This is a genomic window from Faecalibacillus sp. TM498, from assembly GCF_020589955.1.
Lineage (GTDB): Bacteria > Bacillota_I > Bacilli_A > Erysipelotrichales > Coprobacillaceae > Faecalibacillus > Faecalibacillus intestinalis.
In genome coordinates this window covers 1-57,671 of record NZ_JAJDKB010000012.1, presented here as the reverse complement: position 1 = coordinate 57,671, position 57,671 = coordinate 1, and the positions used below count along the sequence as shown (strand labels likewise).

Sequence of the window (57,671 nt, the reverse complement as noted above, 5' to 3'; positions counted from 1 at the left end):
CATCTCCTAATAAGTAAACATTATCACCTTTTATTGAATCATATAATGTTTGATTTGATTTATATCCAACAGAAACAACAACTGTATCTGCATCAATTGTTTTTGGAATATGATGTACTCCAAACAATGACATCATACGTGCTCTATTGTTGATATTTGGTTGATTGGTTGTCATTACATTAATTAATAATTTTCCATCTTTATATTCTTTAACTGTTGCATTTTTATAAATATCCACATGATAATGTTCCATTAATTCAACAAGCATATTATAGTTTGGTGCAGCAAGACCTTCAACGTTCATAATTGTTGGAAGTGCTTCTACTACAGATACTTTCTTATTCTTTCTTGCTAAATCATAAGCCAATTCACAACCTGTAAGGCCTCCACCAATAATGACAACATTTTGGTCCTTAATATCTTGTTTATCTAAAACATCTACAGCGTATCTTACATTTGGTTGATCAAATCCAGGAATCATGTCTAAATGTTTTTCACTTGCTCCCGTAGCTACAAAAACAACATCATATTTTTCTTTATCTTCTACCTTAAATTCTGTATTGAATTTAACATTCACACCTGTATCTTTAATTTGTTTTTTATACCAAGCAAGTAAACGACGATCATCATCTTTAAAATCAAAAGCACTTGCTTCATTAAAGACACCACCTAGACGATTTGTTTTTTCATAAAGGTCAACCTCATGACCACGAAGAGCAGCAACACGTGCAGCTTCCATACCAGCAATACCGCCACCAACAACTGCAACCTTCTTTAAAACATCTGCTTTCGTAATATTATAATGATTTTCCATACCACATCGTGGATTTAAAGCACATGAAATATCTTTAGAACTCATTGTTTTCATATCAACTTGGAAAATACGTGCTAAGCATCCAAAATGACAAGAAATACATGGTCGAATATCATCTTCTTTTCCTTCTTTGAATTTATTTGCAAGATCTGGATCAGCTAATAATGGACGCCCCATACCCATCATATCAATCTTTCCTGCCGCAATTTCTTTTTCAGCAAGTTCAGGATCATCAAAACGTCCACCACAAATAACTGGAATGTTGACCCATTGTTTTACCTTTTCAACATCTTCCAAGTTACATGCTTTTGGCATATATACTGGTGGATGTGGCCAATACCACGCATCATATGATCCATTATCACAATCAAGCATGTCATATCCTGCTTCTTCTAACATTTTAGCAACTTTTTCACTTTCTTGATAATCTCTACCAAATTCTTGATATTCTTCTCCAGGTAAAGCACCTCTATTAAAATCTTTTGTTTTACTTACAACTGAATATCGAACGGAAACTGGGAAATCTTGTCCACAAGCTTTTTTAATTGCTTTAACAATTTCACATGGGAATCTTAAACGATTTTCTAAACTTCCACCATATTCATCATTACGTTTATTCCATGCAGCAATCGTAAATTGATCCAACAAGTAACCTTCATGAACCGCATGAATTTCTACCCCGTCAATACCGGCATCTTTAGCGGCTTTAGCCCCCATGGCAAACCATTCAATATATTGATGAATGTCTTCAATACTCATTTCAGGATTATTTTTAGATGGATCCCATACATTAGGCATTGAACTAGGTGCTGGATCTGTAGCATGAATAGATGCTCTACCAGACATTGCTGTTAACATAACAAATACTTTTGATCCATATTTATGAACACCATCTGCTAAGTATTTCATGTTTTCAGTATAGCTTTTTACATCATTGACAATACTTGGAAGCCCTGCTCCTTTAGGTACTGGAACTAAACCAGTAATAATTAACCCTGTTCCTCCTTTAGCTCTTTCAATATAATAATCTGCTCCATCTTTTGTATAACTTCCGTCATTATTCATCATACGTGGTGAAAAGACCCCCATTGGAAGTAATGCAATACGATTTGGAACTTCTACTGTACCGATTTTAATCGGTGAAAATAAATGTTGATATTTATTCATACCAAATTCCTCCTTGAATTAGTTCACTGAACTTATTCAGTTTACTTATATATACATCGTAAGCCTTTACAATTCAATTGTCAATAACTTAATAATTTTTTCACATAGAAACAAAAAAAAATAGAAAGACTTTCGTCTTTCTACAAACCAATATAATCTAATACAATAGAAATTTCTTCATGCACTGCTTCTATTAAATCATAACTTCCATTATGACAACACCAATCATAAATACTTCCTCGACTAATTCTTAACATCATTTTAGCAGCATGTTCTTTATTCATATGTTGTATATTATTTAAGTTTTCTAAAAGTTTTTGATAAAGATATCTTTCATCACTATGAAGATATGTATTTTCAGCATTTATTTGATTTTTAAAACAAATAGTTGTCATCTTTAAACCAATATCTAAAAAAACATCTTTTATTTGAAAATCAATTAGAAAGAGAATAGCCTCTCTTTCACTATCAAAAGTTTGCTTTTCATAAGCTTCTTTTAACATCTGATCAAATTCGTAATATCCATAATCAATGATGGCTTCTTTATTTTTATAATGATAATAGACAGATCCTACAGAAACATTTGCTGCCTTAGCAATATCACTTACTTTTACCTTATCATATCCAAATTCATCAAATAACTTAAAAGCAACATCATATATTCTCTTTTTCGTTTCTTCTCTTTGTATATCTCTAGTAGTCATCCTATTCCTCATTTCTAAACAGAATAGATTTTATCAAAACTTATTAAAAAATACAAATAAGTTACATATTTCCAGATTCTAATGCTTTAAAAAAATCATGTGCTTCATCATGGATATTTACTTTCTTTGTTGCCTCAAGAACATACCACGTAAATTCTAAATCTTGAATAATAATAGGAATTCTCTTACCACATCTTTGTAGAAAATAATCTTCTTCAATTAATCTTCTAGCAACATCACTAATCACTTCTAATAATTCATAATACCCTACTGGACCTTTTCCTATATATCTACAATTTTCATCATAACAATCAGGATCTTCATAACCAATATTCTCTATACCTTCTTGTTTATACCACGCAAATAAAGTTTCCATTCCTTTTTCATCAAGCATATCTTTATCATCTTGCTCTAAATATGCATAATTCCATCTTTCTTCACTATAAAGACCTTCATCATCTCCAGAATATTCACTTTTAAAGAAAGTTTCATTATTTAAAGAAATACTAAATTCACAAACATTAGAATATTCTTTATATGTATATGCTTCATTACTATATAGAAAAAAGGTAATAGAATAAGCATCTGACATATCCCAATGATCCATTTCATTTTTTATCTTATTATAAAAATATTCTCTTAAATCAATCATCACTCTAATCCTTTCTTTGTTTATTTATTTAATTATACTTGATAATCAAAGTGATTAAAATAAAAAAATCCTCCTCGTTGATTTCAACGAAGAGGACATGTTAATTAATCATTTCTTTTTCTTCTTGCTAATACAAATACACATCCTGAAATAAACATCATTACTGCAAATGCTGTAATTGCTGTATTATCTCCTGTTTTTACTTTTGATTTTTGTGTATTTTTCTTTGTTTCTGTTTTAACTGTTTCGTCTTTTTTATTTGTTGATTCATCTTTTTTATCAGATGGATTTGTTGGTTCTTCTTTTTTGTTTTCTGTTAATGCTTCATATGCTTTATTTAATGTTGCTAATGCTTCATCAAGGTCTTCTTGTGAACTTACTTTGCTTAATACTTCTTGTGCATTTTTCAATGCAATTTCAAATACTGACCATGATGCATCAGTATAGTTTCCTTTTTCAAGTTTTTCTAATTCTGCTACTTTATTTGCTAATGTATCTCTATCGATTACTTTTGCATCATATGTTATTCCATAACCATTATCATATAAGATTTCATCAGAGAATGACCCTACTTCTCCTGCAGCAGTTGTTGTAAGAACGTATTTAGGAATACTAACTGGTAATTTTCCAGATGCTCCAAAGACACCGAATGCAACTTCAACACCAGCAGTAATATTTGGTCCAGATGCAGAAGTAGAACCTGTTGCTCCACCAATTAATTGTTCTGTTGGATCTCCTTTTGAACCATATACTGCCATAATAGCATCAGCATTGGGATACATTTGTACGTCATAAGGTTTGTTTGCAGAGATAACAACTGTTGTTTTACTAGCATCTGCTTTTTCAACATAATCAACTAAATTATATGGTGTACCAGTGTAGTTATTGTTGTAATGTGCTTTAGCTACATTTAATCCACTATTGTCTGAAACAACTACAAGAGTATCACACCAATCTAGTAAATCTGTCATAGATGAAGTATATGTTGAACCATCAGCATTAATAACTGTTGCATCAGAAGCAAGTGTACGATCCATATATCTTGTTACTTTTACTTCTGCACCATCTGGAATTAATCCAGCATTTTTAGCACGTTCAGCACCATATTTCATTAATGATCTTTGGTTATTTTCAGCTGCTACTAATAATACTTTACTTTTTTTAGTAACATTTAATGGTAATGTGTTGTTTTCATTTTTAACAACTGTTACAGCTTTAGCAGCGATTTCTCTTTCTTTAGCTTTGTTTTCATCACTACCTACTGTTGCTAATGCTTTTTCTAATGAATAGTTAGATTCTTTCCAATCTAAAATTCCTTTATTTTCTTTTAATGTTAAGATTCTTGTTACAGCATCGTCTAATCTAGATTCTTGAATTTCACCATCATTTACTGCTTTTTCTACACCATCAATAATGGCATCTAATTTAGACATATCTTCTAAACAAGTAATATTTGTTGGCATACAAATTAAGTCTACTCCTGCATTAATAGCAAGTTTGACTGCTTGTACTTCATCATAAGTTGCTGCGATACCTGCCATATTCATTGCATCAGTAACAACAACACCTTTAAATCCCATTTCTTCTTTTAATAAGTTTGTTAGAATTTTATGAGATAGTGTTGAAGGTAATTTTTCTTGTTTTTTTGTTTGTTCTGAATAAACAGTTGTATCATCTAATTGAGGGTAAAGAATATGAGCTGACATGATCATTTCAATACCTTGATTAATTGCAACTTGATATGGTTTTAATTCATTATTTAACAATTCTTCTTTTGATTTATCAACCATTGGTAATCCATAATGTGAATCAGTGGCTGTATCTCCATGACCAGGGAAATGTTTTGCGCACCCAATAACATTATATTCAGCTAATCCTTCAATTTCAGCTGAGGCCATTTTTCCAACCATTTCAGCATCTTCACCATATGAACGTAATCCAATAACTGGATTATTAGCATTATTATTAACATCTACAACTGGTGCTAATGTTGTATTAATTCCTAAAGAACTTAATTCACTACCAATAATTTCTCCAGCAATTTTAGCATTATTCACATCACCTGTTGCTCCTAATGCCATATTTCCTGGTAAAGCAGTTCCTGATCCTAAACGGTAAACAATTCCACCTTCTTGATCAGTTGTAATCAATAATGGGATACCATTATCTTTTGTCGCTGCTTTTTGTAGATCCATTGTTAAATCAAAGCTTTGTTCAGTTTCTTTAATATTATTTGCAAAGAAAATAACAGATCCAAAATCATAATCTTCTACTATTTTTTGTACTTCTGAATTCATTTTAGTAAAATCAGATTTTGCTTCATCATCTGCTGTTTTCCATTGTCTAAAATCAACCATCATCATTTGTGTTATCTTTTGTCTTAATGACATATTTGATAACAAACTATCAACTCTTGAAGTTGTAGCACCAACCCCTGACATAGCCATTGAAGCGACCATTGATAGGGACATTGCTGATGCAAGAACTTTCTTCATTCTTTTTCCCATTTATTCATATTCCTCTCTATAATTTGCACTTAATATTGTCTAGACATGTTGTACAATATGTATTGTAACAAAAACAAAATCATTTTGAAAGCCTTTTCATACATAAAATTTCATTTTTTTATAAATATATTTAAAATATTATTTCGAAATAAAAAAAGAAATGAAATTAATCATTTCTTAAATTGTTGATGTTGAGCTTGAATATAATCATGATACCACTTAAAACTATCCTTCTTATAACGTTTATAAGTACCATTTCCTAAATTATCACCATCTACATAAATAACTCCATATCTTTTTGCCATTTCACAGCTTCCAGCTGAAACAATATCAATAACACCCCACATAATGTAACCAATAACATCAACACCATCATCAATGGCTTCTTCTATTTGTTTAAAATGTTGTTTTAAATAATCTATTCTATAAGGATCATGAATTGAAAAATCACTATTTAATTGATCTCTTGCTCCTAAGCCGTTTTCTGAAATAAAAATTGGTTTTTGAGTACGATCATACATTTTATTGAGCATAATTCTAAGACCGATTGGGTCAATTTGCCATCCCCATTCACTTGCTTTTAAATAAGGATTTTTAGTTGAAACTACTAAATTACCTGCTGTTTGTTGTCCATCTTCTTGAACAGTAGCAATTGAACTTGAATAGTAAGAAAAGCTAACAAAATCACAAGCATATTCTTTTAACAATGCTTCATCGCCCTCTTCCATTTTTAAATGAATATCATTTTCTCTAAAAAAGCGATCCATATAACTTGGATAATGACCATTAGCTAAAATATCAACTGCAAACCATTGATGTATTTCTTCATCTCTAACGGCTTTTAAATTATCTTCTGGTGAAGATGTTAAAGGATAATAACAAAAACATGCGACCATACATCCTGATTGACTTTTAGGAGATAATTCTCTTGCTATTTTAATTGTTTGTGCACTTGCAATAAATTGATGATGAAGTGATTGAAAAACAAGACTTTGATTATAGGATTTGTCTTTTTCTTTAACTAAACCTACGCCATTATAAGGACTAAAATAACCTGCATTTATTTCATTAAATGGTAAGAAATAATCAATATATTGTCCCCAATGCTCAAAAACAGTTCTCGCAAATCTTTCATAAAAAGTAACTAATTTTCTATTTGTCCAACCACCATAATTTTCTACTAAATATAGTGGTACAGCATAATGATTCATTGTTAAAAATATTTTCATACCCGCGTTATGAACTTCTTTAAAAATATGATCATAAAACGCGATTCCTTTTTTATTTGGTTCTAACTCATCACCTTGAGGATATAATCTTGCCCAACTTATTGAAAATCTATAAATATCAATCCCTAATTCCTTTAATAAAGCAATATCTTCATCTATATGATGATATCCATCACTGCCTTTTCTAAAAGGATAATTTCCAATACCCTGACATTTTTTTGCTTCATCTATAACATCTTGTGTGAGTAAGCGTGTTGCTGTTGTAGCATCAGAAGTTCTCTTTAAATAAGGTCTACAATCTTGTGTATCTAAACCTTTTCCATCTAAATCATAACCTCCTTCATATTGACTACTAGCAGTTGCTCCACCCCAAAGAATATCTTTTTTCTTTTGTATATATACCATTTTATGTCCTCCTTTTAAAAACTAAGGTGATTTCTCACCTTAGTTTCTTTGCAAGTATATAGGCACCATATTCTGGTGTATGAATAGGTGGAATAAGATTAAAACGATTTCCTAATTGATCTTGAAGATGAGGAATAATAAAGGAACCTGCATGTTGAAATACACCGCCTATATAAGAGACGTTAATGGGAGATTTAAAATTTTTAGATAACAAGTTAATAAGTTTATATATTTCTTCTGCAGCTTGTTTATATATTTTTAAAGCATTAGGATCTTTTTCTTTTGCTGCTAAGCCATTGATATAAGCTAAAGCAGCTATTTTTGTACGATCATGATTTAAATTATTCATAAAAGTAATAATGTCATAATCATTTACTAAATGACATTCTCTTTTAATTAAATCATATAAAATCGTCTTTTCTAAACGACCATCAACTTCTTGACAAAAAACATTCAACATCTTTTTAGCAATCCAATAAGCACTTCCTTCATCACCTAATTGATAGCCCCAACCACCACAACGTTGTAACATACCTTCCTTTAAAGAAAGCGCAATACTACCCGTTCCAGCAATCACAACAATACCATCTTGACCATCAAGAGCACCTTCTATTGCTATTTGTACATCACTTTTTAAAACAAATGGTCTATTTTTAAATGCTTTTAAACAAATATCCTCTATTTCTTTTCTTATTTTTTTATCTTGTCCATATCCTGCTAAACCAATACCAATTTTTGAAACACTTTGTGGATCTAATTGTTCAACTCCAGCTTTTAATATTTCAATACATTTTTTTGGCGTTTGACTTAGAATATGAACAGTTGGTAAAACTATTTCTTGACATATATTTCCATCATCATCATAAGAAACCATTTTTGTCTTTGTTCCACCACCATCAATACCTATATACATAAATTTCACCTTTTATCCTTCAATAGCTTCTTTAGCTTTTTCTTCTTCTAATAATTCCTTATCATACATTTTAAAGAATGGATAATATAATACAACAGAGATTACAATTAAAATAATATTCAAAACTGCTGCTCTCCAATCTCCTCCACATGCAAGATAAGCACCAATTGGTCCAGGTAATGTCCATGGAGCAATTGTAACAGCACAATTAACTAAATGCATTGCTGTAGCAACCCAAGCAATTGTTGCTAGAACTAAAGGAATAACAATAAAAGGAATTAATAACATCGGATTTAAAACAATTGGTGCCCCAAAAATCATTGGTTCATTAATGTTAAAAATAGATGGTAAGATTGTTGTTCTTCCTAAAGTTTTTCCATATTTAGATTTTGCTTTAAAACAGAATAAGATAGCTAATCCAAGTGTTGCTCCTGATCCACCAATATGTACAAACCATTGTAAAAATGGTTCAACACCAATATGTGTTGCTACTTTTCCAGCAGCTACCGCAGCTGTATTTTGGTCTAATAAAATTAACCAAATTGGTCTTGCAAGAGAACTAACAATAGAATCTCCATGAATACCGAATGACCAGAAAAACATAATTAAGAAAATAATAATTAATGTTGATGGTAAAGTATCTGTTGCATTTACTAATGGTTTAATAAGTGTTCCGACAATACTATGAACATCAATACCTAACCACATTGTAATGGCAGACATTCCTAAAATAATAATAATTGTTGGTGTTAAAGATTCAAAAGATCTTGCTACTGCTGGTGGAACAGCAGCAGGCATCGTAATTTTTATACCTTTTACTTGTGTAAATCTATAAATTTCAACTCCAATAAATGCAGATAAAATTCCAATAAACATACCTGCTGATCCTAAGTTTTCTGCAGGAATAACATATCCTGAAGGAAGTTGTTGTAAAAATGCATTTAATTCTGCATTTTTACCTGCTAATGCAGTAATTGAATCAGTCACATCTGGAATAGAGACAGGAACAATCGTTAATAAGAATGTTAACTCTGCCATAATTGCTCCACTTAATCCATCTAAATCATAAGATTTTGCAAGTGAATAGCCAATTCCAAAAACTGCATATAATGTCATAATATACATTGACATTCTATATGGTAATAAAATAGCTACTGCATTAGCTTTGATAAACTTCGCCAAAGCCCATGATTCAGGCATTTGATTATATGAAAATGCAACAACCATTAATAACGAACTTACAATAATAATTGGTAAAGTAGCAATGATCCCATCACGAATAGCACGTAAATGTCTTTGATTGGAAAGTTTTTCCAAAGGACCAGCAAATTTACCTTCAATAATGTTCGAGAACTTTTCAAACATATTTTTTCCTCCTATCTAATCATTAATATCATCACAAAAGCCATGATTGTAAATATACCTGCAACAATCCAAAAGCTTTTACACATTCCTTTTTTTCTTTCAATATAAAATTGTGAATAAGCAACAGATAAACCACATACAATTGAACTAATAATTGCATTAGGAAGGCGAAAATCAATATGTAAATAATGAAAACCATTTACACAAACAATTAAAGATAACATTGTAGCACCTAAAATCAACAATGAACTTTTAAATCCGAACATTGGAATATCATAGTCTGTTACCCCAAACATATTTTTATATGTTTTATTTTTTTCATTTTTTACAACATATCTTTTCATTGCTTATTCCTCCTATAAAAAACTTCTAACTGTTAGGCTAATATTACCTTTATTCTTTTCAAGAGCTTCTTGACATTCTATTTCATCTTTACCCGTAAGACCCATTAAAATAGCAATCTTAACATTAAACTTGCTTTTATTTAATAGTCTTGTTGCTTCTGCTTCATCACAATCAACAGATTGACAAACAATAGAAACAGCTCTCATTTTTAATTTTTCATTTGTTGGTTGAACATCAACCATTAAGTTTCCAAATACTTTTCCTCTTTTAATCATCACTGAAGTTGAAATCATATTTAAAACCATCTTTTGTGCTGTCCCAGCTTTCATTCTTGTTGAGCCAGTGACAACTTCTGGTCCTACAACAACTTCAATAGGATAATTAGCGTACTTTGAAATCTCTCCATTTTGAACACAACACAATGAAATTGTAGAACAGCCAATTTTGCGCGCATATTGCAATCCTGCAATTACATAAGGTGTTCTTCCTGAAGCAGCAATTCCACAAACAATATCTTTGTCATTTAAATCTATTTTTTCTAAATCTATTTGTGCTAATTGCTTCGAATCCTCTGCACCTTCAACTGCTTGAGTAACAGCTTTAATCCCTCCAGCAATAATTCCTTGGATAAGAGTAGGTTCAACTCCATAAGTTGGTGGACATTCAGAGGCATCTAGTATTCCTAGCCTTCCAGAAGTTCCAGCACCTACATAAATTAATCTTCCACCTAAACACATTTTTTCATAGATACAATCAACCGCTTGAGCGATTTGTAATATGACGTCTTGTACTACAAATGCTACTTTTTGATCTTCATTATTAATTGTTTTTAAAATATCAATAGTTGACATTTCATCAATATGTAATGAATTTTGGTTTACTTTTTCTGTATCTAACTGATTTAATTTCATTAATATGGTCCCTCCTTCCAATATCATTATATTATTATTGAAATATTATTTCAATAATAATTGATATATTTTAAAATATTATTTCTAAAATAAAAGATTCATTTTGAAATGAATCTACTTTTTAAGAATTGAAACATTATTTCTTGAATCAATCAAATTATCTTTATTTTTATCAAAGTTCTTTTTAAACACACCATAATACAATAAATCAGTAATTACAAAAGAAGAAATTCTTGATGAAACTGCTCCTATACGTAACTCCTTTTCCTCGCTTGGTACTCTAAGTGCAACCGTACTATTTTTTGATATAAGATTTTGATTAATTTGTGTAATTGAAATATACGGAATATTTTTTTCAACTAAGATTTTAGAAATATCTACCAATCCTGCCGTTGTTCCTGAATAACTGATGATCAATGCCGTATCATCCTTTGTCATACTTTGCGTAAATGTCATTTGAATATGTAAATCATTATTATAAATAACCTTTTTCCCAATTCTGATTAATTTTTGTTCAATATCATTAGCAATAACTGAAGAACCACCTACTCCAAACAGATAAATAGTTGATGCATTGCATAAAAGATTTATAGCATTTTCTAAATCACTAACATTAATCAATTGATATGTTTTCAATACCGTATTCATATTTAAACGACATCCTTTATCTACTAAAGATGTCATATCATCATTTTCATTAAAAATAATATCTACATCTAAATCATGTTGCTCATTTGAATGAGATTGTGCTAAATTCATTTTTAAATCACTAAAACCTTTAAAACCTATTTTTTTAGAAAACCTAATAATAGCTGCGGCAGAAGTATTTGTCTTCTCTCCCAATGTTTGTGCAGAATAATTTAAAATCTCATTACCATGTTCAAGAATATATTTCGCTATTAATTTTTCTGTCGATGTATAACTTTCTTCAAATTCTCTAATTCTTACAAAACCATTCACACTATCATCTCCTTATTTTCATTATATCAATCACCATCAATAAATTCTATCCTAAAAAGAAGCTAGTTTCCTAGCTTCACAAACTATCACGAAAGGTAAACATATGGACAATCATCACCAGTGATAGTACATATTTTATGTGCATTATTATTTTAACATTTCTATTTAAATATTTTTTATTTAAGAACATATTGGTCTTTATTACTTTTTAATAATACTCTCTCTTGGATTATCTAAATGATATTCTTTTGCCCATTTTCTAAAATGTCTATTAATATATGAATTAAGTTGCACCATATCTCGTTTATTAAGATAAATATCAACCAATCCAAGAGGATCTTCTATTGGATAATCTTTAATTCTTTCCATCATTTGATAAACAACTTCATTATTCATAATTTGAAAAGAATATGTATCATGTTGTGTGACAACATCTAAATCTACATAATAATTCATATGAACAACTAATACTCTCATTAGACCTATTGAACTTGACATAGATAATTTAAAACATTTTACATCACTATAGTTTATTTTTGTTTGTCCATATTGAAGATAATCTTTATAAAAATATAAGCGATCATAAATCGTTCCATAATCTAAAACGTGATCAACTGCTATTTTAACTTTTCTTCTTTTAATATAATTATTAATTCTTTCATCTATATTTTCTAAATCAAGATGTTGTTTTTTAATCATATCTTTTTTATTTTCTAAAACATCTCTAATCGACTTCTTATCATTTATAATTTGTTTGATTTCTTCAATCGTGACATCCATTTCTCTTAATAATAAAATAAATTTAATTCTTGAAACATCCTCTTGATTATAATTTCGATAATTATTGCTATCTCTTGCTGGTTTTACCAAACCTTCATTTTCATAATAAATCAATGTTTTCTTTGTTATTGATAACATTTCTTCTACTTCATGTGTTGTCATATCCATCACCTCTACCCTTATTAAACAGTATAACCTTAGGATATGGTCAAGTACTTTTTATAATAAAGACAAATATAAGATATACATATTTGAATAACTACCCTCTTTTAACATAAAACCTCCCGGAATCATGCCAACTTCTTTAAAACCTAAAAATTTAGATAATACTGATTTACATGCTTATATATTAGCTAATGAATTGATTATTGATCAATTCAAATAAATCATTTCATTATTTAAACAACAAGAACGTCTACAAAATAGGTTAAGTTTTATTCACCAAAATTATTATAAAAGTATTTCTTTACAAGATATTGCTGAAAGTGGAAATATGAGCATAGCTCAATGTTATCGTTATTTTAAAATGATTGTTAAAATGTCTCCTTATGATTATTTAATTCACTATCGTTTATTAAAAAGTATTGATTATCTTTCAGATTCTACTTTCAATATTACTGAAATTTCTGAAAAAGTTTGTTTTCAAAATGTAAATCATTATATCCAAATATTTAAAAAGGCATACACTTTATCACCTAAAAAGTATCAAAAAAACATAGAAAAAGGAATTTACAATAATGCAAATTCCTTTTCATTCTTTCATTTGACAATTTCCATCCAACATAAATAATCAGCGATCTTTACCTTCATCCCTTCTAGAATATGAACTCTTTGAAGAGGCGTCACTAAAGATTCTAATGTTCTCCAAAACACTTTTTCGCTCATTTCTTTATTATTTATATAGAATTTCATTTTGATTTCCTACCCTTTTTATATTTTTTATAAGACAACCAAAATTAATTTTAGCACAACACTCTTTTCAGTTCTATATTTCAAAAACATCTCTAAGTCGTATATGTCCATTACTTCTTTTTTCATTAATACATCCTAATATTTAATTTTTAAACGAGATTAGTATATCATATTTAAAAAGTACAAACAAGAATACGAAAATTACATAATTCTTCAATATTCTTGTTCTATATATTTATTACTACAATTAGCAATCTTTTTTATATTTAGTTACTTTCGTCCTCTGAAGTATCATGAACTTTATGTTCTTCTAAATACTTACTGACTTCTTGATAATCCTCTGAATGTCTAGAACGATAAACGCATTGATTACTACTCATATATATACTCATTACCGATTCTATATCTTCTATAGCTAAATCTTGTAAATGTTTCTTAAAAAAGTTCATGAAACCATCGGCATCATTAAATCCATTATAAGGTGGTACTTTATTTATTAAGATTTTAGAAAATTCTGCTAAATCAAAATCTACACTTTCTTTTACAGCATCATATAATGTCACTGAATAAAGTGGTTGTTGAACTATACTGTTATCTTTGAAAAATTCATATGGAGTTTTATTAGAACGTGGATAAAATAGTCTATAATATTTTATCCCATTTGGATTCAGTAAAATTTCGTTGCTGATATATTCAAACAATGACACATCTTCTTTGATTATATCCAATAAAATTGGAAAATTTAAAATAAGTTCTATTAAGGATTGTTTTCTTTCAGAAGAGTTTTCTAAATTTTCAATACTAATACTTAATAATTTTTTTCTAACATCTTCTTCTTTAAATAATCTTTCAAAGCCATTTTTCCTTATATGATCTGTCATAGCGTAAACAAATGCAAATAATCCATAAGCATTTCTTTCTGCATCTTTATCAGTAGTAATAAATAATAATTTTAAAAATGTTTTATACGACATTTTTAGTGAATCATATGTCATACGTTCCAAATAGTTTTTGGTTATTTCATTTTTTATTCTTTCATCCAGACTATTTTGAGAAATATTATCAATTCTTTGTGAATAAATTTCAACAACTTCTTCTACTATAGAAAATAAATCCATAATAAATGGTGCTTTAACAGAAAGTATATTATCATACATTGAACATATCAACATTCTAGCTTGATAATCCTCTGGAACATATAATGTATTATCATTGACCTTCAAATGAGCACATTTGTGTCTACACTCTCTTAAATAATTTACGTCCTCTGTAAATCGATTAAAATACAACTTACAATTTTTATTAAAGAATTCAATTATTTTCTTTTCGACTTCTAAATATTTTTCATTTTTTAAAATTAATTCATTAATTTCTGCTAATTTTTCCTCAGCCTTATTATTTCCCTCACTTGCCATAGTTTGTAATTTCATAAACAAATCATAAATAACAAATGAATATAACAAAACAATAGTTGCCCTATAATTTTTACTATAATAACATTGTAAAATTTCTTCAAAATATTGTCGAGAATCTGGATTGTCGAAAACTCTTAAATCTCTTTCATCAAATAGCATATTTCTTCTCCTTTACATATTTTTAAATTAAAATAATTTGATATTATTTATTATTTTAATAATATCAAATATTACATTTTTCAACAAATATAAATTTAGAAAATAAAATTTAAACATTATCCTTATGTAATATATTTTAAATAATTATCTAAAAATCTTTTTCTTCTACCTCTACTATAATACGACACATGTCCATTCTTCATTAATACATATTGACTATTTTCACTTTCAACATATTGATAATTTGCTAGAAAGCCTTGAGATACATGGCCAAACATTTTCACAGACAATCTTTTTTCATAATACTTCATAGAATGTTTTACAATATAAGTATTTTTTTCTGTAACTATATGTGTATATTGCCCGTTTTTTTCAATATATAATATTTTAGAAGCATCTAGAGAAATCTCTTTACCCTTATAATAAATATCAATTTGATTATTTACTAACATTTTCTTTATTTTATTTATAACTATTGGTAACTCTTCTTTAAGATACTTTTTTCTTAAAAAGTAATATGGAAAAGTTTGTAGTGCCTCAAATATAAGATCCTCTCTAAATGATACAAAAATAACTATAATATTCTCATTGAATTGCTTAATTTTTCTTGCTACTTCTAATCCATTATAAGGCATGTCTATATCTAAAAAATAAATATCATAATCATATTCATCCTCAAAACTTGTACTGCTATCCATTAAGACATTATCAAATTCACCTGTTAAGGTATTTTTTAAACTGTCCATAAATTGAATATCATCATCTATTATTTTAATTTTCATATATACCACCCAAACTTCTTTATAATTTTAAAACATATTTTATAGATTCATAATCCGCAATTTTTTTCTTTTAATATATACCTGTTGTTTACCTCGTATTCCATTTCCTTTTTTGGTTTAAAAATAAATTCTATAATCATAAAGCCATTTTTTACATTCACATTAATATCAATTTTCTTTGTTTCATTATTTTGACAAATTTCTTGAAACAATGTTAATACGCTTTCGTAATCTTGTAAAGGAAACTCAATCAATCCAACATTAAGATTATATAAGACCTGTTGATTATATTTATTTGCTGTATCTTTTATTTTTTCTAATAATCCATTGAATATTTTATTCTTTGAATAAACTTTTATATGATTTTGATCTATTTTATTAATTGTATTTTTCAATGTTTTTGTAAGTTCATCACAGTCACTTTTTTTGTTAACAAGACTCATAAAATATTCCAAGTCATGTTTTATTTCTTCATTTCTTTTATTTTGACTTTGAACAGCAATATATTTTTCTTCTATTGATTTAAGTTGAATAAGTTCTATTTCTTGCTTTTTTATTCTCATATTATCTTTATTAATACTTAAAATGATAATGAAAACACTGATTATTGTTACCATAAAAATAATTGCCAATAGATAAACATAACCATAAGAAATACTATTCATATAAATACCATTTGCAATGAAGCTTGTTATTAAACAGTTCACCAATGATATTGAAGTCAATAGGGTTAAATACTTATTACTAATAATCAATTGTTTAAAAATTTGTTTTTTATCTAATAAGTAAAGGGTAATAAATATCATTAATCTTGTAGCAACTAAAATAATATAATAAACAATATCTTGTGAATACCATACTCCCTCATTTCCTGTTTTTAATACAAAAATTATTTTTAGTATAGACATACTATCAAACATGCAAATAACTATTCCTATAAATGTTGAAATAAATAGATTCTTTGTCTTATCAATTTTATTATCTAACCCATTCATTAAGTAAAGTATTGCAATCGTAATAACAATACTTAAATAATCATAAACAAGATACTCTTCAGCAATAACATGACTTAAAGTAAAAATAATTGAAAAAAGGGAAATCAAATAATAATTAAAATCTTTCTTAATAAACTTAAAATCAAAATAACCTATGATAAATCCTTCTATTAAATAAAGAAATATTTTTAACATATTCCTTGTTCCTCCAATCCTTCTAAATAATAATTATACCAACCTTATCAATTATAACAACTGCTATAATTGTTCAAATATCAATAAAGACAGAACAAAAGTTCTGCCTCTAATTTTAGCTCTCTTTAAATACTAATTTTTTCTTTTCAAATAATACATAATTGCATCAACAACAAATGTTGAACAAAACAATATTTCAGATTCATTTGAAGCACCCTTTTGAATTACAAACAGATATAATGAATAAATACATATGAGCGCATTCAAACAATAAAAACCAAATTTAAATATTTTTTCTTCTGAAAATCTCATAGTGTATTCCTCCTCTTATTTATGATGGTCTTGTATTACTGAATTTGATAGTTCTACTTTTTGCTAAATTTTTATGATTACTATCATAATACCAATATTGTGTTTCTCTTACATTACTAGGTTTTGCAGTATCATAAGCTTGATAAAATTTTATATACATTGTTTTTACAAATTTGTCTCCAACTTTTGATACAGTTTTACAAACAAAAGAAATTGTTCCTAAAGCAGGATGAGCCCATTTAAATAATTTAGTTGTTTTGCTAACTACCATTAAAACAGTGCATAACGATTTATTTGTTTTATAAAATGGGCCATAGTTTTTACCATATCCATATGTGCTAATTTGTGATTCAATATCATCTAATTCTGCTACATTATCATACTGCTTATTGGCCGAATCATCTTCATAAATCATTTCACTTATCAACTGTTCTGTCCCATCCTCTGATAACATATAAACATTTTCTCCTTTAGAAATGACTTGATATTTTTCATCATCTACAATCATTAAAAGTGAATTAGAATCATCTTGTGATTCTGTATAAATATATTGTCCTGTATTATCATTATAAGAAATTTGCGCTTCGTTATTTCCTTTTGAGCTAAAATACTTAATAGAATTAATATCCTCATTATTTGCTAATTGATCCAACTTACTTTGACCTTCGTCTGTTGCATTCATAGTTCTTACCTGTGAAGAACTCAAGTTTAAAAATTCGTTATATGCCACTGTATTTTTTGCAGTAAAATTATCATTATGAGCCGAAACAATTCCCGCATTACTTATCATAATTCCTAATGCTAAAATTGTAGCAGCGATACTCTTATGTTTCATGTTTTTCTCCTCCTATAAATCCTCTGGCCTTCGGTAATTTAAATTTACATTATTTATATCAAAAAATAAACAAGGTGTATTAATTCTGTTAGTTTTGTATTGATTCTGCATATAAATAAAGAAAAATAGTAAATCACTTGATTTACTATCTCATCTGTCATATTCACTTTTAAAAGCATTACACTATTTCAATCCAACATAAATAATCGGCAATCTTCACTTTCATCCCATCCAAGATATGTACCCTTTGCATTGGGCTTACTAATGATTCTAGTGTTCTCCAAAATACTTTTTCACTTAATTCTTTATTGTTAATATAAAATTTCATTTGGTTTCCTGCTTTCTTTTAATGACATCCATTTTACCTCATCTTTGAAGTAAAAAATAGCGATTTTTTGGTAGTGACACCCTTTTATATGGGTGACATCCACGTAAATCGCTATTTTTTGATTCTTTAAAATATCTTAAAAAACGTTGATTTCATCGACAATTTTTCGATGACATCCATTTTAACTCTTAATTTTGAATTTAAGAGTTAATATAGATGTCATTAAATGTATTTTTAGCTTTTCAAAAAAGTAATTCAGCACCATATATAAAATTCTTACAATCACTTTTGCTGCATATATTAAATCGAATATTTAATTTTTAAACAAGATTAGTATATCATATTAAAAATATACTAACAAGAATTCAGAACCCTCATACTTCTTTAATTTAACAAATAGAAATAACTGATTACTTTAATCTGCTTCAGGAAGTGTCTGTGGTTTAAATTCAATAGTTTTATATGCTCCACACGTTCTATCTATCAATTCATCAGCTCCCATAATTTGTACTAGATTTCTTATTAATTTACTTAACTCTTTTTTGTCATCCTTATTTTTTCGATGATAGTATATTTTAGTTTTCACATTATTATTACATATTAATAATTTTAAAATATCTTTATCAGTTTTATCTAATGAATGACCAAAAATATAAAGTTCATATGATGAAAATAAATTACGTCTTATCTTATCTACCCATTCCATGTAAAAACTGTCTGTAGATTTATAAATTCTTTGATAGAATTTCTTAAATGCTAAAAATTCTAACTTTTCATCTCTGTCATGACCTTCTAGATACTCATCAATTCCAAGAACCAAATTACAAGTATCTACATTATTATTTATATCCGCTTTACCATGTACATAATCATATTCAATTTTATTTGATTGATCATATATTCTTTCATATGTATTAGAATAATTAAATGACAAAACATAATCTGGATTAATATCTTTGATATCATCATTTTTTTGTAACACTTCTATTTTATTTATAAATTCACAAATATAGATTTCCAATGTCCTTATTAACTTATCCAAATCCAGAGTCATTTTTTCAATATATTCATCAAAAATTTCTAAATTTGTATACATATCATCTAGATTTGATTTTTTAAACTTTTTAAGTTTTTTTGAAATATTCATAAAATTCTGTACAACTTCTAATTTTATGACTTTGCTCCCTTCACCTTGTTGTATACGTTCTCTTCTTTCTATATTATCTCTTATGCATTCAAATGCTTGTATTACATTTGAAATTTCAGATTCAAAATCTATCCAGTTTTTTCCAAGAGTATATCTAATATTTAAAAAATAATGTATCCAAATATTCTCTTTAATATTATCATATATTTCAATAGCTAATTTATCTGGATTATCATTTCTTTTTTATACCACTCTAGTAACTTGTCTTTTATAGAATCATCTACATCCCAAGTATTAAGAGCAGATTTCTCATATGCTTTGTCATCTATATGCATTAGATATGTAAACATCCTTGATACCTTATCACAAAAATCAAGAAAATAACTATATGATGTTGGTAACCCATGTGCTAAATCGAACCCATTACCAATCAACAATATTCTTGTAACTCCTGTGTCTATATTCATAATGTTCCTCCCATCTATTTAGTAATTATTAAATATATTTTACTATATTTAATAAACATTTGCATTCATCTAAAAAAATTTTTAACTTATCTGATTTAATAGGAGTTCACATTTTTGATCATCTATTGTTTCTATTTCAATCTTGTCTTTTTTTACAACGATTCTATCAATAAAAACTGCAAGATCTTCTTGAGTCATAACAGTATGTTCATTGCTATTTCTTTCTAACGTTTTTAATAGTTTTTCCTGTCTGCCTTGCTTTAATGCATCATATTTGTCATCAAGCTTTTGCAGTTCTTTTTTAAGCATTTGTTTGGTTTGATAACATTGTACCAAGTGTTCCTCAATTTGACTTTCGTCTTGAACGCCTCTGGCAACAAGTAACATTCCTTTATCTAATAATTCATTTATTTGTGAATTGACTTTTTCTAATTCACAATTCAGTTTTTGTTTCTTTTCAATAATATCTTTTGGATTCAAATATTCCGATAATTCTTTAGCAAGTTCAAGTCGTGTTTTTTCTTTTGATTTCGTTTTTCCATTGACCAATGATGTTAAAGCATCTAGTAATGGCTTTTCTTTTAAAGTCACACTGTTTGGACAGATTGCTTTTCCATTCTTCAACCTGTTTGAACATCTCCATACAGATTCTTTTTCCTTATTTCTTTTTGTCCAGACAGCCCTTCTATATAAGGCGCCACATTCTGAACAGATGATTTTATTACTTAAAGGATTTTTAGATGAATAGCGATTCTGATGGTGACTTTCCACAACTTCTTTTTCATCATTTGATTTCATATTCCTTTTTGTTCTTTCTACTTGAGCTGCTTTGAATACTTCTTTGGTCACAATCGCAGGATGACTGTTTTCCACAAAGTACATTTTCTTCTGACCTTCATTTTTATACCGTTTCTTATGAAGAAAATCTATGCTGAATGTCTTCTTTAAAAGAGCATCACCACTGTACTTTTCATTTTGCAGCATCCTGCCAATTGTTCCTGAATCCCATTTTGTACTCCCGTTCTTCTTGGGGACTTTGTTTTCCGTCAGGTACCTTGCTATTTTACTTTCGCTCATCCCTGAAAGATATTTAGAAAAGATCTCTCGAACAACTTCTGCTTCTTCTTCAATAATATCAAGTGTTCCTCTGTTTGACTTATAGCCATACATGTTGGCAGCATAAACCTTTCCTTTTTCAAACTGCCTTTGATATCCCCACTTGATACTTTCACTTTTATCTTCACTGCTTTGTTGAGCAACACTTGAAAGGATCGTCAGCAACATCTCATTTGCTTCCAGACTGTGAACATTCTCTACTTCAAAGTAAACATCGACATTGTATTCCTTAAGGATCCTCAAATACATCAGTGAATCAACAGTATTCCTTGCAAATCGTGTAATACTTTTTGTAATGATCATATCCAATTGTCCTGCTCGAGCATCATCAATCATACGCATAAAATCTGATCTTTTATTGGTTGATGTACCTGTTATTCCTTCATCTGAATAAATGGCAACAAGTTCCCAGTTTTCATGACTGCCGATATGATTTTCATAATATTCACACTGTGTTTCATAACTCAGTTCCTGTTCGTCAGAATCCGTTGAGACCCTGCAGTATGCTCCAACTCTTATTTTCCTGTTCTGCCTGTCATTGTATGATGGCTGGAACTTCTTCCTTGGAGCAATCACTTTAACCTTCGGTGCAGTTGTTTCATGTTCTTTGGCATCTCTGATAATATAGTTCACAATCTTACCTCCTTTCCTTAATAATTAATAAAAAGTTCAAGACCATTATTGAAAATACTCAGTATTCCTGTTTCATATACCTCAATCTTTTCAATAATATTCTTGAATTCACATTTTTCTATATTGCTTTTTAACTTCACATTTTCATATTCCTGTGAACTTTGCTGATTCAGATAGTCACAAATAAAGTTCTTGTAGTCACTTTCTGTATTCACATTTTGAAGTGCATTTCTGTTCAGTATTTCAAAATACTGTTCACTTGATTCACTGTTCCATCCTTGTATGTATTTGTCTTTCATATTGATAACTTCTTCCAGCAACAAATTCACATTCTTGACCAGAACACTTTCTTCAATTCGATATTTCTGATCTTCACTTACATAGAAGCATTCATTTTTTCGAGATCCATTCTTATCTCTTTTACCTCTGTAGATTTTTCTTTTTAAAGGAACGCTGTCAATTCCCCAAAAAACCTTGTTTTTAAAAAACTGCTGTACCATTCTATTTTCTTTTGCCTTTTCTTTATCCATTAGAACTGTTTCCTTTCTACTTTTAACTTAAGATCGTTTTTCAATATGAACTGGATATCCAATGTTCCCACTTCAATCGAATCAACTAAAGTATTGAAGATTTCTTCATCCAGTGCAGTGATTTCTTTTACTGATTCCAGACATTCAATGATGATCTGTGTCTGTATCACTTCAAACCTCTGATAGATTTTTTCATTGAGTTTGCACTTTTGCATTTCAAAAACTGATTTGTCTACCAGCAACTCGTTATGCTTTTTCTTATAATCTTCCAGACTGATAAGATCTTTCTGATAATATCGAACAAGTGTATTGATAGAACTGCTTACTTTTTTAAGTTCACGATTAACGAGATCAAGTTCACATCTGTCATCGTCATTTGTCGTAAAATTCACAATATGTTTTTTATAGGCTTCCAGAACGTGAATATTTTCTTTGAGCTTATAGAAGATTTTTAAAAATGCATCTTCGATTTCATCCGTTCCAATCATTTTTACTTCACATTTCTTTGCTGAAGTAACATGATTACTGCAACTCCAATATTCTTTATTCCTCAACACCCTTCTTTTAAAAGTTCCACCACAATGTTCACATTTGATTTTTGATGTCAGCAGATATTCTCTGTTTCCATCCGTCTGGTTTTTGTTGAACTTCAACTTGTTGTTCACAAGTTTTTCATTTGCCTTTTCAAAAAGTTCACGATCAATGATTTTTGGAAACACATCGTAAACATAATACTGTGCAAGTTCACCTTTATTTGTGACTAACTTATAAGGAAAGATATCAGGTGAATATCTTTTTTGAAGAAGCATATCTCCACAATACCTTTCATTTTTAAGCATTGATGAAACTGTGGACTGTGACCACTTTTTCTTTTTGAAATAATGTTTATTCAGATAATCTACAAGTTTTGTTACCGAAAAATCTTTATTCACATATTTATTAAAGATATCTTCAACAATCTTTGCTTCATCTTCTATGACTTTTACTTCACCATCTATTCTTTGATATCCATATGGCAGTTTCGGTTGATTGTATCTTCCTTCTTTTGCCCTTGTACGAAATGCCCATTTTTGTGCATTTGAAATTGCTTTTGATTCAATTTCGGCACAGGCAGCATAAACAGCAAGCATCATTTCACTTCCCATTTTTGCTGTATTAATTTTTTCTGTCATAAAATAAACGGAGACACCTATTGATTTCAGCTCTCTTACTACTGAAAGTGTCTCCGTTATATTTCGTGCAAATCGACTGATTGATTTAGTAATTATTCTATTTATAAGACCTTTTCGACAGTCTTCAATCATTTGAAGAAAACCATCTCTCTTGTCCATTCTTGTTCCAGTTATTCCTTCATCTGTATAGATCTTAACCAGTTTCGAATTTTCAAGACTGTTGACAAAGGATTCATAGAAATCAACCTGATTGTTATATGAATTAAGCTGATCTTCACTGTCTGAACTGACTCTTGCATAACAGCCAACAAGATTGATTCTGTTTACAAATCTTTCCAGTGGTTCGATAATGCGTACTTGTTTTTGAGCTTGAGCCATTCTAAAAATCCCCTTTCTTATCACCACACACAGTACCACAACTCTTTCGAACTATCCATGACATTATTCACTTTATTTTGTGAATTTAAAAATGATATCTGACAAGTGGATTACATTCTTCTTCATACTTTTTCAGAACTTTATTGGCAACATTTTTAGTGATCTTTTTACAGGTGACAAGTTTCTTCAGGCATGTATATATGTAATAGTAATCAAAGATATCCATTCAATCAGTTAACCATGCCTTTCATCTGTAATGAAATTTCAACTTCTGGCTGTGCATAGTAACTGTCTACTTTCAGATTATTTTCCAATGCAAAGTCAACAACATCCTGTTGCATTTGTTTTGAAAAAGAATCAGGTTCAATAAGTACCAGATGGTCACACTTTTCATTTTTTATGACATCTACAATCTGTTTTTTAAATTCTTCATTCAGATTTGAAAGTTGAATAACAACAGCATGATCCAAGTCATACTTGGATACATATTCTCGTACACAATCATGAGTGGCTTCACTGTTTGAATTGCTTGTTACAAACAGTGGCTTATTATTAACAGCTGATTCTAATGCACTGTTAATTACAGCTTTCAAAGTATGAACCTGTCTTTCGTTGAATTCATTGAACACATCCTGAATAAGACGGCCACTGTCACGTTCATAGACTTCAAAGCCATTATCTTCAAATGCCTTAAGCAGTCTTCCATCATTGAATGCATTAGCAAACACAATACAGTCACCATCAGTAACAAATGTTCTGCTTGTTGTAAGATCCTTTATTGTATTTACAAACTTCTCTGGTTCATAAAAAGCATTGGAAAAATGAAAATGCAATTCTCCAGTAAGTTCATAATTGTTTTTAGCAGCAAACTCCATATATTCCTCTAACTGCTTCGAAGAAAGTTTATTTTCTTCTTGTGTTAAAATATGTACTTTTTTCATAAGATCAATCCTTTCCTTTATTAACACAATGATGACACCTGCATTTTTTTACAGGTGTCACGATCTATCAATAAACGTATCGGTTCAAGTCTGTTTTCCAATGTCCAAACCAGCTTCTGTATAGAATCATCAAGAACATACGACACACGTGTCAAAGACCACTCCTCAATTGTTGCGACGGTTTGTTCACGCTCGACTGTTGAATAGAGTGAAGTATCATTTACGTTTTCATATCGGCAAAGGTCTATCCTCACCTTTTTATGATCAGTTGTTTCTCGCTCCAATACGAAACAGAGAAAAAAGTTCACATTTTATTGTGACCTTACATATCTATGTTCACATATTCTCTTGGCGCAACTATCAACGTGCTAGAAAACTTTTTGTTGCTGATTCAGACTATTCTGTTTTCAATGTCCTCCTGAGAGGAGATGCTTAATAACTCCCCTCATATATAACTGGACATTTTTTTATTACTTGATAACCTTATTTAAAAAAAAACAAGTTACTTTTTTGACTTATTTTTGATATTTTCTATTATTCTTTTTTTACGTTTATGTATTGCTGGTTGAGAAACACCCATCAATGCAGAGAGTTCTCTTTCTGTTTTATTCTTAATAAGAATATTTGTAATAAGATTCCTATCTTCTTCTGAAAGTTGATTAATGATATTCATTACATTTTCAACTTCTTCATTGACATTAAAAGTATCATATTGATTCTTGTCATCAGCAATCTTATCTACAAGCGCTGTATTATTATTATCTAACTGATCTAAACTGGATACTTTAAACTCACTTCTCTTTTCTTTTTCACGTTCTTCTTTTTTAAATGAATTGTAACAAGTTTTATATACTTCTTCCGATACCTCATGGTATTGACCTTTTATTTTAAAATAATAGTGTTTGTTACCTTCAAGATCTCTTTTTACCCAAAAATAGTTTTTGTTATAATCGTTTTCCATTTTATCTTCCTCCATTGTATTTTTTGGCTGAAGATAATCAGGAGGAGATCTGATTTTATTCACAAATATATCCCCCTTAATAGACAATGTCTAAAGCGGGGTATAAAAAAAGTAGTGCTTTAGACTTCGTCTAATTTCACTACCGATACGATTATTAATTTTTCATAGTAATTTACGTATTAAAAAAGGGTACAAATTCAAAAAAATAAATTTGGTTGTACCCTTGATAACTGAATTTTATATTTTTAACTACTTATTCATTTTTAAGAACTGGATCACTATAGCTTATTGCATCTCCATGAATTTCTCCATTAACCATTGATAAAGCAATCTCAAAAGATTGGGTATATTTTCTTTCTAAAACATCTAGAAATTCAATAACTACATTAACCATACAATTTTCGAAATTTTTAGCATCATCAAAGCACCATGTAGTTGTGAATTCTTGATCAACCTTTATAACAGGTGTTCTATTAGGTTCTACTCTTTTAAAACTAACAATTTTATTTAAAATATTTGTTTTACCATTTGATTCCGGATATGTTCTAAAAGATTTTTCCATCCCATCATTTTTAAATGATAAATCTATAAAAAATAAATCATTTGATAATGAAGAACGGCTTGCTTCTACAAATGTAAAATATGGTCTTTCATGTAATCTTTCTTTTTCTTCTGGTGTTAATTTATTCATACAATTGATTTCCTCCTTATAATACTCATAATTAATAATTACTTTTTTTATAAAATGCGAAAATTGTTTCATCTGTTTTTCTTCATTTTTTAAATGTCCTAATAAAAAATTGGTTTCATATTTTTTATATATATAAATAAAAGATCTATAAATAAAATACATACTCACAACAATAATTAAAGAATAAACAATAATAATAGTCATATCTTTTATAGTATCTATATTTTTAAAAGACAATAAATTAGTTAAAAGAACCGTCAAAAAAACAGTTAAAAAGGAATTGTATATATTTATGTTTGATTTATTTGAAATCTCTATAGATATGTTTCTAATTGAATCTTCCGTAAATTTATAAATTATTAACATCTGTTCTTTAGAATAACTTGATAATTCTTTTTTTATAAATTCTACCTTATTAGTTTCTAATTGTTTTTTAATAGTTCTATTAACACTTGGTAGTTCAATTTTCCAAAAAAATGTTTGATATCCTGTATCTTTTATCTTGTATTTCTTTTTTATTTTACGAATCAATAATTTTTCACATATTACCATAATTAAAAACAACAAAATCAAGAATAATATTGGTAAAAGTATGTAATGACAAATTAATTGGAAGATATTTAACGTAGATTTTTCTAATTTAAAACCACTTATAATAATTTGTACTAAAAAATATCCAATTAAAATTAAATAAATTAGTTTTTCCTCTATATTATAAACATAAGGATATATTCCTCCCAAACTATTTATAATTGATTTTTTTGTGCAAGTATCATCATACTTTCTATAAAAATCTTCTACATTTTTTAAATCTTTATTCAATTTATTTTCCTCCATTTTAATCATTTTCTATCTCGATTACATACTATTTATTAAATCTTTTTTTCATATTAATCTAAACTAATTTTTAATCATGTAATTAAAATGAGAGAAAGAATTATAGATATTTCCACAATTCTTTTCTCTAAAAAAATTTAATCATCCCAAGATCCTTCTAATATCTTTTCTTGTGCATTACTAATTTGATTTACACCTTTATAAACCTTTTCAATTTTACCATCTCTAACATAAATAAGTGTTGTTGGTTTAATTTCTTTTAAATTCCCATATTTTGTCAAATCAATTTCTTTTAAGTCATCATTTTTTTCATTTAGATTAACAAAATATAAATCATTGATTCCCTTGTTCAAACTTCTAATTCCTGTATCACTACTTACACTCTTTGAATCTTTTGGGGAATAAAAATATACATAATGATATCCTTTAAATATTTCATTTACTTCTAAATGTTTATATTCTTTTGTTTTATAAGGATCGCTATGACCTGTTAAGGTTACCACTGCTACTATAGCTAAAGCAACAATGACCATTACTACAATTAATAATTTTTGTTTTGTTTTTTTCATAAGATTATCCTCCTATACATGTGATAAATCCATTTTTGTAGTTATATTTATAATTTCTTTATAATATTCTTCTTGCTTTTTATTTTCTTTTTCTATACATTTAGATATTTTTCCATCCTCTAAATAATAGAGTTTAGACGAATATGAAGCAACCAAACTATCATGAGTAACCATCACAATAGTTGTATTATTCATTTTATTAATTTCTCTAAAAAGTACCATGAGTTCTTTAGCATTGATACTATCCAAACTTCCTGTGGGCTCATCCGCAAAAATGATTTTTGGCTCCATTATTAATGCTCTTGCGATTGCTGCTCTTTGTTGTTGCCCACCTGAACATTGTGAAGGGTACTTATCTAATATTTCTTCAATTCCTAACTGTTTTGAGAGCTTATTTAATTTCTCAATTTGTTCTTCTTTATTAATTTTATTAAGTCTTAATGAAAATAAAATATTATCTTTAATTCTTAGCGAATCAATTAAATTATAGTTTTGAAAAATAAATCCGATTTCATTTTTTCTCATCTTTGACTTTTCATTTTCATTCATTGTTGCAATATTTTTATCTCCAATAATAATTTTTCCGTTAGTCGCATCATCTATTGTAGACATAATACTAATCAATGTTGTCTTACCAGATCCTGAAGCACCCATTATGCAAACAAAATCTCCCTCATCTACCTTTAAAGATAAATTATTCAATGCAACTTTAGGATATGCGCTATATGGGTTATATACTTTTTTCAAATTTTCTATTTCGATGATTGCCATGATGTATCTCTCCTTTTATATTGATAAATAATTAATTGTGATAATAAGTATGGTACAGTATACTCAAGCAAAACCTTTAATCCTAATACTATATTTAATTTTCCCCTTATAAAAAATGCAATGAATATACATAATATATATATAAGAGTAAAAATCCAAAATATAATATAAAATACGTTTACTTGTTGAGTAGAAATATTTGTAACCTCACTTTTAGATAATCCTATCTTCATTAAATTATTATAACTTCCTTTTTTTTCATGATTATCTATTTGAAAACGATTTATTAAACTCGTTGCTAATAAAATATTTGTTAGGACAAATGCAATATGCAATGCAATTGATAAAAATGGTCTACTATCTGCAAATAAAATTAAGGATGGAAAAATAATTACAGAAATCATAATCAATATAATTAATGTTCTTGACTGTTGCATAAACATAGATACATTTCCTAAAACAACATACTTCTTAGCTTCTATTTCTACATCATCAAATAATTCTAAAATTGTATTTGGTACCCAATAGTAAAACATCCCATAGGCTCCTAAAGCACCCACACATGATGCAATAACAAAACCCATATCCAATTCTTTTCCTACATACATCGCAAATAGACCTACACAATAAGCTATTAAAAAGACAACATCAGGTATTTTTAATGATCTGTTATCTACTTTATAACCATTAATATTGTTAGTTTTTAATAATCCTGAGATATTAGTTGAGATGACATATTTTGTTTCAAATGCAATCAATAGAATAAAAATAAATAAAACAATACCTAATAAAAATAAATATGATTTAATTGAAAAATTAAATAATGGTATATTAGACTTTGTGTAAATATTTATAATTAATAAAACAAGTGGTACAAAAATAAATGATAAAATTACTGAAATTAACAATGAAACAATTGTTATAACTAACATTTGAATTGCTTTATAACACAATATATGAAATGTATTGTATCCTGCCATTTTCAAGAATCCTAATTCTACAGACGATGTTAAACAATAATAATAACAACTGTAACTTATAAGAAAAATGCATATAATTAACAATGCTATTGATAAAGTCATTACTGCAAAATTATCAGAAAAATTCACAACATCCAAAGGCAAAATATAATTACTACCATATGCAATTTTATGACTAATACTTGTCATTTTTATTAAATACGGATTCGAAAAAAATTGAATAAATACAATACAAACAACAAATGTAGCTATTAAAGACAGCATTAAACTCATGATTTTTTTCTTTTCCTTAAATAACATTTCAATAGAAATACTTAACATATAAATTAACTCCCTTCCAATTAGACTCATATATCTGTTAAAATCAACATTACCTACCATTTATTAGAGTTAATAATTAACATAGATGTGATTTATAGATATCTCAATATAAAATTTTTAATAGTATCTATTATTTCTTGTTATAACAATTTTCTTGATAAAGTTGACACCAAGTAGATCCTGTACCTAAACAACTTGTTAGACCAGCTGTCATTTTCCACCAATATTTACATTGTGCTTTTGTTGCTTTACCTGCTAATTCATCTACGTCTACTTCTTCAAATACTTCATTAAATAATTTTTTACTTTCCATTTTTATTTCCACCTTTCACTTTCATATCTATAAATCACATTTATATTAACTATCTTGGATATTCAATAATTGCTTAATAGGTTCGATATCAACAAATAATAAATCATCATCTATTTTATTATCTATAAATTCAATATATTTTCGTGCTTGATCAAATTTTCCAATTTCAAATAGCAATAAGCCTATTAATAAATCAATATGATATCCATCATAATTAATCCTACTTTCCATTTTATTAAATGTTTTCTTTCGATATTTACATATTTCCTTCAATAAATAATTCATCTTATTTTTGCATTCAATATAATGTAGTAATGTCTTATAATAAACAAAATCGTAATTATCCTTTTCCAATTCCTCATATTCTTGTATCAATTTGTCAACCAATTCAAATTGTCCACATTGGAAATAAATAGCAATTATATTTACTATTACTTCTTTAGAATATTCTTTATTAAACTGTTTTTTTATTTTTGGTAAGTAGTTTTCTGTAATATAACTAATTTCTTCAAGATTTGGATTATAGATAATATCTCTTGTAAAATAATAAAGCCACCTAAAATTAGAAGTATCCTCTTCTATCATTTTTCTCAACAACTCTAGATTCCTATTTACTTTATCTTTTTTCTTGATTATTCCATTCATATAACCATCATGAAAAACAACTATATTTGTATGACATAATGCAAACTGTCCATTTTTAGAAGTTGATTTAACATATTCATGTACCCTACCATAATAATTTAAATATTTACTATTATTTATTATTCTTTGCATTGTAATATTTCGTATATTAGAATCCTTGTTTTGAATTTCCAAGCTAAATGCAAATTCTTTTTTATTTTCATGAAAATCAATGATTTTTAATAAATCATAAAGCTTATTTATTTCTGATTCTTTAATATATTCATCAGCATCCAAAAATAGTATCCACTCATTTTTAGCATTTTTTTTAGCAAAATTTCTTGCCTTTGAAAAGTCATCTTCCCATATATAATCAAAGGTATTTAATTTTTTATTCATTGCCTTATATGATTTTAAAATATTTAAAGTATTATCCGTTGATCCCGTATCTACAATAACAATTTCATCAAAATAAGGTAAATGTTTATCTAAAAAACGTTTTATGCATCTTTCTTCATTTTTTACAATTGCACATAAAGTAATATTTATTTTTTCATTATTATATTTTTCATACTCATCTATTTCTAAATTACTAATAACTGATGTATAATACTTCGTATTTAAATAACTAAAAACATTTTTGTAATTATCAATAATATTGAGAGAGCATAAAAATTTATTTATTATTTTAGAATAACCAACATTATTAATGTTTATTTTTAACGTATTTTTCAGGCATTCTTTACTAAAAAATTTATCATTAATATTTGACTTCATTTCGCTCCTCCTTCTACAAATTTATCTAATTTTTCTTCACTAACATAACCTTCTTTTCTCTTTAGCTCTTTATTATTTTTAAAACAGATCAATGTTGGTGTTTTGGTTAAATTGTATTTTTTTACTAAATCAAAATATTTCATTGCTTTATTGTTTATATTAACCGCATATATTTTTAATCCTTTTTTTTCAATTTCACTATTCAATACTTCTTTAAAGCTGCTACAAGCTGTACAATCATCTTTGAAAAAGTATATATATACTAATTGATTAGTGTTCATTTTTTCTTTTAATTCATTAGATGTATTAAGAATATAATATAAATTCATATCTTTTGCTTCTGCAACCACCATCGAAAATGGAAAATACAAGGATAATAATAACAGAGCTATTAAAACTAATTTTTTTATCACTTTAAACGACCTCTTTTAACTTATTATTATTTATTTGATAATAGTTATTTATCTTTGAATGTACTAAAGTATTATTTTCTAAAACTATGTATGTTGAATTAGATTTACTCATCCAATTCATAATAGTATTCAACTGTTCTAAATTAAGTTGAGATAGCAATTGATCAAAAAAGTAAATCCTATAGTCTCGTAGAATTGCTCTTAATATATTTAACAAAACAATTTCGCTATTTGATAAATCACATACTCTTATACAAGTATTAAGCTTGCTTGGCATTCTATCTAATAAAAATGTGATATTTAATTCGTAAATCAAATTATATAAATAACCTTCTGATATTTTATCATCACCTATCAAAAACTCTTTAAATGTCTTATTACCAAATTCATTATTTTCTTTTACATACATTATTAGATTATTGTATGTACTAATTGAATTTAATTCTTGATCATTAATTGTTACAGTACCACTTTTTCTCAATTTAGAATTCGTAAGTAATTTATAAAGCATTGTTTTTCCTGATAATGCTTCCCCACAAATTTCAATAATACTATTACTATCAACTATTAAATTAATAGATTCAAATAAACCATTTTTATCTGATAACTCACTAACAACAACTGCAGGCGTTTCTAATAAAACTAATTGTTTCTTATCAATTTCATTATCATTACTATTCAAATTATTATTTTCTAAATATATTAAATAATCTATATAGTCTAATAATTTAATGTCTAACTGAATAAAAGGCATTAGTAGTAAAGCAATTAAAACAAAATCAATAATAAATGTATTTAATGCAATTGAATCAGACATTACTCTATATGACAGGAATATGAATACACTGTAAGTTAAAGATATACAAAATAATATTGTTATAATTTTGTTTAATTTTTTTAGTTTTATTCCATTTCTATTTAAATAACTTATTTCTATAAAAGATATCATTATTAAAGGAATAATTAATGATAGTCCATACTTTAAAGACTGTATGTCTAAAAAATACAACAATATAATTACATAAATAACAGATAATAAATTTACAGTGTTTCTGAACAACCCCTTGTTCATTAATAATAATTTTCTGCTATTTGTTATATTTTTACTGAAATGATTTTTTAGTTCATCTATATTTTTCTTTTCATTTTTATCATTAAAAATAGCTATAATGACATTAAGTAAAATCAATAGTAATATAACTAAAGAACTATATTCGAAAAATGCCTTGTCTTTTAGATTGAAAGATAATTCAGTAATATTCGCAAAATACAAACAAATATAAAACAAAGACAAATACTTAATTCCATTAAGTAAAATTCCTCCAAATAGTTGTGCTTTAGAATAATTTATCAATCGTAAAAATATAGAAGTTACTGTATTTTTCTTAAAAGCCGTTAATTTATCATCATCTATTTCATCTATTATAAGCACAGTTTCATCTTGGCTCTTCTTATTTACAGATGCATATCTCCAACTTTTTTCATTCACTAATATTGACTTATCATCTGTAATACTTTTGTTAGAAAAATGAGCTTTGATCCCCATATTATTTAATAGAAGTTCGTTATTTAAGTCACGGTATTGACTTGGATATATAACCCTGTAGAATTTATCTATAAAATTTTTATTCTTTAAATACTTAAAAATTAGATTTACTCTATTATCCATTACTATATACCTTCATTCTTTATCCAATTTAAAAAATATTCATAATCAAATCCATCATTTTCTGTCCATCCATATTCACCAACGATTTTTCCATTTTTATAATGGAGAAAACTTGGTGTTCCCTCAATGTTATGACTTTTCTTAAATCTTGTCCATTTTGAATTATTTTTATGTATCTCTGTTACATCTAAATATTTTAGTTTTTTCAAGTCTGGATTTGATTTTAAATCATGTACAATCCTATCATCTAATATTTCGCAGTCACTACACGTTGGACGAGCAACATAAACAAAAAATTCATCGTGATGATCATTCTTATTTTCAATATCCGTTATACTGATAGCACCTAGATATTGTTGAATTCCTTTTGTATTATTTTTTGGTTTTGTTTCACAACCAACAAACATAAACGCTGCAAAAATAACTAATATAATTTTTTTCATTTTGAAACCTCTTTTTTGTTATTCTTGTTGTAGTATTGAGTGTTTTTTTATTTCAAATTTCTTTTTATTTGTTACATTTAATTTTTGATGTGTAATATATATTTTTAATATATTGTATTTATCCAAATTTTCTAAAATTTTATTTTTGTTTTCATCGTCAATATTTGAAAAAGTCTCATCAAATATTATTACGTCTGGATTTTTTAAAATACCATATGCTATAGATAATCTTTGTTTTTGTCCTAATGATAAATTCGATCCATCCTTTTGAATCTCATAATTAAATTGATTTGGTAATGACATTATAAAATCCAAAATATTCAAATCATGACAGACAGTTAAAATTTTATTTGACATAACTTTTTTCCCATCCGTTAAAAAATTAATTATGGTTCCTTTTACCATTGGCATATCATTAGAAAGATAAACAACTTTTTCTCGTATATAATGACCATTTAAATATTTAATATTAATATTATTAAAATATATATTTCCTAGATAACTTTCATTTAATCCAATTATTGATTTAGCTAAAGAGCTCTTTCCACTGCCACTTTTACCTACAATAATATTATTATTTTCTATCTTAAAATCTGCATTTGAATTAATAAGCAGACTTTTTAATCCATACCCTAAAGAATAATCCTTTAAACTTATCTGTTTTATTTTTCCTATATCATTATTATTCTGTTTTTCATCATTATTATTAATATTAAGTATTGCAATAAACCTTTTATAAGAAATCATTTGATTTTCAACATCAACCTGAATATTTACTGTTTCTAATACAGCTTGTACTAACAAATTAGAAATATTAATAAATACTATAAGCGACCCCAAACTAAGTATCTTACTATTAATTAACGCCATTCCTATTAGTATAGTTGAAAAATTTGTTATTTGTGAAATTATACCTTGAAAAGCTGTTAAACTTTTTGAATATTTAAAGCTTATATTTCTATTTTTTATATATTTTTTTAATAAAAAATCCACTTTATCGCTATCGAGTTCTTCTCTGTTATAGATTTTTTCATTTTCTAAGTTAGTAATAACTGATATTAATTTATCATCTAAATCGGCATAATCTTTATGTATGTTATAGCTATTTTCATATATCCTATTAAAATATATTTTTACAATAATTATTGATATAACACACATAATTAAATGTATAATTCCTAAGAAACTACTAATTTTAAAAAGTATAAATATTGCAATTATGATCAATATCACATCGACTATTACTCTCGTTAATATCATTGAAATTAGGTCTACAATATTCATTCCTTCTTTTAATCTATTTATTAGTTCACCCGAGTGTAGAGAATTTAATAATTTAGGTTTAATATTTAAAACATTATTTATATACCTATGATAAAGATAATATTCAATATTATTTGTTATATCTTGAACATACCCAATTTTTAAATAATTTAAATATGTGTCACTAAAACTTACTAATACATAAATCATTATTGCTATACAAATAGTCAGTCCATTTATCATTTTTAGATTTGGTAATAAATTATCTATAAAAAAGCCAAGTACTGAAGATAATAAAATATTTACCAAAACTAATAAGAAAGAAATTCCAACTAATCCAGAGAGTTCCTTCTTATACTTAATTAATAAATCCAGAATAATATTTGTTTCTCTTCCCTTTTTTAAGATATCACTTTGTATTTTTGAATTTGTTTTCTTTTCTATACTTAAAATGTATTGTGCATTCTTTAAAATATCACTTATTTTCATTTTTTCTATTTTAGGATGTGATGGGTCTGATATGATACATTTTCCATTAGATAAAATTTTATAAAGTACAATATAATGATTTTCTAATTCCCTTTCTAAAAATAAAATACATGGTAAATTTTTATTAGAAATGTTCTTAAACTTATTCTTTTTTGATTTTTCATCAATTTTAAATATTTTTGATACAAATCCATTTGATATGAAGAAAGTCTTAATATCATTTATACTTGTTCCGTAGTCATTATTATTTATACCTTTTTTTATTTTCTCATAGTCAACAGTATAACCATAATAATTTAGACAACTTATAACGCAAGCAGTCCCACAATCGTTCTCATATAACTGTATGTTATGTTTATACCTCATTAGCATCACCTCCATTTTTAATATATTTTCTTAAGACAATAAAAATATACAATAAATAGAGACATGTTCCTTTTTTATTACGTAGAAATCAAAAAAAACACCGTGAACATACCATATTAATAAAAAAAGAGCTTAAAACCTAATATGTATACTACTAAGTTTTATTAAAGCTCAAGTTTAGATTATTTTATATTACTTATGCTACCGATAAAATTTACTAATTAAAAAATATATTTTGTTTATTAAGCTATCAGGAAATTTTGAAACATCAATTATCCTCCTAGAATCTCCATATAAAATATAATTAGCATCTTCATTATAAAGTTTAATTAATTTCATCATAGTAGTTAGTGATGGTAAACATTCATTATTTTCATATTTACCAATTGTTGTTCTATGAACACCTACTTCTTTTGCAACAAATTCCTGTGATAATTTTTCTCTTATTCTAGCAGCTTTCAATCTTTCTCCAAGTGTCATAATTATCATCCTTCCTAGTGTATTTATTTTAACACATATTGAGCGTAGAACGCTCTTTTTTCTTTATTTTACGATATATAAGGACTTCTTACGCTATTATTTATAATATTTATTCTTTTTTTGATACTATTTTTTTAGGAGGTAGTTTAAATATGAAAAAACATTTATATTTATTAAGTGCTTTTGTTTTATTTGTTGCTCAATTTGCTGCAAGTACACCATCACAAATTGGACATTTTCAAGCAGAAGTTCCTGAAAAATTAAAAAAATAAAATTATTCAATATATTATATTTATGTTATTATTTTTTTAAATATTATATAATAGTACTTATCCTTTTTGAATAAGTACTATTATATTAATAAAATAAATTATTAGGAGGAAAAAATGAATATAGCTATAATTGATGATGATAAAAATTTTTTAAAAATCTTTTCCAATAAAGTTAAATCTCTCTCTCGTAATGTTTTTGATACTTCTTCTATTGATAGTTACACTAATTGTGAAACTCTTTTAGAAAAAAAATATGACATTTATTTTTTAGATGTTGATTTAATTAAACTTAATGGGATCGATATTGCTAAGTTTATTAAAGAAGATAATCCGGCTGCAAAAATTATTTTTGTTACTTCACGTAGTGATCTAATATTTAGTGCAATTACTGTTCAGCCATTCTATTTTATTAGAAAAACTAATTTAGAAAAAGATTTAACAATTGCATTTACACTTTTAACAGATTATTATACAGTGAAAGAATACTACAAAATTAAATATGATTCCGAAATTATAAGTATTTTAATTGATGATATTATTTATTTAGAAACATCTGATCATTTAACCACAATATATACAAATAACAAACAGTATCACGTTTATAAAACTTTAAAAACTGTTCAAAATGAAATAAATTCTAGACAAATAATACAAATAAATAGAAAAAATTGTGTTAATGTTTTACACATTGTTGATGAGCAAAAAAACTATATTAAATTAGATAATGATATAATATTGAAAATTGGGAAGCCATTTAAAAATGAATTTCTATCCATCTTAAAAGAATATGCTATAGAGGAGGATTAATATTATGTTATTCGAAATTGTTAATGATCTATTTGAAAATTTTCTTATTTCATACTTCATATCATCATATTTAAAGTTAGAGAAAAAAAATAAGATTTTCTTTTTATTAATCACTATCCCTATTAATACATTTATAAGTGCTTTTCTCTCAAATTTTAATATTATAGGTTTTTCACAAACATTACTTATTCAAATAGTTTTATGGTTAAGCCTTTTTACATTCAACAAGGAGTTTTCAACACAAGATATTATGATTTCTTTATTTTGTAATATTTTATTAGTTATCGCTGTATATTTTTCTATCTTAACTTTCTCATTTATTTTCCATATAACTCCTGCGAAAGTATTTTCGACAAATACAATTTATTATCCTGAACTTATTTTTTCTAGAATTGTTTTTATTATTCTTTTATTAATTACATTGAAAAAAAGGCCTTTACTTCTTACTAAAACACAAAACACAAAAACAAATTATTTATTAACATTTGAACTATTATTTATTTTACTAATGATATACTATTTTACTTCAAATGTTTTATTTTCAGACACTTTTAGTTCAGCAAATGTTATTTTTATATGCTTTGTAATGTTATTTTTATCATTTTGTTTTATTTTCAATCAAATGGTGAAAATGAATAAAGTCATATATGAAAATAAATTAAAAAAACAACGTGAAAATTATACTAAAGAAAACCTAAAAAATATTAAAGCTATAAAGTTTGAGATAGAAAATATCAGTCATAGAATGAATTATATTCTCCAATCTATCGAATTTGACTTATACGAACAAAATTATGATGATGCAATTTCAAAAATAGAATCATATAAAAATACAGTCTCAAGTGTTTCAAATGTCATTTGTACTCATAATGAATTATTTGACTTTATGCTCAACTTTGAAATTAAGTTTTTTCATCAACAAAATAAACAATTAAAAATATGTTCCTTTGTATCACAAAATCAAAGTTACAATAATTTAGAGCTTATAAATAAAATAACAGATTCTTTAAAATACTTTTATTCATATGTAAATGAAATAGAATTATTTTTAACAGAGCAAGATAATTTTTTAGAAGTAAAATTTATAATTCCTACAAATGATTTTGTCCAAAAGGAAATAATAGATAATCTTTCAGAAATAAACATACCAAATATATCAATTAAGAATCTTAATAACTTATTAGTGATATTATACAAGGAGAAATTAACATCATATGATTAATAACATAGTAAATATTTTTATAAAAAATAATATCATCAATAAAGATGATGCCGATATATATAGGTATGGATTATTTGTAATTTTATATAATGGTTTTCTAATAATAGATATACTTCTTCTAGGAACTATTTTTAATCAACTTAAATTTACCTGTTTATTTATAATATTTTGGACTCCTTATAGAATTTTTATAGGTGGTTCACATTGCAGTACACCTATAAAATGTTGCATCGTGTTTAATATATTTTTTTTAGTTGGTATACTTTTGTACATTATGAAATTAAATAATTTTATATTTGTAATAAATATATTTTTTTTATTAATACAATTAATATTTAGTAAACCGACCAAAGTATTTTATATTTTGTGGATTTTATTCTTTTTAATTTATTCTTTTTTCCACATTGATTGTAGCAGTGTTATAAATATAACTTATTTTTTAAATTCAGTTACAGTAATTCATAAAATTTTTTCAAAAAATAAATATATAATTTAAATGATAATATTATATTCTGTAACAAATATTAGCAAACTAGTTACAGGGATGTCCTAACTGCACCATCCCTATGCACTTATATAATTACAGCTATCCCAAGATAAAGATCAATTAAAAAAATACATATTAGATGTATTTCCGTTGTTTTCTCTTTTTCTTGGGATTTTTATTATGAGTTCTTCTTCTACAAGTGTCTTTATTTGCTTTCTTACTGTTCTTTCCGAAAGTCCTGTATCATTAACAATTGTTTTAACCGATGGGAAACAAGACCATGTTTTCCTATTTGCGTATCGTAGTAATGCTCTATAAACCATTCTTCCTGCTGGAGTTACATTTGCACTTGATACTTTTGTATAAAAATACATATAATCCTTATTCAACTTTGACACCCGCCTCTTTTATTATTTTTTTAAGATCAAATTTTATATTGTCATCTTTTTCAAACTTATATTTTAAAATTGATGTGATCTTATTTATATCTGCATATTTAACTTCTCTCTGTACTCTTTGATTGACTTGATATTCCTTGTCCAATTTTATCTTCCACTTAATGAATAATCTTAAAACTGTTTTCATTGGATGCATTCCAGTCTTCATCAAAATAAAATGACCCTTTGGCATACTCTTTAATTCATCTGTTGTCATAAGAGGTCTTTCTATCATTTGTAAAGACTGTGATGGATCATTTTTTCCTTTACTAACCGATCCACTCATAACAGTCTTTGACCCGAGATTTTCACTCATTACTTTTGCTGTTTCTGAATTAGGTGCAAAACCGCCAAATAGTGTATCCTGACAGTTATCCACAATAATACTTGCTCCTTCTTTTCCATAATTCTTTTCCAACTGTGCTAATGATTGAATTATTGCTACTATGGAAATATTTCTTGATCTAGATGCTGAAAACATCATTTCTGCTGATTCTATTTTAGGGATAGTTCCAATTTCATCGAGATACATAATGACCTTTCTTTTTAATCTTCCACCCTGACTATCAGCACAAGCCAACATTTCACGATAATACTGTTGAATAAAAAGAGAAATCAAAAAGTGTTTTGTATTATCTTCTTCAGGCATTACTAAAAAGATTGCAGATTTTTCACTGCAGAATTTCTCTATATCAACTGTAGTTTCGAAACACAATATCTGTTCGATTTCAGAATCAATAAATGCATTTAAACGAGATAAAACAGTAGAAAGAACAGACATCATTGCCTGTTCTCCTGTATTCAAAGCAGCACCAGCAAACCACTTTGCTTTATGGTTGTCAGGCAAATAATCAAGCAAAATCTGAAACTGTGTTTTCCCTTTTATTCCAGAAGGTTTCAACAGATCCTGAACAAGTTTAAATACACTGACGATATGTCTTTCTCCGTCATCACAAAATTCAGAAATAATTAAGATGATACTTGTAAGAAGTCCCTCTGCTGAATCATAAAAGAATGAATTTTGACCATAGCTTGATGCACTTTCTCCATCAGAAAAGATAATTGTTTTTGCAATTATTTTGGCATACTTTTCTGTTTTGGCTTTTAAAGACAAATCATTTCTGTTTTGTTTGTACTGATCCATATATTTATTGACCATATGAAGCATATTGTTTCCATCTGAAAAAAGAGGATTTCTTAAATCAATAACTGAAATATTATACCCATAATAGTCATAGGCAATTCCACCATAATTACGATACAGATCACCTTTTGTATCCGTTGTTATAAAAGAGACACCACTGGCACAGGCATATTCTAAATTTGGATACAAAAAATGGGCTGTTTTTCCAACACCAGCTGCACCAATCATCAACAAATGAATATCATCACAATCAACATATCCAAATGTTTTTCCAAAGTTTATTTTACTTCCTACAACTAATCCCTGTGATTTTGGAAGATCAATGCCTTTTCTCCACTTCACACTGTCAAATTCAATATATTTCAAACTTTGATGAACCTCTTTATCTGTCGCAAATCGAGCTGTTCCATATTGTCCATCACCGACTGTTTTCGATTTGATCTTATTCAGATTATAGTTTCCATTAAAATACACAGCACATCCTATAAAAAGAAAAAATAAAATACCAAACGCTATAAATATTCCTTGTGATTTTGTCATCGTTTTTTCTCACCTTCTTCACCTATTCATTCAAATCCTTTCATTTGAAAAGACTCCTCATAATTTTCAACTGGTTCAACATATTCACTGATAATATTCAAAGCCTCATCATAGCTTTTCGCATTAAAAGTTATTCTTTCAAACATCTCATTAGCTTTTTCTTCATACCCTGCACTTTTCAATGTTCTTGAGGCAATACCCATAAGATTAAAAATATTTCCATCTTCACCTATCATCTTTGCCTTTGGTCGTTCTTCTTCAAGAAGACCATATGCCTGTTTATTTTCCATAGCTTTATAAATTTCCCTTCTATAATGAACATCCATATAAAAAAGACCTGCAGATAAATTTCTACAAGCCTTTACTAGATTATTTCTGTTATTTTCTTTAACACAGTTTTTATAGTCAGCTACTGACTGACAAACATTTTCAAACATCTTTTTTGTATTGCCATTGTCCCTATAACTTCTATAATCCTGTTTCAAATATGACCATACCGGTGAATCATCTGATAATGGGTGAGAGAATCCTAAAAGAGAATGCTCATGGATCATTGTCATTTTTAAAAGTCTATCCAACTGTGCCTGAAACTTAAAATCATCTCGTGGTTCTTTTCCATTAAAAGAATAATAGAACTTGGCAAAAAGCGAATCAAATTCATCTTCTTGAAACCTGTCTTTTACAATTGTTTTAAAATCACTTTTGATATTTGAAACATATTTCATTGCTTCCTGATATTTGGGACTGTCCGTTGATTTAATAAATTCAACATTATTTTGTTCTTTCAGATCTTCATTAAAATCTTTATTTCTTGCTCGAATACATGAAATAGTGTATCTGCCTTTTTCATTTAGAAAATCACTTATTCTCTCTGCACCTTCGATGCCTGCAATATCATGATCCAGACACAAATAAATTTGATTGATGTTTGGATGAACATCTAAAAAATGATCCAATCCTATTTTAGAAAGTCCATTCAAAGCAATATAACTGTTTTCTATCCAATTCTCTTTGTTTAAAGAAATATAAGAAAGCATATCAATAGGTGCTTCAAAAACATAAACCTTGTTAGATGATCCCTTATAATGAAATGGATATAGTGGATCAGAGCCTTCTATATTTCCTCTAAATGATTGATTTTTACCATAAGTTGCAGTACCTCTTTTATGTCCATGACGAGCTACACCATTTTCATCCAAACCAACAAATACAGCATTGTGATATTCCTTATCTTCGTAGATCAAACCTTTTCTTACAAATTCATCAATGACTTCCTTATCAAGAAATCTTGTTTTCAAAAGATACCCATAGACCCTGTTTAAAGTTTCATTTTTTTCAGGAAGTTTAAATTCTGCCTTTTCTGTTTTTTCATAAGGAACTGACATTTGAAGATCACCCACATTGGATAGAAGAAATTCCACAGCCTGCTTAAAATTATAGTTAAAATATCTTTGAACAAATGCTATTGGATAACCACCTGCTTCTGCCTTCCAATCATAAAAGCGATTACCTCTTACAGTAATACTTGTATGCCTTGCCCATCTCATATCCTTTCCTGATTTTATGAGTGCTTCACCTTGCATTTGAAGAAAAGATGCAATATCAACTGAATTAGCCATTGCAATCTGTTCTTCACTGAACATTCTTGCCATTACTGATGCCTCCTTGCTTTTTTCTTTTTGTTTTGCTTTTTGCCTTTGATTGACTTTACTTTCATAGACTCATCTTTTTGTATATGCGTAATACTTTTAATTTTATCCTTCATATCTTTCACCTTTTTCTTCAAATTAAAAACGAAGTGAATGATCATCTTCCCTATGACCCGTTGCACTTCGTTTTCTTATTAATTTCTGTTTGAGCTTATGTTCAACACCTGTAAGAATCGTGTTTCTTATTGGCAACTCATTTTCAATGATTCTTCCAATATGACGAAACATTCTTGTTGTCATCATACTTAATGGAACTTCTTTTATATCATCTATATGATCTAAAAAATATTGAGCGTATTCATTTCCATTTTCAGCGGCCAATGTTAATAGTTCTATGGCTTTCTCTTTATCCTTTTCAACATCTTTTCCTAAAAGGTACATTTTGCCTAAATAATACTGTGCATATTCATTTCTATATTCACAGGCTTTATTCAGATAATAAATTCCCTGCTCCACATTCTTTTCAGTAACTTCACCTTCAACAAGAATTTTACCAATTTTAAATTGTGCTACTGAAAAATTTTCATTTGCCGACTGATAAAGATAATGAACATACAAATCATTATCTCCTAATTCTCTATAGATATTTGCAAGTCGGTTATAAGCAAATTTGTTATCACCACTTTGTTTATAACACTCTATTGCCTTATCCAAATCACGATCCACATAGAATCCATCATGATAGATTTTACCAAGTATATATTTAGCTAATGGAAGTTCACATTTTTCAAGCCATTCTATACTTTCTGGAATCATTTCAAATTCATTGTTTTTAATTGCTAAATTGATATCACCTATTTTTCTATAGTCCCGCCTTATTTTATATTCTTCCAACAAACTATTTTCTTCATTAAATTCCACACCTAATTCATTAGTCACATCATCCAATTCACTATTGCCGAAATTATGAATATCTTCAAAATCCTGCATGACCATATTTAAAATCATATTCTTGACGCTTTTAAATTCTTTTTGTTCAAGTAGTGGTAAACGTTCAAGGACAGTATCATTATATGTTTCATTGACTTGTTGTTTATACAGGTACCATTGTTCATAGAGCTGTGCTATATTTTCATCCTTTTCCAACTCTCTTAAAATATCGTTGATGATCTGCTTTGATTCCTTTGGAATATAGGCATACATCATTTTTCCATGATAATCTTTCAAGCTCATTTTTAGTTTTAAAAGGTCATTAAAGATCTGCGAACTGTCAAAATGTTCATGATCCATTCCATTTAAAATTTCAACGACTTTTTCTTTACTGTATTTTTTTATTTCATCTCGATTGGTAGTCTGATTTTCATAAATATGTAAAAGATCATTTTTAAAAATACTTCCAGCATACTGTTTTCTGATTGACTCTATTCCTTTTTTAGTTAAATAACCCTCTTTAGGATTCTTTGAATAGGCAACCATATGAATATGAGGATGATGACCTTCATTATGAAAAGCAGCAAACCATTTGAGATTGTTCGGATCTATCTTCATTGCCTTTGCCAGATCATTTCTTTTTTCCTGACAAAGTGACATCCAGCTTTGAACTGAATCAAAGCCTAAACGGGTAGCATCCTCTCTTTTTATAGAAATAATATGTGTCCAAACGTTGCCTTCATGTTCTCCTATTTCTTTGACAACATCATTCAATTCAAATTGAAGACCTGCATCTGAAAACAAACCATGCTCACCAAGTTTTTCTACTCTAGGACGATGTGAAATATAATCTATATAATTTTCCTTTGTTGTAATATCATCAAGATTAGCATCAATCACACTCGATATAAATTCACTGGCATTTTCTCTTGTTGGATTTTCTTTAAAATCATTATATTCAAACATTCCTGTTACAGTTGGATAATCATTTATAAGCTGTTGAATAAGTTTCTGCTGTTTCTTTGTTGCCTTCATATTTCCATAATCACTTTTAAATTTTTCTACACCTTCTCTGGTAGCAATATAATTCACATAATATTCTTTATGACTTTTACCTTTCATATATCCTGACTTAACAATAATTCTTACCATAATCTTTACCAAATAAAAAAGGAAACCTTTTTAAAGTTTCCTAACATATACTTCCTATCTTCTATTTAAAAATACATCTGCAAGATCATATCCCAAATACAATGCCTCTTTAAAAATAACTATTTCATTTTCAATTTCTATTTCTGATGAACATCCTATCCATTCTTCATTTATTTTGTTTGCTTCTTCCTCACCATATACTTGTATCAATGCCTTCATAATTTTTTTATGAATTTCATCTCTGATTTTATTTAACTCACATTTTTTTGAAGAATCTTTTCTAGTATTTTCATAGAATAAGTCATCTCCATAATAAAGTTGTTTTATAAATTCATCCTGTTTTGACACGTAGATCATTCCTTTCTAGACGACATACTATCACAACAGTTTTTATATAGCTATTATGAATCATGAACCTTTTTGATATTTATTTATATTTTCAAAACTTATCTTGCCATTGGTTGCTTTAACTTCGTTCATACACTTCACTCTTAGTTTTTTTAAAGTATCATTATCAACATCTGCTATTGCTGAAAGAACATTCATGACCATTGAAAGCTCTACTGTATTTTTATAAAGCAATTTTGAAATACGATCTTCACTTGATTTAACAGTTCCTTGAACTGCACTTGAAATAGCAACAGGCAAATACTGATTTTCCAACGTTGAACGATTGTATCCATCATAAAATTTAATTGCTCTTTCAATAAATTCACTTCGACTTTTGCTGTCATCTGTTTTTGTCATTTCATCCAGTCTGTCCATCACATCTTGACTTAGCCAGATCGTTGTTCTTTTCTTATTCACATTTTATTTTCCTCCAACAAAAAAAGGATACATCTGCATCCGTTTTTCTCTATTATATATAATTTTAAATTTATAAATTTCATCATTCTAATTACAATTTTACATTCATTTTTTCATCAAATATTCTTGAATTTACAAGCAATCATAAATGCCCGTAGCTATACAGTAGATATACTGTAGGTATGCATTTACTGACGAACTAGTATATTGACTTTCAGTTTTGTATAAACTATAATGTAGTTGAAAAAGGAACTGCCAGTAAGCGGTTGTCCTTGGATTTTGTATTTTTGTTAAAATAACTAACTCATACTTTTCCAGAGGCTGAGGTAGTTATTTTTTTTCACTTTTATCAATTATGATAAGAAGTAATTTAATAACAAGCATCATTAAAGACACGACAAGTGTTAAACAAGTTAACACTACCATGACTATTTCATATGTTGTCATTCGCATCACCTCCGTTTTTCATATTTTCCCAAAACTTCTAGGAATGTGAATTTCGAAGGATTGCGTACCTTCGTCATGACGACCAAGGATAACCACCTACCGTATACGGCTGTTCCATTTATGATTATAACATATCACATATTTTCAAACTACATTTTTCGTCAAAATTCTGCTTACGCTGTTTTTGACGACCTGTTATCTCCTGTTGTTTCTAGGAGAACATTTAATATACAACGCCACTATTGACGCACTGTCTTCAATAATGACGTTGTTTTTCTTTTGTGAACTTCTTTGAAACAACGGGCATTGCCCGTTGTTGTAAGGTGAAGCGACGTCGCTTCTTTAACCTGCACACGCCACATCTTTTAAAAGTTACCCTTATTTTTCAATTCAAATTGGACATTCTATCCATCTATTTTTTAAAACCTTTAAAATAAGGGCACACGTTTTTAAACAAATAAAATTGGCATACTTATTCCTTATTTCTATAAAAAGCGCACACGATCAAAATTTACCGCCAAACACTCCTTGATACATTGATTTATGGATGTTCCTCAATGATTGTTCTGGGCTTTTTACTAACGACCGGTTCATCTCCTTCTAATTCTTCAATGAATTCCCTGACCTCTGGTTTGACGTGCTTTTTATAGATTTGATTCAAGCTTTCCATAATTTCTACTTCAATTGTTGTATTTTTCTTTGCAAGATTTGAGTTGATTGCTCGAACTCTTGCTTCAGGATATTTTATTTTTATCTCTTTTTGTTTAACCATTTTTAAAACCCCCTTATCGTTATTTCAATTTTTTCAAACACTTCTTGCTGCTCGATTTCCTCTAATTCATGAAATCTTTCTTTATATTCATTGACCTGTTCATCGGTTAAAGAAACTAGATCTTCTGATCCATCATCTCCTGCAATAAAAAAAGTGCCAGCAATAACATCTCTGCCAACACGTCTGTTTGCCTGTAAATTCATAAGTTTTCCTTCCTCGTTACAGACAAGAACAGTATTATCATTCAAGTCAATTTCTTCAATCAGACCACCAACAACTCTTTGCATATCATCCAATGTATTTTCTATATATTCAACCTTTGGTTCTTTCATTGGCTCAACAACGAGTACACGTATTTTTTCATCGGCTTCTCGTATTTTCTCTTGATTTTGAACACTTTCAATAACATAGAAGCTGTCTTCACCTACGATAAGACCTAAACTTTGTCCATTATCCCACTTCATATGGATTGTTCCAATATCATCAACTGTTTCTACAGTTCCTAATGTTCCAGTGGGAACAGGATGATGAGGATCGTCCATAGAATTGAGCATGATCCTTGTTCCCTTTGGATATTTCTGTTTGATTTCCTTAATTTTATCTTGATTCACTTTCCTCACCTCCTTACATTTGCAAACTAAAATTTATTTTATTTTCCTGTTCGATATTCAACAGATCAACTTGAAAATTATCCTTAATAAACTCATTGACTTTGCCTGTTGGATGTCCTATATCTCCATCATCAAAATCACTTTGAAGTTGCATCGCAACAGAATTGATAAGTTCCATAAGATAATCTCTGGAATATTCTGTATTAGGAAACACCTTATTGATATAAATACCATTTGTATCAAACAGTACCAAGCCATTGTGCTTTATAGAGATTTCAAGATCACCAAACATCCCTGCATTCTGTACAAAGTTTCCAATTTCTTCATACTGAAGATCTATACATTTTTCATGATTCGTTTTTAAACAGCCAACATATTCTGTATGCAAGTAGTTCTTTATAAATTCATTTTGTTCATTCATTGCTATCGTCCTTCCATCATATTCAGTCTGTAATAACCACTCCAGTAAGACACAGTATTCATGGCAACATTGCTGTCGTTACTGTTTTCATGTATCCACACAGCTTCACCTTTTGCATTCTTTCCTGCATAGATTCCTACATGAGTTGTCTTTCCTGATTTGTTAATTAAAAAGGCAAGATCACCCGCTTTGAGATCTTGCTTTGCTATTTTTTTGCACATTTTTATCTGTCCTGATGTATTTGTATTGCCAAGATTATTGTTCATAACAGTCCAATAGACCCAGTCTACAAAATGTGAACAGTCCAGTCCTTTTTTATTTCTTCCTTTGCTGTCTGGAGCAACAGTTACTCCAAAATCATTACCATCATATCCTGCACACTTGGCAGAACCACCCCAGTAATAAGGTATCTTTCCAACAGCATCCGCAGCCTGCATCACTATTTTCTTTCTGATTTCACTTGTATCTTCAGGCATATTTTTAATCAGTTCATCCATCTGCTCTTTGGAAAGTGTTGTGACTGTTTTTCCGTCATTTCCAATCAATGCACCATAACAGGTTTCCATTGACTTTTTTGTATCTTTCAGCAGTTTTTCATTCAGGTTCTTTTCTAGACTGGCATAGATGACGGCGTTTACAGAAGTAGGGACTTTGACTTCTTCACCCTCTGTAAAACTGTTGACCCATGTCTCTGCCATTTCATCTGAAAATACTTTATGCTGTGAAGAAACCATATAACCAATAAAATACCCTTTGACCTGATAAATATTAAGCGATGATCCATTTGTAAAAGTCTGATTAATTTTGTCAATATGACTGTCAATCAACACAAGTCCATCCTGTATTTCCTGAACATATTGCTTCATTTCATCTGTAAGTTCACTAATTGGATTGCCTTCAAACAGATCTGTTACAAGATTGTGATTGAATGAAATACCATCTGAAAAAATAGCACCAATTAAAACAGTAATAGCAACAAATGGTGAAACAATAACAACAGCTACATTTCTGACAAACTTCCTGCCATCATCACTGCTAAAAAAAGACAGAGCTAACTTTATAAGTTTTGTTTTCATTACTGTCTGACATCTCTATAACCATAAGGATACATTGCTGCTTCTGTTTGATTTAAAACAGCTTCTTTCATTTTTTTAACAGCCTCATCTAAATACTTTTCATCAAGAGAACAGTCTTTATATCCTTGCTTGATTATTTCATAGTATTCCTTACCTGGTACTCCATATTCATAACCATCATTCATCACATAAACCATCGCCTCAGTTGTAATTGTTCCATTAGAAATTCTTAAATTTTTCTTTTCGTAGAGGTGTGGATAACCTTCATAGCGATCAAGGAAATGCTCATCGTTTTCTGAAATTTCCCAAATACCTACAGGTACTTCCATTCCCTTTTTTGGTTCTACAGTCGCAACTGCATTGCTTTTATTTCCTCTAAACACCATTTCATAATTTGACAACATACCTGTTCCAACCAGTTTAGCATCTGGACATCTGTGTGCCATCTGCTCCCTGTTTAAATTACTGCCATAAGCCACATAATATTTCATCTTTTTCTGTTCCTCCTTTACATCTGTTGCATGTGCATTCCAATTTCTTCTCGAACATCTTCCAATGCTTCATTATTTGTTTCCTGTGCACTTTGCAATCTTTCTCTTTGCATAACTGCCTGTTGTGGATCTTTCCATGCAATACATCCATCTAGATTTTTTAAAAGATGATGTCGTGCTGTTTTAAATTCATCGCCAATAAGTCCAAGTCGTAAAAGCCAAGTCCTGAACGTATATTTCTCATTAGACGAATGTGTCTTAACTCTGCTTGCCTTATTTTGAACCAATGCCTGATGAGATATTGCCAAACAAAACTGGATATAGGTCTTGATTTCACCTGCATGAAGTGTTCCGTTAAACATCCGAAATTCTATTGTTCCTTTTGAAAAAACACTATGAAAATTTAAGGCATGATACCTCGAATCATCATAGTGTTCGTATTTTCTGCTGGTATTTCCGTCATACCAGAGATTTTCAACTTCCTCAATATCTTTTGGCTTTTTTCGATTGAGCATTTCTAAAAAATCATCATCTATTTTCTTACAAAATCGTACTTCTCTTTGCGGTCTTACCTTTAAAGCTTTAAAGATAAGATCCTCTTTTGAATACATAATATTTGCAATATTTCTTAATGATCTGGCAGTGTGTTTTGAAGCATCCACATGAATGTGAATCCCACAGCTTTCATTGACTTTAGCATGACCATTCCTTCTTAATTCACGAACAATGCTCTGTATCGTTTCAATATCTTCATAATGACAGATAGGCGAAACAACCTCAACTTTATAATCAGGATCATAATCAAATCGATTTCCACATTGTGGTGTAATACTGGCATCTCGTACAATTTTCCATTTTCTTCCGTCTTGATCACAAACAGAATAGGTATCATATACACCACGTTCATGCCTAAAACCTGTATCAAAATGTTTAGCAATAATCAAAGCAGCGCTTCTTCTTGTTAAACCTGTCATTTCTATTTCTATTCCAAAACGCTGACTTTTCATGGATATTCATCATCCTATCTTCCGCCTTTATCACCAAACAGTTTTGATTTATAATCTGGTGCATGAACAATAAGGTTGTATCTTTCACTTCCACATTTATAAAGACAGGCACCTCTTTGCGGATATTTAATAAGTTCATACTCACTTTCTTCAAGCTGTAACGTATCGATATAAAACCTTGCATCCGTATTTCCTGCATTGAACAGGAACGTATGTGTTGGTATTGAAAACAATGGTTTTGTTAGTTCTCTGATTCCTTCAATATTGAAATCTTCCAGATTTTGAGAAGCTAAAATGACAGAACTTTCCTTTTTTCGAACACGCTTCATAAAATTTCTAATATATTCTACTGCTGTTGTATTTGTTAAAAAAAGATAAAGTTCATCGATTGAAGCTACTGTATATCCTCTTTTCAACAGTTCATTGGACATATAGGAAAGGATATTAAAAAGCATCGCATCTTTTAAAGACTTATTTGCCTGCAAAAGATCCTTAACGCCAAAAGTCACAACCTTTTGTGAATGAATATTGGTATGCCCATTAAAGAAACGACTGTCACTTCCCACACATATTGAATTTAATAAAAGCAGTATTTCACGCAGTGACTCTCTTGTATAAATGTTATTTCTGTTTGTATTGTAATGTTTGTATTCTTCATCAATGTAATCATAGAGATCACTCAATATTGGGTAGTCGGCATGTTCTAGAACACTAAGATCTGTCTTTTCATTAATGTTGAATCTTTGATAGACCTTTGCCAACATAATTTCTAACGTATCGATTTGCTCCTCTGTAAACGCCTTATATGTCTTGAAAAAATCCTTTAAAAAGGAAATATGCTGTGCAAGAACCGTTGACTGTTTAAATGCAACAGGAACATCATCTTCGCCTGAATCTTCTATATCTTCTGACCATTGTTTTGGTTCAAGAACATTAATGATATATCGTCCTGCCATCATATCAATAAAAACACCACCAAGATTAGAGGTTACTTCTTCATATTCATGTTCAGGATCCAGTGTTATTAAAGACATTCCCTGTTCTCTTAAATTCAACAATAAAAGTTTTAAAAGATACGATTTTCCCTGTCCTGAATTTCCAAGAATAAGAGCATTGGCATTTGTTCTGTCGTCACTTCTTTCATTGAAATCAACAATAATATTGCTTCCAAATTTATCGTGACCTATATAGATTCCATGCGGATCTGTCTTACCTGAATAGTTAAATGGAAAAAGATTTGCAACACTCGATGCTGGAAGAACACGTTCAAACTGCTCCTTGAATCCATCATAGCCCGATGGAATAACCGCTAGAAATCCTTCTTTCTGTCTTAAAAGAAGACGATCAACATTCAACTTGCTTCGCACAAGTTCTGTCATCATTTCAGTCTGAATAAGTTTAAGCTCATCATAGCTGTCAGCAATCAACTCAAAATAAACAGCACAGTGAACAAGTGGTTCTCTGTTTCGATGCATATTGGCAATCAGTTCAATAACATCATTAAGATTGCTTTGAGCGGTTACTGTTTCTTTTAGATCTTGCGTATTGCTTTGTCTGAGCCTGTTTTTATTAGCTGCATTTCCAATGATCTTCTTTTCTTCGGCAGAAGTGACCTGTCTGGCATAAATATGCAACGTGACTCCGTCTTTTTCACCCATATAACGTAAAAGTGCCTGTTCATCCGTAGAGGTTGGATACTCTCGTAATGCCCAGACACTTCTGTAGCTGTTGCCACAAATAAAATATTCTGTATAGAAACGTATTGTCGAAGGTGCAATCATATCAAGATAATCCTGCACTTTGATTTCTTCTTCATCTTCAACTTCAGCCTTTTTGAATTTACCAAATAATTTATTGAACACCATCATACCACCTCTTTCCATCATAATCTTCAAACTGACTTGTTGTAACATTCTGTTCAAAATAGACAGCCAACATTCTTTTAATCATTTCCTTATCTGCTCGTGTTACAGAGATATTTTGCATACGAATGAGTTTTTCAATACGATGGATCAAAGAATGTACTTCTAACTGATCATCAGGTTTTATACGAACAGCGATCAGGAAAAGTCGTGCTGTTGCTGTCTGTGTTTGAATCTTATCCAAATGATACAGATCTTCTTTAAGAAGCTTGATAACAACTTCTTCTGTTTCTTCCTGAATTCTTTTTTTCAGAAAATATTTGTTTTCTTCAAAATTATCTCGACTGTTCAGACAGATAATTTCAATATCATTTAGTCCTTTTACAACATTTGTAAGTGCAAATATCTTTGCCCCTATATTTTCTTTTGACATAACAGAAAGATTTTGTGGCTGAACAACAAAAAAGACGACTTCCTCTCCATTAAACAGTTTCAAACTGTAATCGGTAATCGTCTTAGTATTGATCAGCATCCTTGTACTGGATACTTTTTTATTTTTCTTTGTTTTCTTTTTCACGGTATCTTTCTTCTCTGTTTTCTTCTTTCTTTTCATCATAGCCTCCATTTCTTTTTCTTGTTTTCTGTATTCAAGGGTGTTTTTATTTCACCTGTAAAATGCCATTTATATAGCTGTTGTGAAAATATAAAAAAGGCAAAGGCATATGATAAAAAATCAAAGATACTGGTATCAGCCATACGGATAGTTAAAAAAGCATAGCACCCTACTAATGCCATTGGCATATAAAAATTGGCATGAGAAATGGCAATCACTCCAATGATTGCCCCCACGCCTACGATTCCAATATCTCTTAAATACCATAGCCATAATGTTGCCTTCCCTTTTAAATTATCGGGATACATATACATTTTAGCTCAACCTCATTTCATCATTCATTTTTCTATCGACCTGTATATAGGTCATCCATCTCTTTTCATAATAATGCTGTTCAAGATAGCGATACAATAACAGATTCACCCACTCATCATATTCTGGAACTTCTTCGTAAAGAATGATTGGCTTTGAACATTGCTGTACGATTTGAACTTTTTCATCACAAATCGCATCAAAAACACAGTCCTGCCAGACACCCTTTTCTTCTGTTTCTTTTACAAGTTCATCATCAACTAAAATCATTCCACTTAACAAATTTGTATTTAAATTATCAACATCATATGTAAAATAATGCTTTTTTCCTACGATACCTTCATACTTGCATGTTGCAACAAACCATTTATATTTTTTCAGTTCTTCGATAGTCATGCTGTACCTCCTACAACAGAAATACCAAATAAGCAGGAAAAATGCAAGATGATTATCAGCTTCTTTTCATAATTGTTTTTGTAATATTCATAGCTGACTGAGCTGCATAAACAGTAGACATGATATTTGCTTTCATGCTTGTATCAAGCCCAAACTGTCCTGCAATTCGTGGAATTTCACTTGCTGCAAGTATCAATCCGATTCCTAAAAGACAGTTTTCTTTCATAACGCCGAGACCCGCAATTAAAATAACTGCCTGTAAAAATGCGGTAAGACATATACCAATGATCTGCTTGCACCATTGAATAAAGCCATCTGTATAGCCACGCACAATTGAAAACATATAAAGTGATCCTACTGCAATCATCACTAAAAGGATACCTCCTCTTTTTAGATTTGCGAAGAACACTTTGATAATGGAATAACCCATCATAATCAGCAAAAAGATAAGCAGTACCGTTCCAAGCGACAGCTTTTGCATATACGACAGTGATTTAATTGCTGAATCACCTACGGACTGACTTCCTACAAGTTTAGCAAGTCCATTGGACATGGTTACCTGCAAAGAAATACAGAACTTATATAATTCTACAGGCAATACAGTAAACAAAGAAACAGCCATAAACCCTTTCATAGCATTAAGACAGGCATCTTTGATACTGCCTCGCCCACTTTGATATTCAACAGCTATTTCAAATACTGCAACGACCATTCCTGAAACAAACAGCGCCCATCCAAAAAGTCTAAACAGTTCTATAATGGCTCTTACAAAGTCATAGTCAAACAGATCGGCTCCCATTGATCCCATCATGCCAAAGAATTCACCTAGAAATTCAAGTAGCTTACTGTAAATCCAGTCAACGATCTGACCCATGACTTTATCTGCGACAAAATCCCATAAAAACATAATCTATTCCTCTATAAGACTTTCCAGATATAGTTTGGTGCAATCAAAGAAAATGTTAAACACGCAAACAGTATTGCTGGTGTTGTCCAATCAAACTGTCCTTGTTTTCTGTAATCAAAATATGCCATTGCAAGTTTAGCAAAGAAAAATACAGCAAGTATGATATCAATAACAGGAAACACAACATTGTTGACAATATTTTTAATCTGCGACTCCATTTGTTTCCAAGCCTGCTGGATAACACTGGAAACATCTCCTGCCGCATAAGACTGTTTCATTGTTAATACAAGCATTATTAAGATGATCATCAAACAGATAATGACCTTTACTTTTTTATTTTTTAAAATTTGTACCATTGTTTCCTCCTTTTCTAAACAGCTTCTTCGATTGTCTGTTCATTTAATAAATCTACAAGATCCTTTGCAAATAATCCTAAATCCACATTTTGCTTTAAAAGACAGGTAATCATATCTTTTCCTAAATAGCTCAACACATACTGTGGATTGGTAATGACCATTTGTCCCTGTTCAACAATGATCTGAATACTTTCATAATCCAAATGGCACATATCAAATACCCTTTTTGGAATGCAGTAAAAATCTTCATCGAACAGTTCTTTTTCATTTTCTGCAGTTACTTTAAAGCACTTGTCCTTGATTCCATCTTCCTGAATCAAACAGACCGTTTCACCTTTTCTTAACAGCAACTTGTTAACTAAACTTTCAGGAAGTGTCACTTTATTCCCTTCCTCAAGTTTCATATGATACTCATTCATCATTTTCATCACCTCCATCCTGCTCAAATAAATCAAGCTGTTTCTGTATTCCTGAATTCTTCATAGGATTGTAGTTGGAAATCAACACTTCTGGAAACTGTGAATCCTTATCATAACGAAGAGCCATATTGTTGATTCTTGAAAATCCTTCAATATAAAAATCTTTGTACAGATCTCGTATAAATTCACAGTCATTGTAGGAAAGCAGGAACTTTCCCTGTAATTTCTTTAAGGTATCCCTTAAGCGAATGTGATCTTCCTTTGTGAATACGACAGAATAATGTCCTTCCGTTTCATAGTAGGGAGGATCTAAATAAAAAAAGGCATCTGATCGATCGTATTGAATAATCAGTGCCTCAAAATCCTTGTTTTCTATAACTGTATTTGCCAATCTGTCGCTGATTTGCCAGACCGTATTAAATGCTTTACGTACATCATAAGGTCGACATCCAAAAGTTTTACACCCTGAACCATAGGAATATCTGACAAGCTTAAAAAATGCAACAGCAAGTTTTACATCCTGTTTTTCAATTCGTTCTTGCTTCATGATTTCCATGATTTCTTCTTGCTGAAGTTCGGTAAAATAAACCTTTACTTTTTCCATTTCTTCCTGTAAAAATTTATCTTCCACTCTTTGCTTGGTTATAATTTCTTTATAAAGATTAAAGATATTTCTTCCGTTTTCAGGAAGATAACCAAGTTCCTGAATAAAAGCCAATGGCTGATCTCTTACAACCGCAAACATATTTGAAAGGTTGTTGTTGAAGTCATTATAGACTTCAAACTTATCTGGCTTTTTTCCAAACAGTACCCACCCTCCTCCACCAAACACTTCAATATATCTTCCATAGCTTTGTGGAAATCTTGCATAGATCAGATCTCTAATAGACTTCTTTCCACCTACCCATGAAATCAAACTGTTCATTTTCATCTTATAGTCATCACCTCCTTCAAAATTATTTTTCTTTGTTACAGACAGATATTCTTAAATGGAAACCATTCAATATCTGCAATCCAGTATTTATAGACAATGTAAAGAAAATAGGTAATGAAAATGACTAACAGCATAAACATTACCTTCTGATTTCTATTCATCTTTACCTCTTTTGATTTTACAAATCACTGCTGCAATTAATAATCCACTGGCAATTAGTAACGCACTCAATGATTTATAGTCTGTATCATCACCTGTTTTTACAACAACAGGTTTTGCTTCATCTTTCATAACTACTTTTTGAACTTCTCCTGTATCAGAGATTGTAAATTCAACATCACTTGCAACATTGTAGCCTGCAGGTGCTAAATCTTCATGAAGCACATAAGTTTTTGAAACAGTTAATCCTTCGATTCGATGTGGTTCTTTTCCAGAAGTCCATGATTCAACTACTTCACCTGTTTCCTTGTCTTTTAAGGTAAGTTTAGCTCCTTCAATTTCTTTTCCACTTGTTGCATCTACTTTTGAAATATCTACCTTTGTGATTTCATCTTTCATTTTAAC

At 28.8% G+C, this 57,671-nt stretch carries 60 protein-coding genes (1 of these 60 running past the window's edge); 5 read left to right on the top strand and 55 right to left on the bottom strand.

Translation table 11 applies throughout. The features are described from left to right. From LJD32_RS05665 to LJD32_RS05615, 11 genes are all read right to left on the bottom strand, one after another. Positions 1-1,981, bottom strand: the 5' portion of a protein-coding gene (locus tag LJD32_RS05665) for an FAD-dependent oxidoreductase (protein WP_227391936.1). Its footprint begins 65 nt before the window's first position; only the first 1,981 of its 2,046 coding nucleotides appear in the window; the start codon lies at positions 1,979-1,981; its stop codon lies beyond the left edge, outside the window. A gap of 140 nt (positions 1,982-2,121) precedes the next feature. After that, positions 2,122-2,685 (bottom strand): TetR/AcrR family transcriptional regulator, encoded by a 564-nt coding sequence (locus tag LJD32_RS05660; RefSeq protein WP_175301667.1) that lies wholly within the window; start codon positions 2,683-2,685, stop codon positions 2,122-2,124. Positions 2,686-2,746: 61 nt separating this feature from the next. Next, positions 2,747-3,337, bottom strand: coding sequence for a hypothetical protein (locus LJD32_RS05655; protein ID WP_107029942.1), 591 nt, complete (start codon positions 3,335-3,337; stop codon positions 2,747-2,749). Between the two features lie 104 nt (positions 3,338-3,441). Continuing rightward, on the bottom strand, positions 3,442-5,844 hold the full coding sequence (locus LJD32_RS05650; RefSeq protein WP_227391935.1) for a glycoside hydrolase family 3 N-terminal domain-containing protein: 2,403 nt from the start codon (positions 5,842-5,844) through the stop codon (positions 3,442-3,444). A 170-nt stretch (positions 5,845-6,014) separates the two neighbouring features. After that, on the bottom strand, positions 6,015-7,478 hold the full coding sequence (locus LJD32_RS05645) for a glycoside hydrolase family 1 protein (protein WP_227391934.1): 1,464 nt from the start codon (positions 7,476-7,478) through the stop codon (positions 6,015-6,017). A 34-nt stretch (positions 7,479-7,512) separates the two neighbouring features. Further along, positions 7,513-8,391 (bottom strand): N-acetylglucosamine kinase, encoded by an 879-nt coding sequence (locus LJD32_RS05640; protein WP_117783342.1) that lies wholly within the window; start codon positions 8,389-8,391, stop codon positions 7,513-7,515. 12 nt (positions 8,392-8,403) lie between these two features. Continuing rightward, positions 8,404-9,756, bottom strand: a complete 1,353-nt coding sequence (locus LJD32_RS05635) for a PTS sugar transporter subunit IIC (protein WP_227391933.1) — start codon at positions 9,754-9,756, stop codon at positions 8,404-8,406. Between the two features lie 11 nt (positions 9,757-9,767). Continuing rightward, on the bottom strand, positions 9,768-10,100 hold the full coding sequence (locus tag LJD32_RS05630; RefSeq protein WP_227391932.1) for a hypothetical protein: 333 nt from the start codon (positions 10,098-10,100) through the stop codon (positions 9,768-9,770). A gap of 12 nt (positions 10,101-10,112) precedes the next feature. After that, positions 10,113-11,012: an N-acetylmuramic acid 6-phosphate etherase gene (gene murQ, locus LJD32_RS05625; protein WP_227391931.1), complete on the bottom strand. Its 900-nt coding sequence runs from the start codon at positions 11,010-11,012 to the stop codon at positions 10,113-10,115. A gap of 114 nt (positions 11,013-11,126) precedes the next feature. After that, positions 11,127-11,972: a MurR/RpiR family transcriptional regulator gene (locus LJD32_RS15485; RefSeq protein ID WP_117851745.1), complete on the bottom strand. Its 846-nt coding sequence runs from the start codon at positions 11,970-11,972 to the stop codon at positions 11,127-11,129. A 201-nt stretch (positions 11,973-12,173) separates the two neighbouring features. Next, on the bottom strand, positions 12,174-12,914 hold the full coding sequence (locus LJD32_RS05615) for a MerR family transcriptional regulator (protein ID WP_227391930.1): 741 nt from the start codon (positions 12,912-12,914) through the stop codon (positions 12,174-12,176). Between the two features lie 223 nt (positions 12,915-13,137). On the opposite strand from LJD32_RS05615, the gene LJD32_RS05610 reads away from it, so the two are divergent. Beyond that, a complete protein-coding gene (locus LJD32_RS05610; RefSeq protein WP_318532670.1) occupies positions 13,138-13,542 on the top strand; it encodes an AraC family transcriptional regulator in 405 nt (134 codons plus the stop codon). Between the two features lie 388 nt (positions 13,543-13,930). Here the strand turns inward: LJD32_RS05610 and LJD32_RS05605 are convergent, their stop codons facing one another. The 23 genes from LJD32_RS05605 to LJD32_RS05495 form a co-directional block, all read right to left on the bottom strand. After that, a complete protein-coding gene (locus LJD32_RS05605) occupies positions 13,931-15,238 on the bottom strand; it encodes a hypothetical protein (RefSeq protein WP_227391928.1) in 1,308 nt (435 codons plus the stop codon). Between the two features lie 122 nt (positions 15,239-15,360). Continuing rightward, a complete protein-coding gene (locus LJD32_RS05600; RefSeq protein ID WP_227391927.1) occupies positions 15,361-16,020 on the bottom strand; it encodes a LytR/AlgR family response regulator transcription factor in 660 nt (219 codons plus the stop codon). 47 nt (positions 16,021-16,067) lie between these two features. Next, complete coding sequence (locus tag LJD32_RS05595) at positions 16,068-17,210, bottom strand: hypothetical protein (RefSeq protein WP_227391926.1); 1,143 nt, start codon at positions 17,208-17,210, stop codon at positions 16,068-16,070. A 132-nt stretch (positions 17,211-17,342) separates the two neighbouring features. After that, entirely contained in the window at positions 17,343-17,522 is a 180-nt protein-coding gene (locus LJD32_RS05590) for a hypothetical protein (protein ID WP_227391925.1), read from the bottom strand. A gap of 19 nt (positions 17,523-17,541) precedes the next feature. Further along, on the bottom strand, positions 17,542-18,357 hold the full coding sequence (locus LJD32_RS05585) for a hypothetical protein (RefSeq protein ID WP_032089723.1): 816 nt from the start codon (positions 18,355-18,357) through the stop codon (positions 17,542-17,544). A gap of 743 nt (positions 18,358-19,100) precedes the next feature. Continuing rightward, a complete protein-coding gene (locus LJD32_RS05580; protein ID WP_227391937.1) occupies positions 19,101-20,027 on the bottom strand; it encodes an AbiH family protein in 927 nt (308 codons plus the stop codon). Positions 20,028-20,047: 20 nt separating this feature from the next. Continuing rightward, on the bottom strand, positions 20,048-20,299 hold the full coding sequence (locus tag LJD32_RS05575) for an AbiH family protein (protein ID WP_227391924.1): 252 nt from the start codon (positions 20,297-20,299) through the stop codon (positions 20,048-20,050). 81 nt (positions 20,300-20,380) lie between these two features. After that, positions 20,381-22,048: a recombinase family protein gene (locus tag LJD32_RS15480; RefSeq protein WP_227391923.1), complete on the bottom strand. Its 1,668-nt coding sequence runs from the start codon at positions 22,046-22,048 to the stop codon at positions 20,381-20,383. Positions 22,049-22,065: 17 nt separating this feature from the next. After that, positions 22,066-22,578 carry a hypothetical protein gene (locus tag LJD32_RS05565; protein ID WP_118470199.1) on the bottom strand — a complete coding sequence of 171 codons (513 nt, stop codon included), beginning with the start codon at positions 22,576-22,578 and terminating at the stop codon, positions 22,066-22,068. Next, positions 22,578-24,128: a recombinase family protein gene (locus LJD32_RS05560; protein WP_227391922.1), complete on the bottom strand. Its 1,551-nt coding sequence runs from the start codon at positions 24,126-24,128 to the stop codon at positions 22,578-22,580. The genes LJD32_RS05565 and LJD32_RS05560 overlap by 1 nt, the downstream gene beginning before the upstream one ends. A 230-nt stretch (positions 24,129-24,358) precedes the next feature. After that, positions 24,359-25,069 (bottom strand): hypothetical protein, encoded by a 711-nt coding sequence (locus LJD32_RS05555; RefSeq protein WP_227391921.1) that lies wholly within the window; start codon positions 25,067-25,069, stop codon positions 24,359-24,361. Positions 25,070-25,571: 502 nt separating this feature from the next. Then, positions 25,572-26,030 carry a sigma-70 family RNA polymerase sigma factor gene (locus LJD32_RS05550; protein ID WP_227391920.1) on the bottom strand — a complete coding sequence of 153 codons (459 nt, stop codon included), beginning with the start codon at positions 26,028-26,030 and terminating at the stop codon, positions 25,572-25,574. A gap of 253 nt (positions 26,031-26,283) precedes the next feature. Then, positions 26,284-27,543: a hypothetical protein gene (locus LJD32_RS05545; protein WP_032089706.1), complete on the bottom strand. Its 1,260-nt coding sequence runs from the start codon at positions 27,541-27,543 to the stop codon at positions 26,284-26,286. Positions 27,544-27,695: 152 nt separating this feature from the next. Next, positions 27,696-28,127, bottom strand: a complete 432-nt coding sequence (locus tag LJD32_RS05540; RefSeq protein ID WP_227391919.1) for a hypothetical protein — start codon at positions 28,125-28,127, stop codon at positions 27,696-27,698. 12 nt (positions 28,128-28,139) lie between these two features. After that, entirely contained in the window at positions 28,140-28,898 is a 759-nt protein-coding gene (locus tag LJD32_RS05535) for an ABC transporter ATP-binding protein (RefSeq protein ID WP_032089704.1), read from the bottom strand. Continuing rightward, entirely contained in the window at positions 28,880-30,199 is a 1,320-nt protein-coding gene (locus LJD32_RS05530; protein ID WP_227391918.1) for an ABC transporter permease, read from the bottom strand. The genes LJD32_RS05535 and LJD32_RS05530 overlap by 19 nt, the downstream gene beginning before the upstream one ends. Positions 30,200-30,329: 130 nt before the next feature. Further along, positions 30,330-30,512 (bottom strand): hypothetical protein, encoded by a 183-nt coding sequence (locus tag LJD32_RS05525; RefSeq protein WP_032089702.1) that lies wholly within the window; start codon positions 30,510-30,512, stop codon positions 30,330-30,332. 45 nt (positions 30,513-30,557) lie between these two features. Further along, a complete protein-coding gene (locus tag LJD32_RS05520; protein ID WP_227391917.1) occupies positions 30,558-31,913 on the bottom strand; it encodes a glycosyltransferase family 2 protein in 1,356 nt (451 codons plus the stop codon). Continuing rightward, the gene (locus LJD32_RS05515; RefSeq protein WP_032089700.1) at positions 31,910-32,326 is read right to left on the bottom strand and encodes a thioredoxin family protein; all 417 of its coding nucleotides are present in this window, start codon (positions 32,324-32,326) and stop codon (positions 31,910-31,912) included. Before LJD32_RS05515 ends, LJD32_RS05520 begins: the two co-directional genes overlap by 4 nt. 1 nt (position 32,327) lies before the next feature. After that, positions 32,328-33,995 carry an ATP-binding cassette domain-containing protein gene (locus LJD32_RS05510; RefSeq protein WP_227391916.1) on the bottom strand — a complete coding sequence of 556 codons (1,668 nt, stop codon included), beginning with the start codon at positions 33,993-33,995 and terminating at the stop codon, positions 32,328-32,330. A 2-nt stretch (positions 33,996-33,997) separates the two neighbouring features. Then, positions 33,998-34,438, bottom strand: a complete 441-nt coding sequence (locus LJD32_RS05505; RefSeq protein WP_227391915.1) for a thioredoxin family protein — start codon at positions 34,436-34,438, stop codon at positions 33,998-34,000. An 18-nt stretch (positions 34,439-34,456) separates the two neighbouring features. Beyond that, positions 34,457-36,556 carry an ATP-binding cassette domain-containing protein gene (locus tag LJD32_RS05500; RefSeq protein WP_227391914.1) on the bottom strand — a complete coding sequence of 700 codons (2,100 nt, stop codon included), beginning with the start codon at positions 36,554-36,556 and terminating at the stop codon, positions 34,457-34,459. Positions 36,557-36,757: 201 nt separating this feature from the next. After that, complete coding sequence (locus tag LJD32_RS05495) at positions 36,758-37,036, bottom strand: helix-turn-helix transcriptional regulator (RefSeq protein ID WP_158561759.1); 279 nt, start codon at positions 37,034-37,036, stop codon at positions 36,758-36,760. 152 nt (positions 37,037-37,188) lie between these two features. Between LJD32_RS05495 and LJD32_RS05490 the strand changes: the two genes are divergently transcribed. From LJD32_RS05490 to LJD32_RS15615, 4 genes are all read left to right on the top strand, one after another. Then, the gene (locus tag LJD32_RS05490) at positions 37,189-37,308 is read left to right on the top strand and encodes a cyclic lactone autoinducer peptide (protein ID WP_081918876.1); all 120 of its coding nucleotides are present in this window, start codon (positions 37,189-37,191) and stop codon (positions 37,306-37,308) included. Positions 37,309-37,422: 114 nt separating this feature from the next. After that, entirely contained in the window at positions 37,423-38,115 is a 693-nt protein-coding gene (locus LJD32_RS05485; protein WP_032089697.1) for a LytR/AlgR family response regulator transcription factor, read from the top strand. 4 nt (positions 38,116-38,119) lie between these two features. Further along, positions 38,120-39,337 (top strand): hypothetical protein, encoded by a 1,218-nt coding sequence (locus tag LJD32_RS05480; protein WP_032089696.1) that lies wholly within the window; start codon positions 38,120-38,122, stop codon positions 39,335-39,337. Next, positions 39,330-39,833 carry an accessory gene regulator B family protein gene (locus tag LJD32_RS15615; protein ID WP_227391913.1) on the top strand — a complete coding sequence of 168 codons (504 nt, stop codon included), beginning with the start codon at positions 39,330-39,332 and terminating at the stop codon, positions 39,831-39,833. The genes LJD32_RS05480 and LJD32_RS15615 overlap by 8 nt, the downstream gene beginning before the upstream one ends. Positions 39,834-39,940: 107 nt before the next feature. Here the strand turns inward: LJD32_RS15615 and LJD32_RS05470 are convergent, their stop codons facing one another. From LJD32_RS05470 to LJD32_RS05370, 21 genes are all read right to left on the bottom strand, one after another. Continuing rightward, complete coding sequence (locus tag LJD32_RS05470) at positions 39,941-40,222, bottom strand: helix-turn-helix domain-containing protein (protein WP_227391912.1); 282 nt, start codon at positions 40,220-40,222, stop codon at positions 39,941-39,943. Next, on the bottom strand, positions 40,206-41,945 hold the full coding sequence (locus LJD32_RS05465) for a VirD4-like conjugal transfer protein, CD1115 family (RefSeq protein ID WP_227391911.1): 1,740 nt from the start codon (positions 41,943-41,945) through the stop codon (positions 40,206-40,208). Before LJD32_RS05465 ends, LJD32_RS05470 begins: the two co-directional genes overlap by 17 nt. A 26-nt stretch (positions 41,946-41,971) precedes the next feature. Further along, a complete protein-coding gene (locus LJD32_RS05460; protein ID WP_227391910.1) occupies positions 41,972-43,597 on the bottom strand; it encodes a DUF3991 domain-containing protein in 1,626 nt (541 codons plus the stop codon). A gap of 135 nt (positions 43,598-43,732) precedes the next feature. After that, entirely contained in the window at positions 43,733-45,676 is a 1,944-nt protein-coding gene (gene mobP3, locus LJD32_RS05455; protein WP_227391909.1) for a MobP3 family relaxase, read from the bottom strand. Positions 45,677-45,730: 54 nt separating this feature from the next. Then, positions 45,731-46,024, bottom strand: coding sequence for a hypothetical protein (locus LJD32_RS05450; RefSeq protein ID WP_032089690.1), 294 nt, complete (start codon positions 46,022-46,024; stop codon positions 45,731-45,733). Positions 46,025-46,084: 60 nt separating this feature from the next. Beyond that, positions 46,085-46,483, bottom strand: coding sequence for a ribbon-helix-helix domain-containing protein (locus tag LJD32_RS05445; protein ID WP_227391908.1), 399 nt, complete (start codon positions 46,481-46,483; stop codon positions 46,085-46,087). A gap of 988 nt (positions 46,484-47,471) precedes the next feature. Continuing rightward, positions 47,472-47,702 carry a hypothetical protein gene (locus LJD32_RS05440; RefSeq protein WP_107029969.1) on the bottom strand — a complete coding sequence of 77 codons (231 nt, stop codon included), beginning with the start codon at positions 47,700-47,702 and terminating at the stop codon, positions 47,472-47,474. A gap of 2 nt (positions 47,703-47,704) precedes the next feature. After that, positions 47,705-48,313 carry a DUF4314 domain-containing protein gene (locus tag LJD32_RS05435; RefSeq protein WP_107029970.1) on the bottom strand — a complete coding sequence of 203 codons (609 nt, stop codon included), beginning with the start codon at positions 48,311-48,313 and terminating at the stop codon, positions 47,705-47,707. A gap of 13 nt (positions 48,314-48,326) precedes the next feature. Beyond that, positions 48,327-48,734 carry a hypothetical protein gene (locus LJD32_RS05430; protein WP_227391907.1) on the bottom strand — a complete coding sequence of 136 codons (408 nt, stop codon included), beginning with the start codon at positions 48,732-48,734 and terminating at the stop codon, positions 48,327-48,329. A 2-nt stretch (positions 48,735-48,736) separates the two neighbouring features. After that, positions 48,737-49,810, bottom strand: coding sequence for a C40 family peptidase (locus tag LJD32_RS05425; protein ID WP_227391906.1), 1,074 nt, complete (start codon positions 49,808-49,810; stop codon positions 48,737-48,739). Further along, the gene (locus LJD32_RS05420; protein WP_227359417.1) at positions 49,810-50,301 is read right to left on the bottom strand and encodes a gamma-glutamylcyclotransferase family protein; all 492 of its coding nucleotides are present in this window, start codon (positions 50,299-50,301) and stop codon (positions 49,810-49,812) included. The genes LJD32_RS05425 and LJD32_RS05420 overlap by 1 nt, the downstream gene beginning before the upstream one ends. A gap of 17 nt (positions 50,302-50,318) precedes the next feature. Continuing rightward, positions 50,319-51,308 (bottom strand): amidoligase family protein, encoded by a 990-nt coding sequence (locus tag LJD32_RS05415; protein WP_227359416.1) that lies wholly within the window; start codon positions 51,306-51,308, stop codon positions 50,319-50,321. Between the two features lie 14 nt (positions 51,309-51,322). Beyond that, complete coding sequence (locus tag LJD32_RS05410) at positions 51,323-53,170, bottom strand: VirB4 family type IV secretion system protein (protein ID WP_227403807.1); 1,848 nt, start codon at positions 53,168-53,170, stop codon at positions 51,323-51,325. Further along, positions 53,160-53,783: a hypothetical protein gene (locus LJD32_RS05405; protein WP_052010810.1), complete on the bottom strand. Its 624-nt coding sequence runs from the start codon at positions 53,781-53,783 to the stop codon at positions 53,160-53,162. Before LJD32_RS05405 ends, LJD32_RS05410 begins: the two co-directional genes overlap by 11 nt. Then, positions 53,783-54,097, bottom strand: a complete 315-nt coding sequence (locus LJD32_RS05400) for a hypothetical protein (RefSeq protein ID WP_227391904.1) — start codon at positions 54,095-54,097, stop codon at positions 53,783-53,785. The genes LJD32_RS05405 and LJD32_RS05400 overlap by 1 nt, the downstream gene beginning before the upstream one ends. 1 nt (position 54,098) lies before the next feature. Then, positions 54,099-54,491 (bottom strand): hypothetical protein, encoded by a 393-nt coding sequence (locus LJD32_RS05395; protein ID WP_227391903.1) that lies wholly within the window; start codon positions 54,489-54,491, stop codon positions 54,099-54,101. A gap of 55 nt (positions 54,492-54,546) precedes the next feature. Beyond that, on the bottom strand, positions 54,547-55,365 hold the full coding sequence (locus LJD32_RS05390) for a conjugal transfer protein TrbL family protein (protein ID WP_412531059.1): 819 nt from the start codon (positions 55,363-55,365) through the stop codon (positions 54,547-54,549). A 44-nt stretch (positions 55,366-55,409) separates the two neighbouring features. Further along, positions 55,410-55,754 (bottom strand): DUF3852 domain-containing protein, encoded by a 345-nt coding sequence (locus tag LJD32_RS05385; RefSeq protein ID WP_022001033.1) that lies wholly within the window; start codon positions 55,752-55,754, stop codon positions 55,410-55,412. A 14-nt stretch (positions 55,755-55,768) separates the two neighbouring features. Beyond that, entirely contained in the window at positions 55,769-56,176 is a 408-nt protein-coding gene (locus tag LJD32_RS05380; RefSeq protein ID WP_118632834.1) for a hypothetical protein, read from the bottom strand. Further along, the gene (locus LJD32_RS05375) at positions 56,166-57,104 is read right to left on the bottom strand and encodes a DNA adenine methylase (protein WP_227391901.1); all 939 of its coding nucleotides are present in this window, start codon (positions 57,102-57,104) and stop codon (positions 56,166-56,168) included. Before LJD32_RS05375 ends, LJD32_RS05380 begins: the two co-directional genes overlap by 11 nt. Positions 57,105-57,260: 156 nt before the next feature. Then, positions 57,261-57,671, bottom strand: a 411-nt coding sequence (locus LJD32_RS05370; protein WP_264472071.1) for a SpaA isopeptide-forming pilin-related protein, incomplete at its 5' end; no start/stop codon positions are given.

Bases quoted from the DNA above. Each gene is read 5' to 3' on its own strand.
- LJD32_RS05660 (WP_175301667.1), bottom strand. From the start codon at position 2,685: ATGACTACTAGAGATATACAAAGAGAAGAAACGAAAAAGAGAATATAT.
- LJD32_RS05655 (WP_107029942.1), bottom strand. From the start codon at position 3,337: ATGATTGATTTAAGAGAATATTTTTATAATAAGATAAAAAATGAAATG.
- LJD32_RS05650 (WP_227391935.1), bottom strand. From the start codon at position 5,844: ATGGGAAAAAGAATGAAGAAAGTTCTTGCATCAGCAATGTCCCTATCA.
- LJD32_RS05645 (WP_227391934.1), bottom strand. From the start codon at position 7,478: ATGGTATATATACAAAAGAAAAAAGATATTCTTTGGGGTGGAGCAACT.
- LJD32_RS05640 (WP_117783342.1), bottom strand. From the start codon at position 8,391: ATGTATATAGGTATTGATGGTGGTGGAACAAAGACAAAAATGGTTTCT.
- LJD32_RS05635 (WP_227391933.1), bottom strand. From the start codon at position 9,756: ATGTTTGAAAAGTTCTCGAACATTATTGAAGGTAAATTTGCTGGTCCT.
- LJD32_RS05630 (WP_227391932.1), bottom strand. From the start codon at position 10,100: ATGAAAAGATATGTTGTAAAAAATGAAAAAAATAAAACATATAAAAAT.
- murQ (WP_227391931.1), bottom strand. From the start codon at position 11,012: ATGAAATTAAATCAGTTAGATACAGAAAAAGTAAACCAAAATTCATTA.
- LJD32_RS05615 (WP_227391930.1), bottom strand. From the start codon at position 12,914: ATGACAACACATGAAGTAGAAGAAATGTTATCAATAACAAAGAAAACA.
- LJD32_RS05605 (WP_227391928.1), bottom strand. From the start codon at position 15,238: ATGCTATTTGATGAAAGAGATTTAAGAGTTTTCGACAATCCAGATTCT.
- LJD32_RS05600 (WP_227391927.1), bottom strand. From the start codon at position 16,020: ATGAAAATTAAAATAATAGATGATGATATTCAATTTATGGACAGTTTA.
- LJD32_RS05595 (WP_227391926.1), bottom strand. From the start codon at position 17,210: ATGTTAAAAATATTTCTTTATTTAATAGAAGGATTTATCATAGGTTAT.
- LJD32_RS05590 (WP_227391925.1), bottom strand. From the start codon at position 17,522: ATGAGATTTTCAGAAGAAAAAATATTTAAATTTGGTTTTTATTGTTTG.
- LJD32_RS05585 (WP_032089723.1), bottom strand. From the start codon at position 18,357: ATGAAACATAAGAGTATCGCTGCTACAATTTTAGCATTAGGAATTATG.
- LJD32_RS05575 (WP_227391924.1), bottom strand. From the start codon at position 20,299: ATGAATATAGACACAGGAGTTACAAGAATATTGTTGATTGGTAATGGG.
- LJD32_RS05565 (WP_118470199.1), bottom strand. From the start codon at position 22,578: ATGGATAAAGAAAAGGCAAAAGAAAATAGAATGGTACAGCAGTTTTTT.
- LJD32_RS05560 (WP_227391922.1), bottom strand. From the start codon at position 24,128: ATGGCTCAAGCTCAAAAACAAGTACGCATTATCGAACCACTGGAAAGA.
- LJD32_RS05555 (WP_227391921.1), bottom strand. From the start codon at position 25,069: ATGAAAAAAGTACATATTTTAACACAAGAAGAAAATAAACTTTCTTCG.
- LJD32_RS05550 (WP_227391920.1), bottom strand. From the start codon at position 26,030: ATGGAAAACGATTATAACAAAAACTATTTTTGGGTAAAAAGAGATCTT.
- LJD32_RS05540 (WP_227391919.1), bottom strand. From the start codon at position 28,127: ATGAAAAAAACAAAACAAAAATTATTAATTGTAGTAATGGTCATTGTT.
- LJD32_RS05535 (WP_032089704.1), bottom strand. From the start codon at position 28,898: ATGGCAATCATCGAAATAGAAAATTTGAAAAAAGTATATAACCCATAT.
- LJD32_RS05530 (WP_227391918.1), bottom strand. From the start codon at position 30,199: ATGTTAAGTATTTCTATTGAAATGTTATTTAAGGAAAAGAAAAAAATC.
- LJD32_RS05525 (WP_032089702.1), bottom strand. From the start codon at position 30,512: ATGGAAAGTAAAAAATTATTTAATGAAGTATTTGAAGAAGTAGACGTA.
- LJD32_RS05520 (WP_227391917.1), bottom strand. From the start codon at position 31,913: ATGAAGTCAAATATTAATGATAAATTTTTTAGTAAAGAATGCCTGAAA.
- LJD32_RS05510 (WP_227391916.1), bottom strand. From the start codon at position 33,995: ATGGATAATAGAGTAAATCTAATTTTTAAGTATTTAAAGAATAAAAAT.
- LJD32_RS05505 (WP_227391915.1), bottom strand. From the start codon at position 34,438: ATGAAAAAAATTATATTAGTTATTTTTGCAGCGTTTATGTTTGTTGGT.
- LJD32_RS05500 (WP_227391914.1), bottom strand. From the start codon at position 36,556: ATGAGGTATAAACATAACATACAGTTATATGAGAACGATTGTGGGACT.
- LJD32_RS05495 (WP_158561759.1), bottom strand. From the start codon at position 37,036: ATGACACTTGGAGAAAGATTGAAAGCTGCTAGAATAAGAGAAAAATTA.
- LJD32_RS05490 (WP_081918876.1), top strand. From the start codon at position 37,189: ATGAAAAAACATTTATATTTATTAAGTGCTTTTGTTTTATTTGTTGCT.
- LJD32_RS05485 (WP_032089697.1), top strand. From the start codon at position 37,423: ATGAATATAGCTATAATTGATGATGATAAAAATTTTTTAAAAATCTTT.
- LJD32_RS05480 (WP_032089696.1), top strand. From the start codon at position 38,120: ATGTTATTCGAAATTGTTAATGATCTATTTGAAAATTTTCTTATTTCA.
- LJD32_RS15615 (WP_227391913.1), top strand. From the start codon at position 39,330: ATGATTAATAACATAGTAAATATTTTTATAAAAAATAATATCATCAAT.
- LJD32_RS05465 (WP_227391911.1), bottom strand. From the start codon at position 41,945: ATGACAAAATCACAAGGAATATTTATAGCGTTTGGTATTTTATTTTTT.
- LJD32_RS05460 (WP_227391910.1), bottom strand. From the start codon at position 43,597: ATGGCAAGAATGTTCAGTGAAGAACAGATTGCAATGGCTAATTCAGTT.
- mobP3 (WP_227391909.1), bottom strand. From the start codon at position 45,676: ATGGTAAGAATTATTGTTAAGTCAGGATATATGAAAGGTAAAAGTCAT.
- LJD32_RS05440 (WP_107029969.1), bottom strand. From the start codon at position 47,702: ATGGTTAAACAAAAAGAGATAAAAATAAAATATCCTGAAGCAAGAGTT.
- LJD32_RS05430 (WP_227391907.1), bottom strand. From the start codon at position 48,734: ATGAATGAACAAAATGAATTTATAAAGAACTACTTGCATACAGAATAT.
- LJD32_RS05425 (WP_227391906.1), bottom strand. From the start codon at position 49,810: ATGAAAACAAAACTTATAAAGTTAGCTCTGTCTTTTTTTAGCAGTGAT.
- LJD32_RS05420 (WP_227359417.1), bottom strand. From the start codon at position 50,301: ATGAAATATTATGTGGCTTATGGCAGTAATTTAAACAGGGAGCAGATG.
- LJD32_RS05415 (WP_227359416.1), bottom strand. From the start codon at position 51,308: ATGAAAAGTCAGCGTTTTGGAATAGAAATAGAAATGACAGGTTTAACA.
- LJD32_RS05405 (WP_052010810.1), bottom strand. From the start codon at position 53,783: ATGAAAAGAAAGAAGAAAACAGAGAAGAAAGATACCGTGAAAAAGAAA.
- LJD32_RS05400 (WP_227391904.1), bottom strand. From the start codon at position 54,097: ATGTATATGTATCCCGATAATTTAAAAGGGAAGGCAACATTATGGCTA.
- LJD32_RS05395 (WP_227391903.1), bottom strand. From the start codon at position 54,491: ATGACTATCGAAGAACTGAAAAAATATAAATGGTTTGTTGCAACATGC.
- LJD32_RS05390 (WP_412531059.1), bottom strand. From the start codon at position 55,365: ATGGGTCAGATCGTTGACTGGATTTACAGTAAGCTACTTGAATTTCTA.
- LJD32_RS05385 (WP_022001033.1), bottom strand. From the start codon at position 55,754: ATGGTACAAATTTTAAAAAATAAAAAAGTAAAGGTCATTATCTGTTTG.
- LJD32_RS05380 (WP_118632834.1), bottom strand. From the start codon at position 56,176: ATGATGAATGAGTATCATATGAAACTTGAGGAAGGGAATAAAGTGACA.
- LJD32_RS05375 (WP_227391901.1), bottom strand. From the start codon at position 57,104: ATGAAAATGAACAGTTTGATTTCATGGGTAGGTGGAAAGAAGTCTATT.